The organism is Nonomuraea monospora, from assembly GCF_039531895.1.
Lineage (GTDB): Bacteria > Actinomycetota > Actinomycetes > Streptosporangiales > Streptosporangiaceae > Nonomuraea > Nonomuraea monospora.
The window spans coordinates 1-55,932 of the sequence record NZ_BAAAQX010000054.1 but is presented as its reverse complement, the minus strand read 5'-3'; the positions used below and the strand labels follow the sequence as shown (position 1 = coordinate 55,932).

At 71.3% G+C, this 55,932-nt stretch carries 54 protein-coding genes and 1 tRNA gene (1 of these 55 only partly in view); 21 read left to right on the top strand and 34 right to left on the bottom strand.

All coding sequences use genetic code 11. The features are described 5' to 3' along the window. A protein-coding gene (locus ABD331_RS55555; RefSeq protein WP_344494755.1) for an MFS transporter crosses the window boundary here: on the top strand, positions 1-1,076 show its 3' portion. It extends 247 nt beyond the left edge of the window; 1,076 of the gene's 1,323 nt are visible here — the last part of the coding sequence; its start codon lies beyond the left edge, outside the window; it ends in the stop codon at positions 1,074-1,076. Then, positions 1,073-1,492 carry a hemerythrin domain-containing protein gene (locus tag ABD331_RS55550; protein ID WP_344494753.1) on the top strand — a complete coding sequence of 140 codons (420 nt, stop codon included), beginning with the start codon at positions 1,073-1,075 and terminating at the stop codon, positions 1,490-1,492. The genes ABD331_RS55555 and ABD331_RS55550 overlap by 4 nt, the downstream gene beginning before the upstream one ends. Here the strand turns inward: ABD331_RS55550 and ABD331_RS55545 are convergent. The 5 genes from ABD331_RS55545 to ABD331_RS55525 all read right to left on the bottom strand — a co-directional run bounded on the left by ABD331_RS55545 (position 1,470) and on the right by ABD331_RS55525 (position 5,935). Beyond that, positions 1,470-1,820: an SbtR family transcriptional regulator gene (locus tag ABD331_RS55545; protein WP_344494751.1), complete on the bottom strand. Its 351-nt coding sequence runs from the start codon at positions 1,818-1,820 to the stop codon at positions 1,470-1,472. The two genes, ABD331_RS55550 and ABD331_RS55545, sit on opposite strands and share 23 nt — an antisense overlap. A 74-nt stretch (positions 1,821-1,894) precedes the next feature. Next, positions 1,895-3,421 carry an acyl-CoA carboxylase subunit beta gene (locus tag ABD331_RS55540; RefSeq protein WP_344494749.1) on the bottom strand — a complete coding sequence of 509 codons (1,527 nt, stop codon included), beginning with the start codon at positions 3,419-3,421 and terminating at the stop codon, positions 1,895-1,897. A 49-nt stretch (positions 3,422-3,470) separates the two neighbouring features. After that, positions 3,471-3,863: a DUF3224 domain-containing protein gene (locus tag ABD331_RS55535; protein WP_344494748.1), complete on the bottom strand. Its 393-nt coding sequence runs from the start codon at positions 3,861-3,863 to the stop codon at positions 3,471-3,473. Positions 3,864-3,899: 36 nt separating this feature from the next. Beyond that, positions 3,900-4,682: an LLM class flavin-dependent oxidoreductase gene (locus ABD331_RS55530; protein WP_344494747.1), complete on the bottom strand. Its 783-nt coding sequence runs from the start codon at positions 4,680-4,682 to the stop codon at positions 3,900-3,902. Between the two features lie 92 nt (positions 4,683-4,774). Beyond that, positions 4,775-5,935, bottom strand: a complete 1,161-nt coding sequence (locus ABD331_RS55525; RefSeq protein ID WP_344494746.1) for an FAD-binding protein — start codon at positions 5,933-5,935, stop codon at positions 4,775-4,777. Positions 5,936-6,063: 128 nt separating this feature from the next. Between ABD331_RS55525 and ABD331_RS55520 the strand changes: the two genes are divergently transcribed. Further along, complete coding sequence (locus ABD331_RS55520) at positions 6,064-6,411, top strand: PLD nuclease N-terminal domain-containing protein (protein WP_344494745.1); 348 nt, start codon at positions 6,064-6,066, stop codon at positions 6,409-6,411. Positions 6,412-6,498: 87 nt separating this feature from the next. Here ABD331_RS55520 and araA read toward each other — a convergent pair whose 3' ends face one another. From araA to ABD331_RS55460, 12 genes are all read right to left on the bottom strand, one after another. Next, positions 6,499-7,953 (bottom strand): L-arabinose isomerase, encoded by a 1,455-nt coding sequence (gene araA, locus ABD331_RS55515; RefSeq protein ID WP_344494744.1) that lies wholly within the window; start codon positions 7,951-7,953, stop codon positions 6,499-6,501. Continuing rightward, positions 7,950-8,603, bottom strand: coding sequence for an L-ribulose-5-phosphate 4-epimerase (locus tag ABD331_RS55510; RefSeq protein ID WP_344494799.1), 654 nt, complete (start codon positions 8,601-8,603; stop codon positions 7,950-7,952). Before ABD331_RS55510 ends, araA begins: the two co-directional genes overlap by 4 nt. Beyond that, positions 8,603-10,240 carry a ribulokinase gene (araB, locus tag ABD331_RS55505; RefSeq protein ID WP_344494743.1) on the bottom strand — a complete coding sequence of 546 codons (1,638 nt, stop codon included), beginning with the start codon at positions 10,238-10,240 and terminating at the stop codon, positions 8,603-8,605. The genes ABD331_RS55510 and araB overlap by 1 nt, the downstream gene beginning before the upstream one ends. A 37-nt stretch (positions 10,241-10,277) precedes the next feature. Then, complete coding sequence (locus tag ABD331_RS55500; RefSeq protein WP_344494742.1) at positions 10,278-11,291, bottom strand: LacI family DNA-binding transcriptional regulator; 1,014 nt, start codon at positions 11,289-11,291, stop codon at positions 10,278-10,280. 34 nt (positions 11,292-11,325) lie between these two features. Further along, positions 11,326-12,585, bottom strand: coding sequence for a multiple monosaccharide ABC transporter permease (gene mmsB, locus ABD331_RS55495; protein ID WP_344494740.1), 1,260 nt, complete (start codon positions 12,583-12,585; stop codon positions 11,326-11,328). 5 nt (positions 12,586-12,590) lie between these two features. Further along, on the bottom strand, positions 12,591-14,120 hold the full coding sequence (gene mmsA / locus ABD331_RS55490; RefSeq protein ID WP_344494738.1) for a multiple monosaccharide ABC transporter ATP-binding protein: 1,530 nt from the start codon (positions 14,118-14,120) through the stop codon (positions 12,591-12,593). A 51-nt stretch (positions 14,121-14,171) separates the two neighbouring features. Next, positions 14,172-15,281 carry a multiple monosaccharide ABC transporter substrate-binding protein gene (gene chvE, locus ABD331_RS55485; protein ID WP_344494736.1) on the bottom strand — a complete coding sequence of 370 codons (1,110 nt, stop codon included), beginning with the start codon at positions 15,279-15,281 and terminating at the stop codon, positions 14,172-14,174. A 195-nt stretch (positions 15,282-15,476) separates the two neighbouring features. Then, the gene (gene yjfF / locus ABD331_RS55480) at positions 15,477-16,460 is read right to left on the bottom strand and encodes a galactofuranose ABC transporter, permease protein YjfF (RefSeq protein ID WP_344494734.1); all 984 of its coding nucleotides are present in this window, start codon (positions 16,458-16,460) and stop codon (positions 15,477-15,479) included. Further along, positions 16,457-17,470 (bottom strand): ABC transporter permease, encoded by a 1,014-nt coding sequence (locus tag ABD331_RS55475; RefSeq protein WP_344494731.1) that lies wholly within the window; start codon positions 17,468-17,470, stop codon positions 16,457-16,459. Before ABD331_RS55475 ends, yjfF begins: the two co-directional genes overlap by 4 nt. Continuing rightward, positions 17,467-18,978, bottom strand: coding sequence for a sugar ABC transporter ATP-binding protein (locus ABD331_RS55470; protein WP_344494729.1), 1,512 nt, complete (start codon positions 18,976-18,978; stop codon positions 17,467-17,469). Before ABD331_RS55470 ends, ABD331_RS55475 begins: the two co-directional genes overlap by 4 nt. A gap of 91 nt (positions 18,979-19,069) precedes the next feature. Continuing rightward, positions 19,070-20,056, bottom strand: coding sequence for an ABC transporter substrate-binding protein (locus ABD331_RS55465; protein WP_344494727.1), 987 nt, complete (start codon positions 20,054-20,056; stop codon positions 19,070-19,072). Between the two features lie 75 nt (positions 20,057-20,131). Further along, positions 20,132-21,112, bottom strand: a complete 981-nt coding sequence (locus tag ABD331_RS55460) for a LacI family DNA-binding transcriptional regulator (RefSeq protein WP_344494797.1) — start codon at positions 21,110-21,112, stop codon at positions 20,132-20,134. Between the two features lie 229 nt (positions 21,113-21,341). Here ABD331_RS55460 and ABD331_RS55455 point away from each other — a divergent pair, with 229 nt between their 5' ends. Beyond that, positions 21,342-24,722, top strand: a complete 3,381-nt coding sequence (locus tag ABD331_RS55455; RefSeq protein ID WP_344494725.1) for an alpha-L-arabinofuranosidase C-terminal domain-containing protein — start codon at positions 21,342-21,344, stop codon at positions 24,720-24,722. 5 nt (positions 24,723-24,727) lie between these two features. Here the strand turns inward: ABD331_RS55455 and ABD331_RS55450 are convergent, their stop codons facing one another. Beyond that, entirely contained in the window at positions 24,728-25,477 is a 750-nt protein-coding gene (locus ABD331_RS55450) for a metallophosphoesterase (RefSeq protein WP_344494723.1), read from the bottom strand. A 78-nt stretch (positions 25,478-25,555) separates the two neighbouring features. Here ABD331_RS55450 and ABD331_RS55445 point away from each other — a divergent pair, with 78 nt between their 5' ends. The 3 genes from ABD331_RS55445 to ABD331_RS55435 all read left to right on the top strand — a co-directional run bounded on the left by ABD331_RS55445 (position 25,556) and on the right by ABD331_RS55435 (position 29,050). Continuing rightward, complete coding sequence (locus ABD331_RS55445; RefSeq protein WP_344494721.1) at positions 25,556-27,247, top strand: aminotransferase-like domain-containing protein; 1,692 nt, start codon at positions 25,556-25,558, stop codon at positions 27,245-27,247. A 24-nt stretch (positions 27,248-27,271) separates the two neighbouring features. Further along, positions 27,272-27,481 carry a DUF4236 domain-containing protein gene (locus ABD331_RS55440; RefSeq protein WP_344494719.1) on the top strand — a complete coding sequence of 70 codons (210 nt, stop codon included), beginning with the start codon at positions 27,272-27,274 and terminating at the stop codon, positions 27,479-27,481. A gap of 102 nt (positions 27,482-27,583) precedes the next feature. Further along, on the top strand, positions 27,584-29,050 hold the full coding sequence (locus ABD331_RS55435) for a pyridoxal-dependent decarboxylase (RefSeq protein WP_344494718.1): 1,467 nt from the start codon (positions 27,584-27,586) through the stop codon (positions 29,048-29,050). Positions 29,051-29,090: 40 nt separating this feature from the next. Here the strand turns inward: ABD331_RS55435 and ABD331_RS55430 are convergent, their stop codons facing one another. The 3 genes from ABD331_RS55430 to ABD331_RS55420 form a co-directional block, all read right to left on the bottom strand. Continuing rightward, positions 29,091-30,035: a helix-turn-helix transcriptional regulator gene (locus ABD331_RS55430; protein WP_344494716.1), complete on the bottom strand. Its 945-nt coding sequence runs from the start codon at positions 30,033-30,035 to the stop codon at positions 29,091-29,093. 40 nt (positions 30,036-30,075) lie between these two features. Beyond that, positions 30,076-30,516, bottom strand: coding sequence for a GNAT family N-acetyltransferase (locus tag ABD331_RS55425; protein ID WP_344494714.1), 441 nt, complete (start codon positions 30,514-30,516; stop codon positions 30,076-30,078). 15 nt (positions 30,517-30,531) lie between these two features. Next, positions 30,532-30,604: transfer RNA gene (locus tag ABD331_RS55420), tRNA-Ala, on the bottom strand. Positions 30,605-30,679: 75 nt separating this feature from the next. Here ABD331_RS55420 and ABD331_RS55415 point away from each other — a divergent pair. After that, positions 30,680-31,570: an RNA polymerase sigma-70 factor gene (locus ABD331_RS55415; RefSeq protein ID WP_344494712.1), complete on the top strand. Its 891-nt coding sequence runs from the start codon at positions 30,680-30,682 to the stop codon at positions 31,568-31,570. 2 nt (positions 31,571-31,572) lie between these two features. Here the strand turns inward: ABD331_RS55415 and ABD331_RS55410 are convergent, their stop codons facing one another. The 6 genes from ABD331_RS55410 to ABD331_RS55385 form a co-directional block, all read right to left on the bottom strand. Continuing rightward, entirely contained in the window at positions 31,573-32,397 is an 825-nt protein-coding gene (locus ABD331_RS55410) for an alanyl-tRNA editing protein (protein ID WP_344494710.1), read from the bottom strand. Further along, on the bottom strand, positions 32,394-33,605 hold the full coding sequence (locus ABD331_RS55405) for a CynX/NimT family MFS transporter (protein ID WP_344494708.1): 1,212 nt from the start codon (positions 33,603-33,605) through the stop codon (positions 32,394-32,396). Before ABD331_RS55405 ends, ABD331_RS55410 begins: the two co-directional genes overlap by 4 nt. A gap of 137 nt (positions 33,606-33,742) precedes the next feature. Further along, positions 33,743-34,411, bottom strand: a complete 669-nt coding sequence (locus tag ABD331_RS55400; protein ID WP_344494706.1) for an SRPBCC family protein — start codon at positions 34,409-34,411, stop codon at positions 33,743-33,745. A 31-nt stretch (positions 34,412-34,442) separates the two neighbouring features. After that, entirely contained in the window at positions 34,443-34,820 is a 378-nt protein-coding gene (locus ABD331_RS55395; RefSeq protein ID WP_344494704.1) for a hypothetical protein, read from the bottom strand. Beyond that, positions 34,817-35,179 (bottom strand): hypothetical protein, encoded by a 363-nt coding sequence (locus ABD331_RS55390; RefSeq protein WP_344494702.1) that lies wholly within the window; start codon positions 35,177-35,179, stop codon positions 34,817-34,819. Before ABD331_RS55390 ends, ABD331_RS55395 begins: the two co-directional genes overlap by 4 nt. A gap of 11 nt (positions 35,180-35,190) precedes the next feature. Beyond that, positions 35,191-35,892 (bottom strand): TetR/AcrR family transcriptional regulator C-terminal domain-containing protein, encoded by a 702-nt coding sequence (locus ABD331_RS55385; protein ID WP_344494700.1) that lies wholly within the window; start codon positions 35,890-35,892, stop codon positions 35,191-35,193. A gap of 44 nt (positions 35,893-35,936) precedes the next feature. On the opposite strand from ABD331_RS55385, the gene ABD331_RS55380 reads away from it, so the two are divergent. Together ABD331_RS55380 and ABD331_RS55375 are read left to right on the top strand one after the other, a co-directional pair. Next, positions 35,937-37,343, top strand: coding sequence for a DHA2 family efflux MFS transporter permease subunit (locus tag ABD331_RS55380; RefSeq protein WP_344494698.1), 1,407 nt, complete (start codon positions 35,937-35,939; stop codon positions 37,341-37,343). Further along, positions 37,313-37,807 carry a 2-thiouracil desulfurase family protein gene (locus ABD331_RS55375; RefSeq protein WP_344494696.1) on the top strand — a complete coding sequence of 165 codons (495 nt, stop codon included), beginning with the start codon at positions 37,313-37,315 and terminating at the stop codon, positions 37,805-37,807. Before ABD331_RS55380 ends, ABD331_RS55375 begins: the two co-directional genes overlap by 31 nt. Before the next feature lie 10 nt (positions 37,808-37,817). Here ABD331_RS55375 and ABD331_RS55370 read toward each other — a convergent pair whose 3' ends face one another. The 3 genes from ABD331_RS55370 to ABD331_RS55360 are packed head-to-tail and all read right to left on the bottom strand — an operon-like array spanning position 37,818 to position 39,452. After that, positions 37,818-38,210 (bottom strand): hypothetical protein, encoded by a 393-nt coding sequence (locus ABD331_RS55370; RefSeq protein ID WP_344494694.1) that lies wholly within the window; start codon positions 38,208-38,210, stop codon positions 37,818-37,820. A 40-nt stretch (positions 38,211-38,250) separates the two neighbouring features. Beyond that, a complete protein-coding gene (locus ABD331_RS55365; RefSeq protein ID WP_344494692.1) occupies positions 38,251-38,853 on the bottom strand; it encodes a TetR/AcrR family transcriptional regulator in 603 nt (200 codons plus the stop codon). Continuing rightward, positions 38,853-39,452, bottom strand: a complete 600-nt coding sequence (locus ABD331_RS55360) for a hypothetical protein (RefSeq protein ID WP_344494690.1) — start codon at positions 39,450-39,452, stop codon at positions 38,853-38,855. Before ABD331_RS55360 ends, ABD331_RS55365 begins: the two co-directional genes overlap by 1 nt. A gap of 27 nt (positions 39,453-39,479) precedes the next feature. Between ABD331_RS55360 and ABD331_RS55355 the strand changes: the two genes are divergently transcribed. From ABD331_RS55355 to ABD331_RS55325, 7 genes are all read left to right on the top strand, one after another. Next, positions 39,480-40,172, top strand: a complete 693-nt coding sequence (locus ABD331_RS55355; protein WP_344494688.1) for a response regulator transcription factor — start codon at positions 39,480-39,482, stop codon at positions 40,170-40,172. Next, positions 40,169-41,467 carry a sensor histidine kinase gene (locus ABD331_RS55350; protein ID WP_344494686.1) on the top strand — a complete coding sequence of 433 codons (1,299 nt, stop codon included), beginning with the start codon at positions 40,169-40,171 and terminating at the stop codon, positions 41,465-41,467. The genes ABD331_RS55355 and ABD331_RS55350 overlap by 4 nt, the downstream gene beginning before the upstream one ends. Positions 41,468-41,508: 41 nt before the next feature. Then, on the top strand, positions 41,509-42,528 hold the full coding sequence (locus ABD331_RS55345) for a lytic polysaccharide monooxygenase auxiliary activity family 9 protein (protein WP_344494684.1): 1,020 nt from the start codon (positions 41,509-41,511) through the stop codon (positions 42,526-42,528). 177 nt (positions 42,529-42,705) lie between these two features. Continuing rightward, complete coding sequence (locus ABD331_RS55340; protein ID WP_344494682.1) at positions 42,706-44,076, top strand: Dyp-type peroxidase; 1,371 nt, start codon at positions 42,706-42,708, stop codon at positions 44,074-44,076. 124 nt (positions 44,077-44,200) lie between these two features. Further along, positions 44,201-44,881, top strand: coding sequence for a GAP family protein (locus ABD331_RS55335; RefSeq protein ID WP_344494680.1), 681 nt, complete (start codon positions 44,201-44,203; stop codon positions 44,879-44,881). A 66-nt stretch (positions 44,882-44,947) separates the two neighbouring features. Continuing rightward, positions 44,948-46,744, top strand: a complete 1,797-nt coding sequence (nhaA, locus tag ABD331_RS55330; protein ID WP_344494678.1) for a Na+/H+ antiporter NhaA — start codon at positions 44,948-44,950, stop codon at positions 46,742-46,744. A 39-nt stretch (positions 46,745-46,783) separates the two neighbouring features. Beyond that, positions 46,784-47,467, top strand: coding sequence for a hypothetical protein (locus ABD331_RS55325; protein WP_344494676.1), 684 nt, complete (start codon positions 46,784-46,786; stop codon positions 47,465-47,467). On the opposite strand, the gene ABD331_RS55320 is transcribed toward ABD331_RS55325, so the two are convergent. Further along, on the bottom strand, positions 47,458-48,234 hold the full coding sequence (locus ABD331_RS55320; RefSeq protein WP_344494674.1) for an SDR family oxidoreductase: 777 nt from the start codon (positions 48,232-48,234) through the stop codon (positions 47,458-47,460). The two genes, ABD331_RS55325 and ABD331_RS55320, sit on opposite strands and share 10 nt — an antisense overlap. A gap of 63 nt (positions 48,235-48,297) precedes the next feature. Between ABD331_RS55320 and ABD331_RS55315 the strand changes: the two genes are divergently transcribed. Next, positions 48,298-48,636 (top strand): hypothetical protein, encoded by a 339-nt coding sequence (locus ABD331_RS55315; RefSeq protein ID WP_344494672.1) that lies wholly within the window; start codon positions 48,298-48,300, stop codon positions 48,634-48,636. On the opposite strand, the gene ABD331_RS55310 is transcribed toward ABD331_RS55315, so the two are convergent. After that, positions 48,623-49,075, bottom strand: a complete 453-nt coding sequence (locus tag ABD331_RS55310) for a hypothetical protein (protein WP_344494670.1) — start codon at positions 49,073-49,075, stop codon at positions 48,623-48,625. The two genes, ABD331_RS55315 and ABD331_RS55310, sit on opposite strands and share 14 nt — an antisense overlap. A 44-nt stretch (positions 49,076-49,119) precedes the next feature. Between ABD331_RS55310 and ABD331_RS55305 the strand changes: the two genes are divergently transcribed. Both ABD331_RS55305 and ABD331_RS55300 read left to right on the top strand, forming a co-directional pair. Beyond that, the gene (locus ABD331_RS55305) at positions 49,120-50,139 is read left to right on the top strand and encodes a helix-turn-helix transcriptional regulator (protein ID WP_344494668.1); all 1,020 of its coding nucleotides are present in this window, start codon (positions 49,120-49,122) and stop codon (positions 50,137-50,139) included. A gap of 30 nt (positions 50,140-50,169) precedes the next feature. After that, positions 50,170-51,066 (top strand): hypothetical protein, encoded by an 897-nt coding sequence (locus ABD331_RS55300; RefSeq protein WP_344494666.1) that lies wholly within the window; start codon positions 50,170-50,172, stop codon positions 51,064-51,066. Between the two features lie 2 nt (positions 51,067-51,068). Here ABD331_RS55300 and ABD331_RS55295 read toward each other — a convergent pair whose 3' ends face one another. Then, positions 51,069-51,488: a TIGR03667 family PPOX class F420-dependent oxidoreductase gene (locus tag ABD331_RS55295; RefSeq protein WP_344494664.1), complete on the bottom strand. Its 420-nt coding sequence runs from the start codon at positions 51,486-51,488 to the stop codon at positions 51,069-51,071. Positions 51,489-51,652: 164 nt separating this feature from the next. On the opposite strand from ABD331_RS55295, the gene ABD331_RS55290 reads away from it, so the two are divergent. Beyond that, complete coding sequence (locus ABD331_RS55290) at positions 51,653-55,438, top strand: S8 family serine peptidase (protein ID WP_344494662.1); 3,786 nt, start codon at positions 51,653-51,655, stop codon at positions 55,436-55,438. A 290-nt stretch (positions 55,439-55,728) separates the two neighbouring features. Here the strand turns inward: ABD331_RS55290 and ABD331_RS55285 are convergent. Next, positions 55,729-55,932 (bottom strand): hypothetical protein (locus ABD331_RS55285; RefSeq protein WP_344494660.1); only part of this gene is annotated, 204 nt, incomplete at its 5' end.

Genomic DNA, 55,932 nt, shown 5'->3' with positions numbered 1-55,932 from the left:
CCGGTTCTGCGCTCGCCGCCGCCTCCGGCACGCTGGCCACGCTGATCGTCGGCAGGGTGCTGCAGGGCGCCGCGGCCCCGCTGCTGCCGCTGGCCATGGGCCTGGCCAGGGAGGCCGTGCCCGCCCACCGGCTGCCGAGCGCGATCGGCCTGCTCAGCGCCACGATCGGCGTCGGCAGCGGCGGCGGGATGATCCTCGCGGGGCTGCTCGGCGGCGACCACCGGGCGGTGTTCTGGACGCTGACCGGGCTCGGCGTGCTGAGCTTCGCCCTGGTGGCGGCGGTGATCCGGGAGACGCCCGTACGCGCCTCCGGGCGGCCCGACCTGGCCGGGGCGGCGCTGGTCGCGGTGTGGCTGGTCTGCCTGCTGCTGGCGGTCAGCAAGGGCGCGGCCTGGGGCTGGACCTCACCGGCGACGCTCGGGCTGCTGGCCGGAGCCGTGGTGGTGGCCGGGGTGTGGGTGGCGACCGCGCGCCGCACCGCCGCGCCGCTGATCGAGATCCCCATGCTCCTGCACCGGGGGACGGTGGGGGCGACCGTGGCGTCGTTCCTGCTCGGGTTCGCCCTGTTCGCGGCCATCACCACGGTGTCGGCGGTGGCGCAGGGCCCGCTCGGGGCCTCGGTGCTGCAGGTCGGGCTCTACCTGCTGCCCACGACGGTGCTGATGCTCGTCGTCTCCGTGCTGGCGGGCCCGCTGATGCGCCGCTTCACCGCCTCCGCGCTGGTCGCGGGCGGCTCGGCGCTGGTGGCGGCGGCCATGCTGTGGCTGGCCGTGTCCAGGTCGTCGGGGGCCGACCTGTACGGGGCCGCGACCGTGCTGGGGCTGGGCGTCGGCCTCGGCTACGCGGCGCTCGGCACGATGGCCGTCGAGCACGTGGAACCGGCCAAGACGGCGGCGGCCGGCGGGATCAACTCGCTGGTCAGGATCGTCGGCAGCAGCGTGGCGGGCGCGGTGGGGGCGGCGGTGCTGTCGGGCGGCGGCGCCGGATGGAGCTTCGGGGTGGCGGCGGTGGCGGGCCTGCTGGCCGCGCTCTTCGCCGCGATCTACGGCGATCTTTCGCGCAAGGAACCGGCATGACCGACGAACGGAGACTCGTCGCCTGGGGCGACGAGCTGATCAAGCTACACGACGGCTTCCGCAGGGACCTGGCCGCGCTGCGGGAGTCCCGGCCGGCGGGGGCGGATCTGCGTACGCACTGCCTGGCGTTCTGCGACGCCCTGCACCTGCACCACGAGGGCGAGGACGGCACGCTCTTCCCCCACCTCGGCGCCGAGCACCCCGAACTGGCCGGGGCGCTGACGAGGCTGCGCGCGGAGCACCAGGTGGTGTCCCGCCTGATGAGCCGGGTCAGGGCGCTGCTCGACGCGGGCGGCGACGGGGTCAGGGCGGAGCTCGACCGGCTCGCCACCGAGCTGGAGAGCCACCTGGACTACGAGGAGGAGCAGCTCGTCCCGATCCTGAACAGGATGCTCACGCTTCCTGAGGGCGCGTAGCGCGCAGGGCGTCGAGCATGAGGTGGAAGTGGCGGCGCCACTGCCCTGGGTCTGCCTCGGCCACCCGGGAGTTGGCCATCACGAAGAACGCCAGGTCGGTCGGCCCCACGTCGGCCCGTAGAACCCCCTCCCGCTGGGCCCGCTCGACGAGCCGCTCGATCAGCCCGTTGACCTCGGCCCCCGCGTCGAGGTGGGAGTGGCAGGCCAGCTCGGTGAAGGCCCGGTCGCGCGCCTGCAGCTCGCACGTCCGCTCCAGGAAGCCGACCAGCCCCTCCCAGGCGTCCGGGGCGGCGAGGGACTCCTTGGCCAGCTCGGTCCAGGCCGTCACCTTCTCCTGGAGGATGGCGTCGATCAGGGCGCCGCGCTCGGGAAAGTGCGGGCCGGGCTGCCGAAGGGCTGGGGCTACGGGCGGGCGGCCGGGTTGGGGCCGAGGTCCAGGGTCGCGTAGGCGTCGTGGACCCACTCCGTCAGGACCGGCCGCGTCCCCGCCGGGTCGATGATGTCCTCCACCAGGAACGCCTCCGCCGTCCTGAACGGCGACCTGACCGCCTCCAGCCGCTCCGCGATCTCGGCCTTCAGCGCGGCCGCCTCCTCCCCCGCCTCCGCCAGCATGCGCTTGAACGCCACCTCCAGCCCGCCCTCGATCGGCAGCGACCCCCAGTCGCCCGACGGCCAGGCCACGCGCAGGCTGTAGCGGGAGTGGGGCCGGTGGGCGGCGCCGGCGACGCCGAAGACGCGGCGGACGAGGACGGAGGCCCACGGCACCGTCGACTGGTAGACGGCGGCCAGCGCGCGGGCGCCCCGCCGGATCGTGCCGGCCCGCTCGGCGGCCGTGCCGATGACGAAGCCCGGCTGGTCGACCAGGTGCACGACCGGCAGGTGGAACGTCTCGGCCAGGTCGACGAAGCGGGCCGTCTTGTCGGCCCCGGCCGCCGTCATGCCGCCGCCGTACACGCGCGGGTCGGAGGCCAGGACCGCCACGGGCCGGCCGTCGAGCCGCGCCAGCGCGGTGATGATCGAGGGCGCGAACCTGCGCCCCAGCTCCAGCACCGAGCCGGTGTCGAAGACCAGGTCCAGGACGCGCCGCATGTCGTACGGCCGGCGGCGGTCCCTGGGGACGATCTCGCGCAACTCGGGCGCGGCCCGGCCGGCGTCGTCGGCGGGGTCCGCGAGCACGGGCGGCGGCTGCCAGGCGCTCTGCGGCAGGTACGCCAGCACCTTCCTGGCCAGCTCGAACGCCTCCGCCTCCGACCCCGCCACCAGATCGACCGTGCCCGCCGCCGACACGGCGCGCCAGCCGCCCAGCTCCTCCTTGGTGACGCTCTCGCCCATCCCCGCCTCCACCACGGCGGGCCCCGCGATGAACACCTGCGAGAGCTCCTTCACCATGATCGACACGTGCGAGGTGACGAGCCTGGCGGCGCCGAGCCCGGCGACGGGGCCGAGGGCCAGCGCGATCACCGGGACCCTGCCCAGGTTGGCCACCACCTGGTCCCAGCCGGGGTTGTAGGGCACGTACGTGCGCCCGTGGTCCTCCAGTTGCTTGACGCTCCCGCCGCCCCCGGTGCCGTCGATGAGCCGGACGAGCGGCACCCGCAGCTCGCCGGCCATGCGCTCGGCGAGGATCTGCTTCTCATGGATGGCGGCGTCGGCGGCGCCGCCGCGCACGGTGAAGTCGTCGCCGGCCACGACGATCCGGCGGCCGTCCACGCGGGCGCGGCCGATGATGACGTTCGACGGGGTGAAGCCGCCGTCGGTGGCGCGCCCGGCGAGCGCGCCGATCTCCTGCCAGGAGTCGGTGAGGGCGGCGAGCCGCTCACGGATGGTGAGGCGGCCCGTGGCGTGCTGGCGGGCGACCCGTTCCGCGCCTCCCATGCGCTCGGCCAGCTCCCTGCGGCGCTCCAGCTCGGCGAGTTCGGGGTCCCACACGACGCGCTCCTCCCAAGCGGACGTACCGGCTGGTCGGTACGTTAGCTGATCAGAGCGTGTAGTCGAAGGTGTAGGAGTGACCTCCGTCGGGGCCGATGACGATGTCCATCTCGCCTCTGAGCCCGCGCAGCTCGCCCGTCCCGGAGTCGGCCACGACCCTGATGCGCAGCGTCTGCTCCCCGTTGTCGCTGGTGGCGTCGTGCTGGACGACGAAGCTGCCCGAGCGCCCTTCCAGGGTGCCCTCGATGCGCTCCAGCGCGACGTACGAGCGCGACTCGTCCACCGGCGTGGTGGCGATCAGCATGGTGACGAGGCTGGTGCCGGTCAGGTCGCCGGAGAAGGTCTTGGTGAGCGTCACCACGCCCAGGGTGACGCCGTCGCGGTCGTCGTACGACGGTTGCGGCGTCCAGTCGGCGGTCTCGAAGGTGCCCTTTGCGGTCATGGCACTCATCCTGCCGGGCGTACCTGTCAGAACCTGTCAGGTTCCGGCGAGCCGTTCCACGACGGGCGCGAAGTTGTCCATGAACTGGGCGTTCACCGACACGTACGAGACCCCGAGATGATCGCGCCGCCGCCGCAGCGTGTCGGTCATCTCCGTCACCGTGCCGGTGAGGATGCCGGTGCCGATGCGGCCGAAGCGCCGCAGCGCCCATTCGGGCGGCTCGGACCCGGCGCAGACCAGGTTCATGGCCAGCTCCAGGTCGTGGAAGCGGTCTCCGGCCAGCTCGTACAGCTCGTCGAGCTTGGCCGCGACCTGCTCCTCCGTGTAGTGCGGCGGCACGCCGAGCGCGACGGTGTCGGCCTTGCGCGCGGCCAGCCGCAGCAGCCTGGTGCCCGAGGCGGCGACCAGGATCCTGACGTCCTGGACGGCGTCGATGGTGTCGGAGAGCCGCTCGATGCGCTGGCCGGGCGTGCCGAAGCGCACGCCGAGCGCCGCCGCGTCGCTCTCGGCGTCGGGCCGCCCGGCGCCCAGGCCCAGCTCGAACCGGCCGCCGGTGAGCTGGTGCAGGGTGGCGCTCTCCCAGGCGACGGCTCGCGGCGTGCGGTTGGGGACGCTGAGCACGTACGTGCCGACGCGCAGCGTGGTGGTGGCCGTGGCCGCCACCGCGGCGGCCGTGAACGGCGAGAACGTGCCGAGCGTGTCGGGCACGAGCAGGGTCGAGTAGCCCAGGCCCTCCGCCCGGCGGGCCAGGCCGGTCCACGCGGCGGCGTCGGGGGCCTGCCCGGCCACCGTGCCGAATCTGAACGGGTGATCGGTCATGCCCCATACGATGGCCGACGGGGTGGGGGTGTGACATCGTCCCCCGGACCGGTGACCCGCTACATCCGGGGGCGCATGCCCTCGGCCGGGTGCTACTCCCCCAGCAGTACGCGGGTGAAGTCGTTGCCGAACTTGCTGGCCGGGTCGAGCCGGCGGGCCAGCTCGCGGAAGTCGGCGGGGCACTCGGGCCAGCGGGTGAACAGCTTGCCCCAGTGCGGGATCGGCTCGAACGGCGCCAGCGTCTCCTCCACCAGCTCCAGCACCGGCATGACGGCGGCGACGTCCTTGACCCAGGTGAAGTGCACGCCGATGCTCTCGCGGCCGTTGAAGGGGCTCAGCCACAGGTCGTCGGCGGCGATCGAGCGCACCTCCGAGATCTGCAGCACGGGCCGGATGCGATCGCCGATCGCGAACAGCGCGCGCAGCGCCTCGACCGCGTGCCGCCGGGGCAGCAGCAGCTCCGACTGCAGCTCGTCGCCGGCGCCGCTGGGCGGGTAGTCGGCGCGGAAGTGCGGCAGCCGCTCGTACCAGGCGCCGGGCACGCCGAGCTGGCCCGTGCAACTGTCGGCGGGCATGCTGGGCAGCGGGTGCCGGGGGGCGTCGGCGGGGGTGGTGCCGTACCAGTCGGGGTCGGTCAGCTCGTCGGAGCACTTCAGCCAGACGCGGGTGTCGCGGTAGTCGGTGAAGAGGCTGACGCTGTAGCCGCTGGACATGATGTCGTCGAAGTGTTCGAGCGCGTCCTGGCTCAGGCCCTCGCGGACGTATTGGCGCAGCTCGAAGGCGGGTACGAGGTCGAGCGTGAGCGAGGTGACGACGCCGAGGGCGCCGACCGACACCACGGCGCCGGGGAAGTCGGCGTCGCCGCGCGCGAGCGACAGCACCGACCCGTCGGCGGTGACCAGCTCGATGCCGGACACGGCGGCGGCCAGGCCGCGCACGGCGTCGCCCGAGCCGTGCGTGCCGGTCGCGACGGAGCCGCCGACGGAGATGTGCGGCAGCGAGGCCAGGTTGGCCAGCGCGAACCCGGCCTGGTGCAACTGCGGCGCGAGCGTCGCGTACGTCGTGCGCGCCCCGACCCGCGCGGTGGCCGCGGCGCTGTCGATCTCCACCTGGCCGGGCATCCGGTCCAGCACCACGAGATCGCCGGTGGTGTCGGCGACGTGGTTGAAGGAGTGCCCGCTGCCGAGGGCCCGCACGCGGGCGCTGGCCGCGACGAGCCGCTGCAGCTCGTCGAGAGAGGTCGGATGGTGCACATCTTTTGCGTGGAATGTGGTGTTTCCAGCCCAATTGCTCAGCGTCACGGCCTTACCTTCCCACAGCTTCACCTTGTCAGCCCGCCCGGGTGCCGCTAGTTTCAGGTGCCGCCGACCGGAGGTGTGCCGTGCTTGTCCTGTCCGAGGTTGTGGGCCTCGTCACGCTCGTGCTGTGGCTGTACTGCCTGTTCGACGTGCTCACCACGCCCGACGTGGCCTGCCGGAACCTGCCGAAGATCGCCTGGGTGCTGATCGTGCTGCTGTTCCCGCTGATCGGGTCGGTCGCCTGGCTGGTGGCGGGCCGCCCCGAGCGGGCCGTGGCCCCGGCCACGCCGAGCGCCTTCCCCGAGTACGACCGCCCCGGCCGCTTCGCCGCCACCAACCCCGATGACGACGAGGAGTTCCTGCGCCGCTGCCGCGAACGCGCAGAGGAGCAGCGCAGGAACGCCCCGCGCAAGCCGGCCGACGAAGCCTGACCACCTCGCCGCCCGGGAAGCCGAAGCACGGCACCACCGCCGCCGCCGTCCTCCCACCCGAAGGAGGGAGGACGGCGGCGGCGCGCGTCAGAAGCCCTGAGCCAGGCGGTAGTACGCCTGGTTCCAGCGCAGCTCCTTGGCGAACCGCTCGGTCGTGGTGCCGGCGTCGATGACGACCAGCTCCACCCCCAGCATCTCGGCCAGGTCCACCAACTCCTCACGACCCACGGCCTTGGACAGCACGGTGTGGTGCGGAGCCCCGGCGGTGAGCCACGACTCGGTGGAGGTGCGCAGGTTCGGCCGCGGCTGCCACACGGCGCGGGCCACCGGCAGCTTGGGCAGCGGCTGCGGCGGCGTCACCACGTCGATCTCGTTGGCCACCAGGCGGAACCGGTCGCCCATGTCGGCCAGGCCGATCACGATGCCGGGGCCCGGCTCGGCGTCGAACACGAGCCGGACCGGGTCCTCACGTCCGCCGATGCCCAGCGGGTGGATCTCGCACGACGGCGTGCCGGCCGCGATGGACGGGCAGACCTCCAGCATGTGCGCGCCCAGGATCAGCTCGTTGCCGGGCGTCAGGTCGTAGGTGTAGTCCTCCATGAAGGACGTGCCACCGGGCGTCATGGCCTTGAGGGTGCGCAGCAGGACCGAGGTCTTCCAGTCGCCCTCGCCGCCGAAGCCGTACCCGTCGGCCATAAGCCGCTGCACGGCCAGGCCGGGGAGCTGGCGCAGGCCGCCGAGGTCCTCGAAGTTGGTGGTGAACGCCCTGAACCCGCCGGCCTCCAGGAAGCCGCGCAGGCCCAGCTCGATCCTGGCGGCGTAGCGCAGCGACTCGTTGCGCTCGCCGAGCAGCTCGGGCGCCACGGTGTACTGCTCGGCGTACTCCTTGACCAGCGCCGTCACGTCGGCGTCGGAGGCCGCGTCCACGGCCTCGACCAGGTCGTTGACGCCGTAGGTGTTGACCGAGACGCCGAAGCGGAGCTGCGCCTCGACCTTGTCGCCCTCGGTGACCGCCACGTCGCGCATGTTGTCGCCGAAGCGGGCCAGCTTGAGTGTGCGCACCTCGGCCAGGCCCTTGGCGGCGCGCAGCCAGGACAGGACGCGCTCGCCCACGGCTGGGTCACTGACGTGCCCTGCCACGGTCTTGCGCGGCACGCCGAGCCTGGTCTGGATGTGCCCGAACTCGCGGTCGCCGTGCGCGGCCTGGTTCAGGTTCATGAAGTCCATGTCGATGGTGGCCCACGGCAGCTCGACGTTGGCCTGCGTGTGCAGGTGCAGCAGCGGCTTGCGCAGCGCGTCGAGCCCGGCGATCCACATCTTGGCCGGGGAGAACGTGTGCATCCACGCGATCACGCCGGCGCAGGAATCGTCGGCGTTGGCCTCCAGCATGATCCGCCGGATGGCGGCCGCGTCGGTCAGGACGGGCTTCCACTCCACCGGCATGGGGAGCTGCTCGGCGATCCGCTGGGACTGCTCGGCCACCTGACGCAGCGTGTCCTCGCCGTAGAGTCCCTGACTGCCGGTCAGAAACCAGATGTTCAACGCGGGCTCCTCTGTCCGTAGACGTTCTGATAGCGGTCGTACAGGCGGTCGATGTCGTCCTGCGCGATGGGCAGCGGGTCGCCGAGCTGGCGGGCCACGTGCACCGTACGCGCCACGTCCTCGCACATCACGGCGGCCTTCACCGCGGCCTTGGCGTCCTTGCCGATGCTGAACACCCCGTGGTTCTGCATGAGGACGGCCTTGGAGCGGTGGCCCTTGAGCGTCTCAACGATGCCCTGGCCGATCGAGTCGTCGCCGATCAGCGCGAACGGCCCGACAGGGATCTCGCCGCCGAACTCGTCGGCCATCGCGGTCAGCACGCACGGGATGGCCTCGCCGCGGGCGGCCCAGGCGGAGGCGTAGGTGGAGTGGGTGTGCACGACGCCGCCCACCTCGGGCATGTTGCGGTAGACGTAGGCGTGCGCGGCGGTGTCGCTGGACGGCGAGTGCTCGCCTTCCAGGAGGTTGCCGTCGAGGTCGCACACGACCATGTTCTCCGGCGTCAGCTCGTCGTAGGAGACCCCTGAGGGCTTGATGACGAACAGGTCCTCGCCGGGCACGCGGCCGGAGACGTTGCCCGCCGTCCAGACCACCAGGTTGTAGCGGACCAGCTCGGCGTGCAGGTCCGCGACGGTCTTCCGCAAGTCCATCACGCTTGTGCCTCGTTCCTGATCGCACGCAGCGCGTGCAGCATCTGTCCGTCTCCGAAGAAGTCGTGGAGCCTGCGGTACTCGGCGTAGAGCCGGTCGTAGGCGTCGGCGCGTGCCTCGTCGGGCACGTACGCGTTCTCGGTGCGCTTGCCCATGGCCGCGGCGGCCTCCTCGATGGAGGCGTACTCGCCGGCGGCGACGGCCGCGTGGATGGCCGAGCCGAGCGCGGGGCCCTGGTCGGAGGCGATGATCGACAGGGGGCGGCGCAGCACGTCGGAGTAGACCTGCATGAGGAAGCGGTTCTTCAGCAGGCCGCCGGCGACGATGAACTCCTCGACCGGCACGCCCGACTTCTCGAACGTCTCGACGATCATGCGGGCGCCGAACGCGGTGGACTCGATGAGCGCGCGGTAGACGTCCTCGGGCTTGGTGGCCAGGGTCTGGCCGATGATCACGCCGGAGAGGTTGTGGTCCACCAGCACCGAGCGGTTGCCGCCGAACCAGTCGAGGGCGACCAGCCCGTGCTGGCCCACGGCCTGCTTCTCGGCCAGCTCGGTCAGGCGCTCGTGCCCGTCGGTGCCGAAGTTGTCGACGAACCAGGCGAAGATGTCGCCCACGGCCGACTGCCCTGCCTCGTAGCCCCACAGGCCTGGCACGATGCCGTCGCGGACGACGCCGCACATGCCGGGCACCTCGGCGAGCTGGTCGCTGGGCATGATGTGGCAGGTGGAGGTGCCCATGATGGCCACCATCTGGCCGGGCCGCACGGCGTCCGCGGCGGCGGCGGTGACGTGCGCGTCCACGTTGCCGACGGCCACGGCGGCGCCCTCGGGGATGCCCGTCCACTCGGCCGCGCGCGCGGTCAGTCGCCCGGCCAGGCCGCCCAGCGGCGCCAGCGTGACGTCGCCGACCTTGTCGCCGACCTCGCCGGTGGCCAGCTTGCCGGCGAACCCGGCGAAGCCGGGGTTCAGCTCGGCCAGGTACTCCTCCGACGGGTAGGCGCCGTCCTGGAAGACGCCCTTGTAGCCGACCGTGCAGATGTTGCGGCTCTCGACGCCGGTGAGCTGCCAGATGATCCAGTCGGCGGCCTCGATCCAGCGCTCCGCCCTGGCGTAGACCTCGGGGGCCTCCTCCAGGACCTGGAGGCCCTTGGCGAACTCCCACTCCGAGGAGATCTTGCCGCCGTAGCGCGGCAGCCAGCTCTCGCCCCTGCGCGCGGCCAGCTCGTTGATCCGGTCGGCGTGCGGCTGGGCGGCGTGGTGCTTCCACAGCTTGGGCCAGGCGTGCGGCTCGGCCGGCGTCTCGAAGCACAGCGGAGTGCCGTCGGCCGTGGCCGGCAGGACGGTGCAGGCGGTGAAGTCGGTGCCGATGCCGATGATCTCCCCGGCGGGCACCCCGGCGGCGGCGATCGCCTGGGGCACGGCGATCCGCATCACGTCGATCCAGTCCTGCGGCGACTGCAGCGCCCAGTCCGGCCCCAGGCGCACCTCGGTGCCCGGCAGGGTGTGCTCGATGACGCGGTGCTCGTACTCGTGGACAGCGCTGCCCAGCTCAGCGCCGTCACTCACCCGTACGACGACGGCACGCCCTGAGAGCGTGCCGAAGTCCACTCCTACGACGTATTTGTTAGCGCTCACATTGAACTCCAGGGATTGTCGGGGGCATGCTCATCATCTACCGGATGGGCGCCGTACTCGACCTGACGACGAAGCTGGGACGCACGACCAGCCGCTCGTACGCGGCGTAGCCGAGGTCGATCTGCCGCAGCAGCACCTCGATGCAGTGCCGGCCCACCACGTCGAAGTCCTGCCTGACCGTGGTCAGCGGCGGGGAGAAGAACTCCGACTCGGGGATGTCGTCGAAGCCGACCACGCTGATCTGGTGGGGCACCCGCACGCCCTTCTCCGACAGGGCGCGCAGCACGCCCAGCGCCATCTGGTCGTTGGCCGCGAAGACGGCCGTGACGCCGTCCATCGCGGCCAGGCTCTTGCCCGCCTCGTAGCCGGCGCGCGGGCTCCAGTCGCCGGCCAGCGGCTCCGGCACCGGACGGCCCGCCTCCTCCAGCGCGGCGCGCCAGCCTTCGAGCCTGCCCTCGGTCTCCATCCAGTCGTGCGGTCCGCTGACGTGCCAGACCGTCTCGTGGCCCTGGTCGAGCAGGTGCCGCGTGGCCAGCTTGGCGCCTTCCATCTGGTCGATGCACACCACCGAGACGTCGGCCCTGTGCGTGCCCTCGACCGCCACCGCGGGCAGGCCGGTCGGCAGCGTCTCCAGGGCGCGGGCGGCCGAGCGTTGCGGGGCGACCACCACGACGCCGTCCACGCCCTGCTCGGCCAGGTACTCGATGGCGTCGCGCACGGTGTCGGCGTCGATCGACTTCAGGCTGACGATGCTGACGAAGTAACCCGCGGTCCTGGCCGCCTGCTCGATGCCGTAGATGGTGCTGGCCGGACCATACAGCGTGGTGTCGAAGCTCACCACGCCGAGGGTCCTCGAACGCTTGGTGACCAGGGCGCGGGCCACGAGGTTGCGCCGGTAGCCCAGCCGGGTGATCGCCGCCTCCACCCGGGCGCGGGTGTCGGCCCGCACGTTGGGATGGTCGTTGAGCACCCGGGAGACCGTCTGATGCGACACGCCCGCCTCCTTGGCCACGTCGGCCATGACCGGCAGTCGGCGCTTCGGTGTCGTCACGGTCTCTCCTTTCCGCTGGGCTCCGGGGATCTTACTAGCGAGCGGCCCCGGCCCGGCGCTTCGTCCACACGTCGAACGCGACCGCCGCCAGGAGCACGATGCCCTTGACGAGCATGACCCGCTCGCTCGGGGAGCCGATCAGGGACATGCCGTTGTTGATCACAGCCATGATCAGACCGCCGGTGATGGCGCCCACGACCTTGCCGACGCCGCCCTGAACGGCCGCGCCGCCGATGAAGGCCGCCGCGATGGCGTCCAGCTCGAAGCTGTTGCCCGCGGTGGGGCCCGCCTGGTTGAGCCGGCCGGCGAAGATGATGCCGGCGATGGCCGACAGCACGCCCATGTTGACGAAGATCCAGAAGACGACCGACTTGACCTTCACGCCGGACATGACGGCCGCCTGGAGGTTGCCGCCGATGGCGTAGATCTGCCGGCCGAAGACCGTGCGGTTGGCCATCAGGGAGTAGCCGAGCACCAGGACCGCCAGCAGGACCAGCACCCACGGGAGGTTCTTGAACCTGGCGAGCTGCACCACCAGGAACAGGATGATCGCGGCGCCCGCCACCATCTTCAGCACGAACATCGCCATCGGCTCGACCGCCTGGCCGTAACCCCTGCGGGCGTTCCTGGTGCGCAACGCCGAGGTGAGCATGCCGGCGATCGCGACCGCGCCGATCAGCAGGCTGAACAGGTCGGCGCCGCCGAGCGCGCCGAGGCCGACGTTGCCGAGGTAGCCGTCGGTGAAGCCGTTGGCCAGCGTACGGACCTGGTCGGGGAACGGGCCGATGCCCTGGTTGCCCAGGACGGTCATCGTCAGCGCCCGGAACAGCAGCATGCCGGCCAGGGTCACGATGAAGGCCGGGATGCCGAAGTAGGCGATCCAGTAGCCCTGCCAGGCTCCGATGAGCGCGCCGGCCACCAGCGTGGCCGCCAGGGCCAGCGGCCACGGCCAGCCCATGTTCACCATGAGCACCGCCGCCAGCGCTCCCGTGACCGCCACCACCGAGCCGACCGACAGGTCGATGTGCCCGGCGATGATGATCAGGATCATCCCGATCGCGAGGATCAGGACGTAGGAGTTCTGGACGATGATGTTCGAGATGTTCTGCGGCGTGAGCAGCGCGCCGTCGGTCAGAATCGAGAACAGCACGATGATCGCCGCGAAGGCGATGTAGATGCCGCTGGATCGCAGGTTGAGCGACATTCCGCCGAACGACACCCGGCCCGGCTGCCGCGGCCCTCCCCCGTCGCCCGCGGTGCCGACCTTGACGTCGGCGGGCGTTACGCTGCTCATCAGAGCTACTCCTGTCCCTTGGTCATGAGGTGCATGAGGCTTTCCTGGGTGGCCTCCTGGCGGGGAACCTCGCCGGTGATGCGACCTTCAGAGAGTGTGTAGATGCGGTCGCACAGGCCAAGCAGCTCAGGCAACTCGGAAGAGATCACCAGCACGGCCTTGCCCTCGTCGGCCAGGCGGTTGATGATCGTGTAGATCTCGTACTTGGCGCCGACGTCGATGCCGCGGGTGGGCTCGTCGAGGATGAGCACGTCCGGCTCGGTCATGATCCACTTGGACAGCACGACCTTCTGCTGGTTGCCGCCCGAGAGCTGGCCCACGACGCTGTTGACGCTGGGCGCCTTGATGTTCATGCTCTTGTGGAACTCTTCGGCGACCCGGTATTCCTCGTTCTCGTTCACCCAGCCGCGCTTGGCCAGGCCCTGGAGCCCCGCCGCGCTGATGTTGGTCTTGATGTCCTGGATGAGGTTGAGCCCGTACCGCTTGCGGTCCTCGGAGGCGTAGGCGATGCCGTGGTGGATCGCGTCCTGGACGTTGCGGATCTCGATCGGCTTGCCGTCCTTGAAGACCTTGCCGGAGATGCGCACCCCGTACGTGCGCCCGAACAGGCTCATCGCCAGCTCGGTGCGCCCGGCGCCCATCAGCCCGGCCAGGCCGACGATCTCCCCGCGCCGCAGCATGAGCGCGGCCCCGTCCACGATCTTGCGGTCGGGCTGGCTGGGGCTGTAGACCGTCCAGTCCTCGATGCGCAGCGCCTCCTCGCCGATCGTCGGCTCGTGCGGCGGGTAGCGGTTGTCGAGGGCGCGGCCGACCATGCCGGCGATGATGCGGTCCTCGCTGACGTGGTCGCCGACCATGTCCAGCGTCTCGATCGTGCGGCCGTCACGGATGATCGTGACGGAGTCGGCGATCGCGGTCACCTCGTTGAGCTTGTGCGAGATGATCACGCAGGTGATGCCCTCGTCGCGCAGCCCGCGCAGCAGGTCGAGCAGGTGAGCGGAGTCGTCGTCGTTGAGCGCCGCGGTGGGCTCGTCGAGGATGAGCAGCTTCACCTCCTTCGACAGCGCCTTGGCGATCTCGACGAGCTGCTGCTTGCCCACCCCGATGTCGGAGATGGTCGTCGTCGGGTTCTCGCGCAGGCCGACGCGCTTCATCAGCTCGCCGGCCTCGTAGTTGGTGCGGTTCCAGTCGATGACGCCGCGCTTGGCGCGTTCGTTGCCGAGGAAGATGTTCTCCGCGATCGACAGCTGAGGGCTCAGCGCCAGTTCCTGATGGATGATCACGATGCCGGCGTGCTCGCTGTCGCGGATGCCGCCGAACTCGCAGCGCTTGCCCTCGAAGAAGATCTCGCCCTCGTAGTCGCCGTGCGGGTAGACCCCGGACAGCACCTTCATCAGCGTCGACTTGCCGGCGCCGTTCTCGCCGCAGATGGCGTGGATCTCGCCGTTCTTCACCGACAGGTTGACGTCCTGCAGCGCCTTGACGCCGGGGAACGTCTTGGTGATCCCGCTCATCCGCAAGATGTGCTCGGTCATATCCCCTCGCTCAGGAAAAGCCCCGGGGACCGGGTCCCCGGGGCTGAACCCCTACTTGAGCTGGTCCTCGGTGTAGTAGTTGCCGCCGATGATGACGTCCTTGTAGTTCGTCTTGTCGACGATCACCGGGTCGAGCAGGTACGAGGGCACGACCTTGTTGCCGTTGTCGTAGTCCTTGGTGTTGTTCACCTCGGGCTGGCCGCCCTTGAGCACGGCGTCGGCCATCTTCACCGTCTGCTCGGCGAGCTTGCGGGTGTCCTTGAAGATCGTGGAGTACTGCTCGTCGGCCACGATCGACTTGACCGACTGCAGCTCGGCGTCCTGACCGGTGACGATCGGGTACGGCTTGCTGTAGCCGGAGCTCTTCAGCGCCGACAGGATGCCGATGGACAGGCCGTCGTAGGGGGACAGGACACCGTCGACCTTGGTGCTACCGGTGTAGGTCTTGGTGATGATGTCCTCCATGCGCTTCTGCGCCGTGGCGGGGTCCCACCGGAGGATGGCGGCCTGCTTGAAGTCGGTCTGGCCGCTGGCGATCTTCAGGGTGCCGTCGTCGATCTTCGGCTGAAGCACCGACATGGCGCCGTTCCAGAAGAACGTGGCGTTGTTGTCGTCGGGCGAGCCGCCGAACAGCTCGACGTTGAAGGGGCCCTTCTTGCCGTCCTCGACGCCGAGGCCCTTGAGCAGCGAGGTCGCCTGCTGCACGCCGACCTTGAAGTTGTCGAAGGTGGCGTAGTAGTCGACGTTCGGGCTGTTGCGGATCAGCCGGTCGTAGGCGATGACCGGGATCTTCGCGTCGGCGGCCTGCTGGAGCTGCGAGGTGATCGCCGTGCCGTCGATCGAGGCGATGATCAGGAGCTTGGCGCCCTTGGTGATCTGGTTCTCGATCTGGTTGGCCTGCGTCGGGATGTCGTTCTCGGCGTACTGGAGGTCGACCTTGTAGCCGAGCTGCTCGAGCTGCTTCTTGACGTTGTCGCCGTCGTGGATCCAGCGCTCGGAGGACTTGGTGGGCATGGTGACGCCGATCAGGGCGCCCGCGTTACCTGCGGCCGCGGAGGCGGAGGCCTCCTGGTCCACGGTCTTCGTGCTCGAGCCACAGGCCGTCATGGTCGCGGCGAGCGCGATGGCGGACACCACGCCCCCGATTCGTCCCAACCTCATGTGCATCCCTTTCCATGGGGGTCGCGGCAGACGCAGGACGCGGCGGCTGCCGGTGAGAAGTGTGGAATTCGATCACAGAACGTGACGAATCAGAACAAAGTTCGCACTCGTTTCCGCTGATTGTTATCGCTAACAAAGACTATGTCAACGCTCGGACATAACCTCACAGAAACTTTCAGGTAACTTTCACGCAGGTCAGCGGCGTGTGCGGGCCGAGAACAGGCGCTGCAGCAGGATGAAGACGAAGAGCAACATTCCGATGAAGATCTTGGTCCACCACGACGACAGCGTCCCTTCGAAACTGATGATCGTCTGAATCAGCCCCAGCACGAGCACCCCGAGCACGGTCCCCAGCAGGAAGCCGCTGCCGCCGGTCAGCAGCGTCCCGCCGATGACCACCGCGGCGATCGCGTCCAGCTCCATGCCCACGGCGTGCAGGCCATAACCGGAGAGCATGTAGAACGACAGCAGGACACCGCCCAGCGCAGAGCAGAACCCGCTGATCGTGTAGACGGTGATCTTCGTCCGCGCCACGGGCAGGCCCATCAGCAGCGCCGACTGCTCGCTGCCGCCCGTCGCGTAGACCGAGCGGCCGAAGCGGGTGTAGTGCAGCACGTACGTGGCCACGATGACCACCACCACGGCGATGATCACGCTCGGTGAGATCCACAGATCCGCGAACAGGTCGATCCTGGTCTGCGCGAACGCCGTGAACGTGGCGTCCTCGATCGGGATCGAGTCCGTGCCGATCGTGTAACACAGCCCCCGCGCCAGGAACATGCCCGCCAGCGTCACGATGAACGGCTGGATGTCGAAGGCGTGCACGATGTAGCCCATCACCAGCCCCAGGCCCGACCCGATGAGCAGCACCAGCGGCACCACCAGGTACGGCGGCCACCCCGGCCCCGCCATCAGGCTGGCCGAGATCATCGTGGACAGCGCCACCACCGAGCCCACCGACAGGTCGATGCCCCCGGTGAGGATCACGAACGTCATCCCGACCGCCACCACCAGCAGGAAGGCGTTGTCGATGAAGACGTTCAGCAGCACCTGCCCGCTGGCGAACCCCTCGTAGCGGATCCCGCCCGCCACGAACATGGCCGCCAGCAGGCACCCGGTCACCAGGACGGGCAGGTACTTGGCCGGGACCGAGGCCCTGCCGAGCGTCAGCGTGGTCACGCGGTGACCCTCACCTTCTCCTCAGGGGCGGGGCTGGGTGGCGCCGACCGCCCGCGCCCGCCGAACACCTTCGCCCGGAAGGACGGCGACTGGATGAGGCAGACCGCGGTCACGACCAGCGCCTTGAACAGCAGCGTCGTCTCCGGCGGCACGCCGATGGAGTAGATCGTCGTGGTCAGCGTCTGGATGATGAGCGCGCCCAGCACGGTGCCGCCCAGCGAGAACCGGCCGCCCGCCAGCGAGGTGCCGCCGATCACCACGGCCAGGATCGCGTCCAGCTCGATCCACAGGCCGGCGTTGTTGCCGTCGGCGCTGGACACGTTCGAGCTGATCATCAGCCCGGCCACGCCCGCGCACAGGGCGACGAACGCGTAGACCATGATGATGATCCCGCGCGCCCTGATCCCCGCCAGCCTGCTGGCCTCGGCGTTGCCGCCGACCGACTCGATCAGCATGCCCAGCGCCAGCCGCCTGGTCAGGAACGTGGTGATCGCGAACACCGCGATCACGATGAGGATGCCGAACGGCACCGTCAGCCAGTAGCCGCCGCCGATCACCTTGTACGCCGGGCTGTTGACCGTGATGATCTGCCCGTCGGTGATGAGCTGGGCCAGGCCGCGCCCCGCCACCATGAGGATGAGCGTGGCGATGATCGGCTGGATGCCGACGACCGCGACCAGGAACCCGTTCCACAGCCCCAGCACCAGGCAGAGCGCGAGCGCCAGCGCCACGGCGGTGAACACGCTCGCGTCCTGGCTGATCTGCAGGCAGGCCAGCGCGCCCGAGATCGCCACCACCGAGCCGACCGACAGGTCGATGCCGCCGGTCGCGATGACCAGCGTCATGCCCAGCGAGACCAGGATCAGCGGGGCGCCGAAGCGCAGGATGTCGATCAGGCTGCCGTACAGGTGGCCGTCCTTGACCTCGATCGAGAAGAAGCTGGGCGTGAAGAACACGTTCAGCGCCAGCAGCAGGGCCAGGACGACCAGCGGCCACAGCAGACGTCTCATGAGGCCCGCCCTCCGCTCGCGATGGTCTCCAGCAGCACGTCACTGGTGAGCTGCGCGTCGTTGGGCAGCTCGGCCACCAGCCGCCGGTCCCGCAGCACCTCCACCTTGTGGCTGAGCCGCAGCACCTCCTCCAGCTCGGCGGAGATGAACAGCACCGCCATCCCGCCGTCCGACAGCTCGGCCACCAGCCGCTGGATCTCGGTCTTGGCGCCGACGTCGATGCCCCGGGTGGGCTCGTCCAGGATGAGCAGCCTGGGCTCCAGGATCAGCCACCTGGCCAGCAGCACCTTCTGCTGGTTGCCGCCGCTGAGGTTGCGCACCAGGTGCTCGGGGTTGGGCGGGCTGATCTTCAGGGCCTTGACGTACCTGCCGACCAGCTCGTCCTGCTGCTCGCGCGGCACCGGCCTGGTCCAGCCCCTGGTGGCCTGGAGGGCCAGGATGATGTTCTCGCGCACGGTCAGGTCGGGGATGAGCCCGTCGGCCTTGCGGTTCTCCGAGCAGAACGCGATCTTGTGGGTCATGGCCGCGCGCGGCGTGCGCAGCGACTCCACCGACCCGCCGATCGTGAGCTCGCCCGCGGTCGCGTGGTCGGCGCCGAACAGCAGCCTGGCGATCTCCGTACGCCCGGAGCCGAGCAGCCCCGCCAGGCCCACGACCTCGCCCTCGTGAATGGTCAGGCTGAACGGCTCGATCGCCCCCGCCCTGCCCAGCATGCGCGCCTGGACCAGCGGCCGGTCGAACACCTTGGCCTCGCCGTGCAGCCGCTCCAGCGCGGCCAGCTCCTTGCCGATCATCTTGGCGACCAGCTCGACCTGTGGCAGCTCCGCCGTCAGGTACTCGCCGACGAGCCGGCCGTTGCGCAGGATCGTCATCCGGTCGGAGATCTCGTAGACCTGGTCGAGGAAGTGGGAGACGAAGAGGATGGCGATGCCCTCCTCCTTCAGCCGCCGCATCACCCTGAAGAGCTGCCGCACCTCGTCGGCGTCCAGGCTGGACGTCGGCTCGTCGAGGATCAGCACCCTGGCGTCCACGTCGATCGCCCGCGCGATGGCCACCATCTGCTGGATGGCCAGCGAGTACGACGACAGCGGCGCCGAGACGTCCAGGCTCAGCTCCAGCCGCGACAGCAGCTCGACGGCCCTGGCCCGCATGCGCTTCCAGTGGATGCGGCCCCGCTTGCGGGGCTCGCGGCCGAGCAGGATGTTCTCGGCCACCGACAGGTTCGTGCAGAGGTTGACCTCCTGGTAGACCGTGCTGATGCCGGCCTGCTGCGCCTCCAGGGGGCTGCCGAACGCGACCTGTTCCTGGTTCAGCTCCACGGTGCCCGTGTCGGCGGGGTAGACGCCGGTGAGCACCTTGATCAGGGTGGACTTGCCCGCGCCGTTCTCTCCCATCAGCGCGTGCACCTCGCCGGGCAGCAGCCGCAGGCCCACGCCGTCCAGGGCCTTCACCCCCGGAAACTGTTTGCCGATCCCGCTCATCGTCAGGACCGGTGCGGATACCGCCATCCGCCTTCCCTTCCGTGATGGCGGCCCGGCCTCGTCCCGGGCCGCCTCACCTCGTCCCTACTCCCGCAGTGGCTCCGCGTCCAGCGGCGGATCAGTACTGGCGGGTGGAGAGCACCTGCTTGGCCTGCTCCTGCGTGAACGTGGTCTCCACCGTGATCACGCGGGTGGGCACCTGCTCGCCCTTGACGACCTTCTTGGCCAGGTCCATGAGCTGCGGGCCGAGCAGCGGCGAGCACTCGACGATGAAGTTGATCTTTCCGTCGGCGAGCGCCTGCATGCCGTCCTTGACGGCGTCCACGGTGATGATCTTGATGTCCTTGCCGGGCACCTTGCCCGCGCCCTCGATCGCCTCGATCGCGCCGAGCCCCATGTCGTCGTTGTGCGCGTAGAGCACGTCGATGTCCGGCTGCGACTTCAGGAAGGCCTCCATGACCTCCTTGCCCTTGGCCCGGGTGAAGTCACCGGTCTGCGAGGCGACGATCTGGAACTTCTGGTCGGCCCCGATGACCTCGGCGAAGCCCGCCTTGCGGTCGTTGGCCGGGGCCGAGCCCGTGGTGCCCTGCAGCTCGACGATGTTCACCTTGTCGGTGGAGTCCTTGTACTCCTGCACCAGCCACTCGCCGGCCTTCTTGCCCTCCACGACGAAGTCGGAGCCGAGGAAGGTCTTGTAGAGGGAGGTGTCCTTGGAGTCGACCGCGCGGTCGGTCAGGATGACCGGGATCTTCGCGTTCTGCGCCTCCTTCAGCACCGTGTCCCAGCCCGACTCCACCACCGGCGAGAAGGCGATCACGTCCACCTTCTGCTGGATGTAGGAGCGGATGGCCTTGATCTGGTTCTCCTGCTTCTGCTGGGCGTCGGAGAACTTGAGCGTGATGCCCGCGTTCTTCGCCGAGTCCTGCACGGACTTGGTGTTCGCGGTCCGCCAGCCGCTCTCCGCGCCGACCTGGGAGAAGCCCATGGTGATCGGCTCGTCACCGCCGCCCGTGCCCGCGGTGGTGGTGCCGCCACCGCCGCCGCACGAAGCCACCGACATCGCGGTCAAACCGGCGAGCAATAACGCCGAGATCCTCTTGAACACGTGGGGGGTTCCCTTCTGATGTGAACGCTAACAACCCGAGTCGGGCGCCAGCGCGTCCTGCCTTCCCGTACGGCTCTAGGCCCCGGCCGTGCTCAGCCTGGGCACGAACGTGGGCGGCACCACGAGCCGCTGCCGCTCCTGCGGACCGCCTTCGAGCTGCCGTACGAGCACCTCGATGCTGTGCCTGCCCACCGCGTCGAAGTCCTGCCTGATGGTCGTGAGCGGCGGCGAGAAGAACTCCGACTCGGGGATGTCGTCGAAGCCGACCACACTCACCCGCTCGGGCACTCTCACCCCCTGCTCGGTGAACGCCCGCAGCACGCCCAGCGCCATCTGGTCGTTGGCGACGAAGACCGCGGTCACGTTCCTCATGCTCGCCAGGCTGCGCCCCGCCTCGTATCCCGAGCGCGGGCTCCAGTCACCGGCCAGCGGTCGCGGGGCCTCGCGGCCCGCCTGCTCCAGCGCGGCCCGCCACCCGGCCACGCGCCCCTCGGCCTCCAGCCAGTCGGAGGGCCCGCTGACGTGCCAGACCGTCTCGTGCCCCAGCGACAGCAGGTGCTCGGTGGCGAGCCTGCCGCCCGCGACCTGGTCGACGCAGACGACGGACACGTCCCCCGCCTCGCCGCCCTCGACGGCGACCGTGGGCACGCCGAGCGGCAGATCGGCCAGGGCCTGGGCGGCCGAGCGCTGCGGGGCGACCACCACGATGCCGTCCACGCCCTGGTCGGCCAGGTAGTCGAGGGCGTCGCGCACGCCTGCCTTGTCGATCGACTTGAGGCTGACGATGCTGACGAAGTAGCCGGCCGCCCTGGCCGCCTGCTCGATGCCGTAGACGGTGCTGGCCGGCCCGTACAGCGTGGTGTCGAAGCTGACCACGCCGAGCGTTCTGGAGTGCTTGGTGACCAGGGCGCGGGCGACGAGGTTGCGGCGGTAGCCGAGCTTGTCGATCGCCTCGAGCACCCGGGTACGGGTCTCGCTGCGCACGTTCGGATGGTCGTTGAGCACGCGGGAGACCGTCTGATGCGACACGCCGGCCTCCTTGGCCACGTCGGCCATGACCGGCAGGCGGCGCCCCAGGGTGGATCCCACAGTCGTGCTCCTTTCCTGGCTTGGCCCCGACTGTGAACGCTAACAACCGGTGTCGTCAATAGGCCGCCACATTACGGTCGGGTTACACGGATGGGTCTTGACGCCCGCCCCGGGCGCTCCTTAGGTTGTCGCCGATCGCGGTTGTTAACGCTCACTCGATTGTTAACGCTAACAACACTTGAGGAGCCCCCCACTCATGTTGCGCATCGCCTTACCCGCCCTGCTCTTGGCCGGTCTGCTGAGCGCGCCACCGGCCGCGGCCCTGGCGGAGCCCATCCCGGACGGCGCCGTCGTCGACCAGTTCGACGGCACCACCCTCGGCGAGGACTGGACGGTGCTCTCGCCCGACGACTCCCGCTGGAGCCTGTCCGGCAGCGCACTGCACCTCGACACCCTGACCGGCGACACCCACCAGGCCACCAACAACGCCAGGAACCTCTTCCTCGTGGACGTGCCCGACGGCGACTTCGAGGTGGTCACCAAGCTCAGCGCCCCCGTCACGCTCGACTACCAGAGCGCGGGCCTGCTGGCCTGGCAGGACTGGGACAACTACGTGCGCGCCGGCCTGGCCCACGTCGGGTTCGCCGGCGGGCCGGTGATCGAGACCGCCACCGAGGTCGGGGCCGCCTTCACCTCCGCCTTCGCCGCCAGGCCCGGCTCCACCACCGAGATCGTCAAGCTGGCCAGGACCGGCGACGAGTTCACCTCCTCCTACTGGGACGGCACGGCCTGGGTGCAGGCCGCCAAGCTGACGGCCGAGCTCGCGATCGGTCAGGTCGGGCTCTTCGGGCTGTCGGCGCAGAACGGCGCCTCCATGCGGGCCGACTTCGACTACATCGCGATCAAGGCGTCCGAGGGGGCGGCCGTGGTGCCGGAAGGGCCGTTCACGCTGCGCGCGGCGGCGGCGCCGTACCTGACGGCCGACCGCTCCGGCGTCGTGCGGGCCTCCGCCAAGGCGCCCATGACCGGGCTGGTCCTGACCGCCGAGGCCGGCGCGCTCAAGGACGTCGAGAGCGGCAGGTACCTGCAAGCCACCAGCCCCGTCCGGCTGGGCACGCAGGCCACGCCCTTCCAGCTCAAGGACGCGGGCGGCGGCAAGGTCACGCTCTCCTCCGGCGATCGCGGCGTCGCGGTCAGCGACGGCAGGCTCGTCCTCGGCACGGACGCCACCAAGTTCCGCGTCGAGGGCTACACCTCGGGCAAGCTCAGCGTGGACACCAGGGCGAAGGGCACCAAGGTCAGCCCCGACCTGTACGGCGTCTTCTACGAGGACATCAACCACGCCGCCGACGGCGGGCTCTACGCCGAGCTGGTGCAGAACCGCTCGTTCGAGTTCAACTCCGTGGACGAGCCCTCCTACACGGGCCTGACCGCCTGGAGCGAGGCCGAGCGCGGCGCCACCGTCACGCCCGCTGTCACCGGCGAGCAGCCGTTGAACATCAACAACCGCAACTACCTGCAGCTCGACGTGACGGGCGAGGGCACGGCCGGAGTGGTGAACGCCGGGTTCAACCGCGGCCTGCCGCTGGCCGAGGGCGAGCGTTACGACTTCTCCGTGTGGGCCAGGCGCGCCGAGGCCGGGCCGCTCACGATCACCGTCGAGGACGGCACGACCGTGCTCGGCAAGGCCACCGTGCGGGTCAGGGCGGGCGGCTGGGCGAAGTACCGCGCGTCGTTCACCGCCTCCGCCACCACCGACGCCGGACGCCTCGTCGTGCAGGCCCCCGCCGGGCGGACCGACCTGGACATGGTCTCGCTGTTCCCCCGCGACACGTTCAAGGGCCACGGCATGCGCACCGACCTGGCCGAGCTGATCGCGGACCTGAAGCCGCGGTTCCTGCGCTTCCCCGGCGGCTGCGTGACCAACGTCGGCACCTACGACCCGTACGCCGAGACCGGCGACCGGCGCCGCATCTACCAGTGGAAGGAGACGATCGGCCCCGTCGAGGAGCGGCCGACGAACTTCAACTTCTGGGGCTACAACCAGAGCTACGGCATCGGCTACTACGAGTACTTCCAGTTCGCCGAGGACCTCGGGGCCGAGGCGCTGCCCGTGCTGTCGGTCGGAGTGAACGGCTGCGGCGAGAACCGGCCGCTCACCGACGAGGCCAAGCTGGCCCGCTGGGTGCAGGACACGCTCGACCTGATCGAGTTCGCCAACGGGCCCGTCACCTCGGCCTGGGGGAAGAAGCGGGCCGAGCTGGGGCATCCCAAGCCGTTCGGGCTGGAGTACATCGGGCTCGGGAACGAGGAGATCTACGAGGAGTTCTTCACCAACTATCCGAAGTTCGCCGACGCGATCCGGGCGAAGCACCCCGACATCAAGATCATCAGTAACTCGGGGCAGACGTCGCAGGGCGCCTGGTTCGACCGCATGTGGCAGTTCGCCCGCGACCAGCGGGCCGACCTGGTGGACGAGCACTACTACAACAACCCCGACTGGTTCCTGGCCAACAACCACCGCTACGACTCCTACGACCGCGAGGGGCCGAAGGTGTTCGTCGGCGAGTATGCCTCCAGGGGCAACACGTTCTTCAACGCGCTGGCCGAGGCGTCGTACATGACCGGGCTCGAACGCAACTCCGACGTCGTGGAGCTGGCCTCGTACGCGCCGCTGCTGGCCAACGTCGACTACGTGGACTGGACGCCGGACCTGATCTGGTTCGACAACGACCAGGCGTACGGGTCGCCGAGCTACCACGTGCAACGCCTGTTCTCCACCAACGTGGGCGAGCGCGTGGTGCCCAGCACGTTCGAGGGCGAGGCCAGGCCCGTCGAGGACATCAAGGGCGCGATCGGCGTCGGCGCCTGGAACACCGCCGTCCGCTACGACGACGTCAAGGTCACCGCCGCCGACGGCACCGTGCTGCTGTCGGACGACTTCTCCGCCGGCGCCGGCAGGTGGACGCCGGGCCTGGGCACCTGGACGGTGCAGGACGGCGCCTACGCCCAGACGGCGCAGGTCGAGGACGCCCGATCCACGGCGGGCTCGGCCGACTGGTCGAACTACACGATCGAGCTCACCGCCCGCAAGACCGCCGGGGCCGAGGGCTTCCTGGTGATGTTCGGCGTCCGCGACACCGGCAACTTCTACTGGTGGAACGTCGGCGGCTGGAACAACACCCAGTCGGCCATCGAGAAGGCGGTCAACGGCGGCAAGTCCTCGATCGCCACCTCCACCACCACGGTCCAGACCGGCCGCGACTACCACCTGAAGGTGCAGGTCAGCGGGCGCAGGATCACGACCTGGCTGGACGGGCAGCAGATCAACGACTTCGTGGACAGCTCCCGGGTCGAGCCGCTCTACCAGGTGGTGTCCAGGGACGGGAAGTCGGTGACGCTGAAGGTCGTCAACGCCCAGGACACCGCCGTGCGCAGCACCGTGGACCTGGGCTCCGCGCGGTTCAGGCCCACCGCCACGGTCACCTCACTGACCGGCGACCCGTCGGACACCAACTCGATCTCCGACCCGGACCGGGTGGCGCCTGAGCGGCGGCAGGTGAGCGGCTTCTCCCAGTCCTTCAGCTACGACTTCCCGGCGTACTCGGTGACGTTCATCGAGCTCACCGAACGGTAGCGGGCTTACGGGATGACGGCGCGGTAGTGCGTCGTCATCCTGCCCTCGTCGTCGAGGACGTGGAAGGCGATCAGGGGCGGCAGGCCGAAATCGACGCAGTTGTCGAAGCTCGTGCCGCCCTCCCACGGCAACGTCAGCGTGGAGACCACCCCGCCGCCCACCAGCAGCGGCCGGCCCGCGAAGCTGGTGGCGGCGGCCGTGTGCGCGTGCCCCACCAGCACGGCGGGCACGTTCGAGCGGCCGGCCAGCAGCTCCTCCAGCCGCGCCGTCTCGTGCAACCTGATCCCGTCGCACGGCGGGCCGTGCAGCTTCACCGGCGGATGGTGGAAGGCCACGAACACCGGCAGGTCCGTGCCGTCCAGCACGCCCTCCAGCCAGGCGAGCGTCTCGTCGTCCAGGTGGCCCTCGTTCCTGCCGGGGATGGCGGAGTCGCACATCGCGTAGACCGCGCGGCCGGTGCGCAGCACCTGGTTGACCGGGCCGTCCGCCGGCTCCTCGCCCAGCAGCGACCGGCGGAACTCGCGCCTGACGTCGTGGTTGCCCGGGCCGACCAGGACGGGGTGGCGCGAGGCGAGCAGCTTGGCGGCCGTCTCGTACTCCTCCCGCGTGGCGTGGTCGGCGATGTCGCCGGTGACGAGGACCGCGTCGAGGTCGCCGGGGATGGCGTCCAGGTAACGCATGACTGCGGCGGTGCGGGCGACGCTCTCGGGGGTGGCGCCGATGTGGATGTCGCTCAGGTGAGCGATCACGATCATGTGGCTCTCGTCCTTCCTGGTTTCCGGCTGCCCCGTCACCGTAACCTTGGTATCGGACCAGAGGTAAGGTCCGGTTCCGTGCGCAAACTGTGGGCCGGTTCGGGGGTGGACCTGCATCTGGAGCTGTCCGTCTCGGGCGGGCGGCGGCGGGCGCTGGAGGAGGCGCTGCGGCAGGCGGTCGGTGACGGGCGGCTGCCGCCCGGCACCCGGCTCCCCTCCACCCGGGCACTGGCCGCCGAGCTGCGGCTGTCACGGGGTACGGTGAGCGCCGCCTACGACCAGCTCGTCGCCGAGGGCTACCTGACCACCCACCCGGGCTCCGGCACACAGGTCGCGGGCCCGGACAGCGCCCATGTGGACGGGCACCCCACCACCACGCCCGGCACGCCCCGCATGCCCGCCACGCCCGGCACGCCCGGCACGCCGCCCAGCATGCCCGCCACGCCCGGCACGCCGCCCAGCATGCCCGCCACGCCCGGCACCCCCGCTATGCACGCCATGCCCAGCACACCCAGCATGCCCGCCATGCGCGGCACGCGCGGCACGCCCGCCGCCGCCTCCCGCGCCTTGGCCGCCTCCAGCGCCCCCGCCACTGCCTCCCGCACCTCGGCCACTGGCCCGGGTCTGGCCGCGCCCTGGGATGCGCCTCCTCCTGACCCTGTGCCGGTGCACGACCTGCGCCCCGGGCAACCCGACGTGTCGGCCTTCCCCGCCCGTGCCTGGCTGCGCGCCACCCGCCACGTCCTGGCCACCGCCCCCGCCACCGTCTTCGGCTCCTGCGACCCGCGCGGCCGGATCGAGCTGCGCACGGCCCTGGCCGCCTACCTCGCCAGAACCCGAGGCGTCCGCACCACCCCCGACCTGATCGTCGTCACCACGGGCTTCGTGCAGTCGATCAACCTCCTGGCGAGCGTCGTACCAGGCGACGACCCGTTCGCCATGGAGGACCCCGGCCACGACTTCTACCGCGACGTGGTGCGCGGGACGGGCCGCGAGATCGTACCCCTGCCGGTGGACGAGCTGGGCGCGCGGACCGGCACCCTCACCCCCGGCGTGTCCGCCGCGGTGGTCACGCCCGCCCACCAGTACCCGACGGGCGTCCCGCTGCACCCGTCCCGCCGCCTGGCGCTGCGTGAGTGGGGCGGGCTGGTCGTGGAGGACGACTACGACGGCGAGTTCCGCTACGACCGCCAGCCGGTGGGCGCCTTCCAGGGCACGGCGCCGGACCAGGTCGTCTACTGCGGCACCACGTCGGAGTCGCTGGGCCCGGCCATGCGCCTGGGCTGGATGGCGGTGCCACCCGCGCTGATCGGCCCGGTGACGCGGGCCAAGCTGCACGCCGACGCCCACACGGAGGTGCTCGGCCAGCTCGTGCTGGCCCGGCTGATCGAGACGCACGACTACGATCGCCACATCAGGGCCGCGCGCCTGCGGTACCGGCGGCGGCGCGAGCGGTTGCGGGCCCGCCTGTCCTCCGCGCTGCCGGGCGCGAGCCTGCCCGGCGTCGCGGCGGGCCTGCGCGCCCTCCTCCTGCTGCCGCCCGGCGGCCCCGCCGAGCCCGAGGCGCTGGCCGCGTGCGAGCGCGCGGGCATCGCCCTGCGCCCGGCCTCGCCTCTGTGGCACGGGACCGGACGGGACGGCCTGCTGATCGGGTACGCCGCCCCCTCCGAACGCGACTACCCCCACGCGCTCGAAGCCTTGGCGAGCACCTTGGAGAGCACCTTGGAGAGCGGGGAACCGCGCAGCCGTCCCGCACGTTCTTCTCATTGAGCGCACGATGGCGGAGGAGGGACATTGGGCTGGCACTACCGCAAGTCAATCAAAGTGGGGCCGTTCCGGATCAACCTGTCACGGCACGGCGTCGGTCACAGCTTCGGCAATCGGCGCTTCAACGTCTCGACCACCCCCGACGGCCGCCGCTACGTGTCCGTGCACCTGCCGGGCGGCATCCACCTCAGCAAGTCACTCGGTGGCAGGCGTCACCGGCGCCACTACCACTACTGACCCTCGGCGGTCGTCAGACCGCTTGAGATAGAACGGGCCGGAGGCGAAAGCCTCCGGCCCGTCCCCTTTGCGAACCGGTGCCGCTGCGGCCAGAGTGGTCGGATGAGCCCTCACATGACGCCTGAGGAGTTCCGCCGCCACGGCAAGCAGGTCATCGACTGGATCGCGGACTACCTCGCCGGCATCGAGTCCAACCCCGTGATGTCCCAGGTCAAGCCGGGTGAGATCCGGCGCGCCCTGCCCGCGTCGCCGCCAGAGCGCGGCGAGCCGTTCGAGAGCGTGCTGTCGGATCTGGGGCGGATCCTGCTGCCCGGCATCACGCACTGGCAGCATCCCGGCTTCTTCGCCTACTTCCCCTCCAACGCCAGCGGCCCGGCCGTCCTGGGCGACCTGCTGTCCAGCGGGCTGGGCGTGCAGGGCATGCTGTGGGTCACCAGCCCGGCGTGCACGGAGCTGGAGACCGTGGTGGTCGACTGGCTGGCCGAGCTGATCGGGCTGCCCGAGCGCTTCCGCACCGACGCGGCGGGCGGCGGCGTCATCCAGGACTCCGCGTCGAGCGCCTGCCTGGTCGCCCTGCTGGCGGCGCTGCACAGGGCGAGCGGCGGGCGGGCCGCGACCGAGGGGATCGACCGGCGGTACACGCTGTACGTGACGTCGCAGACGCACTCGTCCCTGGAGAAGGCGGCGCGGATCGCCGGGCTGGGCGCGGCGGGCGTGCGGCTGGTGGACGTGGACCCGCGCACGCTCGCCATGAACCCGGCCCACCTGCGCGAGCTGCTGGCCGCCGACGAGGCCGCGGGCGCCGTCCCCGCGATGGTGTGCGCGACCGTGGGCACCACCTCGACCACCGCCGTCGATCCGGTGCCCGCCATCGGGCAGGTGTGCCGGGAGCGCGGCGTCTGGCTGCACGTGGACGCCGCCTACGCCGGGGTCGCGGCGATCTGTCCCGAGTTCCGGTGGCTGAACGACGGCGTGGCGGAGTACGCGGACTCGTACGCGACGAACCCGCACAAGTGGCTGCTCACCAACTTCGACTGCGGCGTGCTCTGGACCGCCGACCGGGAGCCGCTCCTCGGCGCGCTGTCGATCCTGCCCGAGTACCTCAGGAACGCCGCCACCTCGACCGGCTCCGTCGTGGACTACCGGGACTGGCAGGTGCCGCTGGGCCGCCGGTTCAGGGCGCTGAAGCTCTGGTCGGTGATCCGCTGGTACGGGGCGGAGGGGCTGCGGGCGCACATCCGCAAGGGCGTCGAGCTGGCGGCGGAGCTGGCCGGCTGGGTCGGCGCGGACCCGGGGTTCGAGCTGCACGAGCCGCATCCGCTCGGGCTGGTGTGCTTCCGCCCCCTGTGGCCGGGAGTGGACGACGCGGATGAGGCGGACCGGGCCACGCTGCGGCTGATGGAGCTGCTCAACGCGAGCGGCTCGATGTACCTGACGCACACGAAGGCGGGCGGCCGGGTGCTGCTGCGGCTGGCCGTCGGGGCGGCGGCGACGGAGCGGCGGCACGTGGAGCAGGCGTGGGAGCAGATCCGCTGGGAGCACGCGGCCCTGTCCTCAACCATGCGGTGACCTGCGGCGGCGGGCGGTGGCCTGCGGCGCCGTTCAATGATCACGAGTTGCGCTCGACCAGCTCGGCGCCGATCCTGGCCAGCTCGTCCCTGACCTCCTGCGGCTCCTCGACCTCCACCCGCGCGCCCCACCCGGCGAGCTGCTCGGCGATGGTCAGCGCCATCGGCGCGGCCACCCGCGCCCGCACCCGCCCGTCCTCCGTCTCCCCCAGGCTCTCGAAGTGCCGCCCGAAGTGGTCGCGCAGGATGGGCAGGAGCCTGGCGGAGATGAGCACGGTCGCGGAGACCGTGGAGCGCCGCCGCTCCATCTCCTCCACGACGCCCGCCCAGGCCCGCGACAGCTCGAAGTCGTCCGGCCGCTCGAACTCCTCGTCCGTGACCTCCGCCGCCGTGATCCGGTCGACCCGGAACGTGCGCTGCCCGCGCTCGGTCCCGGCCAGCAGGTACCAGACGTCGTCCTTGTCCACCAGCCCCCAGGGATCGACGAGCCGCCCGGTGGGCTCGCTGCCGCGACGGCCCTGGTAGACGAGCCTGACCCGGCGCCGCCGGACGGTGGCGCGTTGCAGGACGCGTACCAGCTCGGGCCGTTCCCTGTCCGGCTCGCCCCAGCGGGCGGGGTCGACGACCACCGCGCCGGCCGCCGCCTCGGCCTCGTCCCTGAACGTCTGCGGCAGCGCCCGCAGCAGCTTGCGCAGCGCGGACCGCAGCTCGGGCGCGTCCGGCGCGGCAGGACCGGCGAGCAGGAACAGCGCCTGCGCCTCGTGCTCGGTGAGCCCGCTCAGGTCGGTGCGGGCCCCGCCGAGCAGCGACCAGCCGCCGCCCCTGCCGGGCTGCGGGTAGACGGGCAATCCGGCGGCGGACAGCGCTTCGAGGTCGCGCCGCGCCGTGGCCACGGACACCTCCAGCTTCCCGGCCAGCTCGGCGGCGGTCACCCGGCCGCGCGCCTGCATCAGCAGCAGCGCGGCCACCAGTCGATCGGCTCGCATGACCCCATTGTCCGCCTTTAAGTGCTCACCGCCTGAGCACTTAGTCGTTCTCGCCCGTCACGCGCCGGCCGAACGCCGACAGCCCCTGCTCGTGGTGCTCGACCAGCCCCATCCGCCGGTAGAAGGCGTGGTTGGCGGGCCCGTCGGGGGTGGACTCGTGGTCGGTCGTCAGCACGAAGTACCGGCAGTGCGCGTAGCGCTCCATGAGCCGCTCCAGCAGCAGCCGCCCGATGCCCTGCCCCTGAAACTGCTGGTCGACCAGCAACTCCTGGACGTAACACACCACCTCGTCGTCGGACACCGTGCGTGCCAGGCCCTGCAGCCGCCCGTCGTCGCCCCTGGCGGTGAGGACGAGGTGCGAGTTGGCCAGCCCCCGGCAGACCTTGGCGATGTCACGGGTCCACACGTTCCAGCCGACGGAGTCGTACAGCTTGAAGATCTCGGCCTCGTCGAACGAGGTCTCTCGCGCGATGATCGTCATTCGAGGAACTCTATGTGGAGCTATGGGGATTCGAACCCCAGACCTCCTCCATGCCATGGAGGCGCGCTACCAACTGCGCCATAGCCCCTTACGATCAGCAAGTGTAACGGAGTTCCGCACCCCTCGTGTCACGCCGGAGCCCGCGTGATACGTCTTTGGTCTTATGCCGACATTTGAGGATCACCGAAGCCTGTTGATCGCGGTCGCCTACCGGATCCTGGGCAGCGTCGTCGACGCGGAGGACGTCGTCCAGGAGGCGTGGCTGCGCTGGTCGGGGGTGGACGAGTCGACCGTGGACGATCCCAAGGCGTTCCTGGTCACGGTGACCTCGCGGCTGGCCATCGACCGGCTGCGGTGGGCCAGGTCGCGGCGCGAGTCGTACGTGGGGCCGTGGCTGCCCGAGCCGATCAGCACCGCGCCGGACGCGGCCGAGCAGGCCGAGCTGGCCGACTCGGTGGAGATGGCGATGCTGGTGGTGCTGGAGACGCTGTCGCCGCTCGAACGGGCGGTGTTCGTGTTGCGGGAGGCGTTCGACCTGCCGTTCGCGGAGATCGCGGAGATCATCGGGCGGGCCGAGCCGGCCACCAGGCAGCTCGCCAGGCGCGCCAGGGAGCACGTGCGGGACAAGCGCCCGCGCTTCGACGTGGACAGGGACGAGCGCAAGCGGATCACCGAGCGGTTCATGGGCGCCTCCACCGGAGGCGACCTGGACGCGCTGATCGAGCTGTTCTCCGACCAGGTGACGATGGTCAGCGACGGCGGCGGCAAGGCCAGGGCGGCGCTGCGGGTCATCACCGGCGCGGAGAACGTCGGCCGCTACCTGCTGTCGATCAACACCCCGGAGAACATCGCCAAGTTCATGGTCTCGATCGGCATGACGGACCTGCCCGGCATGTCGCTGAGCCTGGCGACGCTGAACAACGCGCCCGCGATCCTCGTCTCGGCGGGCGGGAAGGTGATCAGCGTCATCTCGCTGCTGATCAGCGACGGCAAGATCGAGACGGTCTACGTGCTGGCCAACCCGGACAAGATCGGCCACCTCCAGCCGTCGTGACCTCAGCCGGCGCGGCCGGTGCGCATGGTGAGCGTGGCGTCGTCGAGCGACAGCGCGACCTCGACGGCGCCCAGCTCTCCGCTGCTGCTCACGTGGGTGCCGCCGCACGGGATGGACGCCTCGCCGTCCGGCAGCGAGCAGTGCCAGGTGCGGCGGGCCGTCAGCCCGGCGTCCGGCACCTCCACCCGGACGGGGGCGTCGGCGGCCACCCAGGCGGCCAGCCGGTCGTTGACCTCGCGGGCGATCTTCTCCGGGTCCAGGTCGTCGGCGGAGAAGCCCTTCTTGCGCAGCGACTTGCCCAGGCGGTAGACGTCCACGCTGCCGTTCGGGGTGATGCGGGAGGAGGTGATGGCGGCCTGGTCGAAGTCGGGGCTGCCGAGCGAGTCGGGCCGCGTCTCCTTGCGCCACCGGCCGGCCAGGGCGGCGTTGAGCGCGAGCGCGGCCAGGTGGCAGGCGGTGTGCCCGGCGGAGAGCGCCGCACGCCAGTCGGCGTCCACCTCGAGGTCCACTTCCGTGCCCGTGGGCAGCGGCGTCCCGGTGACGTGCACCACCAGCCAGTCCCAGCCGTCCGCGCCGCGCCTGGCCGGGATGTCCGCGCCGAGGAAGATCTCGCCGGTGGCCGACCGGGCTCCTGTCACGCAGTCGAGGACCGGCAGGCCGCCGATCGTGCCCCGGTCGGCGGGCTGGTCGGGCCAGGTGTGGTCGAGAGGGTGGAACGGCGTCTCGGACACGACGAGGCCGTGCCGCTCCCCCGACGGCACGGCCTCGACGATCGTGGAGCGGCCACGGGTGCGGCCGCTGGGGAAGGTGACGAGAGTGGAGTTCACCCGGCCATTCTCTCGTCCTCCAGGTAACGGTTGCGGCCCGCGTACAGGCCGGTCAGGAGCTGCGCGGCGAGCACCACGAAGATCAGCGTGTACGGCACCGCCCACCCGCCGGTGGCCTCGCGCAGCACGCCGACCAGCAGCGGGCCCGCGCCCGAGATGAGGTAGCCGGCGCTCTGCCCGAAGGCCGACAGCGCGGCCGTGGTCTCCGGCGTGCGGGTGCGCAGCGCCAGCATCATCAGCGCCAGCGGGAACGACCCCATCCCCACGGCGATGAACACGACCCAGACCATCGCGGTGGACGGCGGCGCGAACCACAGCCCGAGGAAGCCGATCACGTAGAACACGACGAGCCCGACCACGGTGGGCCGCTGGTCGCGGAACCGCGAGGCGATCATGGGCACGGCGATGGAGACGGGGATGTTCAGCGCGGTGAACACGCCGAGGATCAGCCCGGCCTCCGAGGTGCTGTAGCCGCTGTCGGTGAGGATGGTGGCGAGCCAGCCGAACATGATGTACGCGATCATCGACTGGGTGCCGAAGTAGACCGCGATCATCCAGGCGAGCTTGCTCTTCAGCAGGCCGCGCAGGCCCTCGTCCCGGCCGCCGATGGTCCGCTCCGGCTCACTGCGCAGCAGCGCAAGCCACGGAATGGCGGCGACGGCGGCCAGGGCCGCCCACACGCCGAGCGCGATGTGCCAGTCCCCCGAGGCGCGCTCGATCGGCACGGTCGCGGCGGCGGCCAGCATGGTGCCGGCGGCCAGCGCCGTGGTGTAGACGGTGGTCATGAGCCCGGTGCGGGCCGGGAAGTGACGCTTGATCAGCGTCGGGATGAGCACGTTGCCGACGGCGCCGCCGGACAGCGCGACGGCGCTGCTCAGCAGGAACACCGGGGCCGACCCGACCAGCGACCTGACCAGCAGCCCGACGCCGAGGGTGACGAGGGCGAGCAGCAGCAGCCGGTGCTCGCCGATCCGCCTGGCCAGCGTCGGGGTGATCGCGCCGACGCTGGCGAAGGCGAGGACGGGCAGGGTGGTCAGCAGCCCGGTGCCGACGCTCGACATGCCGAGCCCGGCGGCGAGCTGGTCGAGCAGGGGGCCGACGCTGGTGACGCCGGTGCGCAGGTTCAGTGCGGCGAGGACGATTCCCAGCACGAGGAGCCAGGCCAGCGGGGTGGTTCTGCCTCGGGACTCTTGGGCGAGCACGCTCATGGCGGGAAGTGTCCTCCACTCATCAAATCATGGGACGAATGACACCTTAACAGGACCGAAATATGCATTTATTCCTGGCGGCGTGCCCCAGACATGACGAAACCCCCGGAGACGGGTCTCCGGGGGTCTCGCGGACCTCAGAGGACGGGAGGAGGCGGCGAACCGGGCGGCACCGAACCAGGCGAACCCGGAGGCACCGGCCCAGGAGGCGGCAGCGTGCCGCCCGGCGACTGGCCCCCGCCACCGGCGGGCGGGTAGTCACCACCGGCGGGCGGATAGTCGCCGCCCACCGTGCCCGGCGGAACGCTCCCGGCGCCGCCGTACGTGGAGCCGTGCTCGTGCTCGCGCTGGTGCGGCCCCGGCACGTCGCCGCGCCAGCCGCCGGTCTCGCCGCCGCGCGACTCGATGAAGGACTTGAAGCGCTTGACGTCGCCGACGACGCGCATGCGGACGATCTGCAGCTTGTCACCCGCGATCTCGAGGAACCCCTCCGGGTCGTACTCCATCTGGAGCGTGACCCTGGTCGTGTCCTCGTCGATCCGGTGGAAGGTCACCACCCCGGCCTGGTGCGGCTTGTCGACACTGCGCCAGGCGATGCGCTCGTCGGGGTGCTGCTCGGTGATCTCCGCCTCGAACTCGCGCCTGACACCGGCGATCTCCGCCACCCAGGCCGTCCGCGTGTCACTGAGCTGCTTGACCGACTCCACGCCCTCCATGAACTCGGGGAAGCTCTCGAACTGTGTCCATTGGTTGTAGGCCACCCGTACGGGGACCCTGACGTCTTCGGAATGTTCGATCGTGCTCATGGGGTGTGTCACTGCCCAGGCACGCCGGGCGTTAACGCCTGCGCCGCAGCCAGAACAGGCCCACGAGGGGCAGCACGAGCGGGATGAACAGGTAGCCCTTGCCGTAGGCGGACCACACGGTCTCGTCGGGGAAGGCGGCCTGGTCGAGCAGGCTGAGCGTGCCGATGATCAGCACTCCGGCCAGCTCGATGCCGAGCGCGACCAGCGCGAGGCGGCGCGCGCCGCGCCAGAGCGCGACCGTGAGCAGGATGTAGACCGCCGCCGCGAACGCCGACAGCGAGTACGCCAGCGGCGCCTCACCGAACCTGGTGGCGATCTGCACGGCCGCCCGCGACCCGGCGGCCAGCGAGAACAGTCCGTAGACGGCGATCAGCGCCCGGCCTGGCCCGGCGCCGATGGCGGTGGTCACGCCGTGCCCTGCCAGATCTGCAGCAGCCTGGCCGTCATCACCGCGATGGCGAACCCGGCCACGGTGAGGATCGCCGGCCCCCACCTGCTCCGCTCGGCCAGCGCCAGGAACACGCCCGCGGGCGGGATCAGCACCTCGCCGCCGACGTAGCCGAACAGCGTCACCTTGTCGGCGGGCCCCTCGCCACCGGCCACCGCCGCTATGACGAACCCCGCCTGCACCAGCACGGCCACCTCCAGCAGGGCGAACCCGACCAGCAGCACCATGCCCATCGGCCGGTCGCGGATCGCGGTGATCAGGCTCATCAGCATCAGCAGCAGGGAGCCGGAGATGACGACGGTGGAGACGACGGTGTTCATCGGGGGTAAGGCTATCGCCCGGCGCCGCCGCCCCTGAGGGAGCCCTCCATCCCGTCCAGCACCCAGGTGAGCCCGCGCTCGAAGTTGTCGTCGGCCCCCTGCACGCCCTGCTCGATCATCGGCGCCAGGCGGGGGAACTCGCCGCCGTCGATCAGCTCCTTGATGTACGGCTCCGCCAGCGCGGCCCGCTCGGCCTCGCCGATCCCCCGCTCCCTGGGCGCGCGGCGCTCCACGGCCTGCCTGACCACGAACCCGGTCATGTAGTCGTTGAACACCGCCAGGAACCGCCACGCCGTCAGCCGGTCGACGCCGAGGCCGTCGAAGGCCGACAGCTTCTGCTCCACGTGCCGCAGCCCGTTGGGCCCGACGGCCACCCGGTGCGAGATCAGGTCCACCCGCCACGGGTGCCGCCGCACCAGCTCCAGCTCCCGCCGGGCGAGCAGCGTCAGCGCCTCGCGCCAGTCGGCGGGCAGCGGCTCCTCGGCCACCGCCTCTGCGGCGATCTCGTCGGCCATCAGCGCGAGGAGGTCCTCCTTGCGCTCGATGTAGGAGTACAGCGTCATGGCGCGGGCGTCCAGCTCGGTGGCCACGCGCCTGATCGAGACGGCGTCCAGCCCTTCGGCGTCGGCCACGGCGATGGCCGCGGCCACGATCGCCTCCCTGCTCAGCACGGGGCGGCGGGGCGGGGTGGGTCTCGACCAGATCGATGTCACGGCACCGATTCTAGACAGCGTACGAAAGTGTTACGGTGTACGATATGCGATACGCCGTACGAACGTCCCTCCGGTCCACCGGCCTGGTGGTCCTGCTCGGGGTCGTCATGACGATGCTCGACACCACGATCGTCAACGTCGCGCTCGGCACCCTGGCCGCCGAGTTCCACACCTCGCTCGCCGACGTCCAGTGGGCGGCTACCTCGTACCTGCTGGCGATGTCCATGACGGTGCCGGTCACCGGCTGGGCCGTCGGCCGGTTCGGGGTGCGGGCCGTCTGGCTCGTCTCGCTCGTGCTCTTCATCGCCGGCTCCGCGCTCTGCGCCGCCGCCTGGTCGCTGGGCAGCCTGGCCGTCTTCCGCGCCGTGCAGGGGCTGGGCGGGGGCCTGCTCCAGCCGGTCGGGCAGGTGATGCTGGCGCAGGCGGCGGGCAAGGAGCGGCTGGGGCGGGCGATGAGCCTCATCTCGGTGCCCGCCATGCTGGTGCCCGTGCTCGGGCCGCCGCTCGGCGGGCTGATCGTGCAGGGCCCCGGCTGGCGGTGGCTGTTCCTGGTGAACGTGCCGGTCTGCGCGGTGGCGCTGCTGGCCGCGCTCCTGCTGCTGCCGCGCGGGAGCGGCTCGCTGCACGCGCACGACGAGGAGCCCGCGAACGGCGCGGGGCGCGGGATCGGCGCGGGGCAGCGTCTGGACGTGCTCGGCCTGGCCCTGCTGTCTCCCGGCCTGGTCGCCCTGATCTACGGCCTGACCGAGGTGGGGAACGGCGCCTCGCTCCTGCACCCGGCCTCGTGGATCGGCGCGGCCCTGGTGGCCGTCTTCGCCGTGCGGTCGCTGCGCGTCACGTCGCTGGTGGACCTGCGGCTGTTCCGCGACCGCACGTTCGCCGCGGCGGTGCTCGCCCTGGCGTGCTACTCGGCCGCGATGCTCGGCTTCACCGTGCTCGTCCCGCTGCACAGCCAGCTCGCCGAGGGCGGCGGCGCGCTGGAGGCGGGCCTGCTGCTGGCCCCGCTGGGGATCGGTGCCGCCCTCACGATGCCGCTGGCCGGCAGGCTCACCGACAGCAGGGGGCCGCGCGGCGTCGCGGCGGCGGGGGTGGTGCTGGTGGTGGCGAGCATCGTGGCGTTCCTGCTGACCGGCGGCGGGTACGTGCCGATGTTCACGCTCGGGCTCGGCCACGGGCTGGTGGCGACGTCGGTGATGGCGGCCGCGTACACGACGCTGGAGCCGTCCGCCGTCCCTGCGGCGACGACGCTGAGCACGATCGTGCTGCGGCTCGCCGCGCCGTTCGGGGTGGCGCTGCTGACCGTGCTGCTGCAGGTGTTCACCAGGGCGGGCGCGGCGGAGCCGTTCACGCCCGCGTTCTGGGCGGCGGCCGGGCTGGCCGGGGTCTCGCTGCTGCCGATCGCGCTCATAGGATCGGGTACGTGGAGAAGATCCTCGTCAGCGCCTGCCTGATGGGCCGCAAGGTGCGCTACGACGGCGGCGCGAAGACCAGCTCGGCCGCCTGGCTCGCCGGGTGGCGCGAGGAGGGGCGGCTGGTGCCGTTCTGCCCCGAGGTGGAGGGCGGGCTGCCGGTGCCGAGGCTCGCCGCCGAGATCGAGGGCGGCGCGGGCGGGGCGGCCGTCCTGGCCGGGGACGCCCGCGTGGTGGCGACGGACGGGTCCGACGTGACGGCCGAGTTCCTGGCGGGCGCGCGCGAGGCGCTGGCCGTGGCGCGCTCGCACGGCATCCGGATGGCGGTGCTGAAGGAGGGCAGCCCCTCGTGCGGGGCCCTCGCGATCTACGACGGCAGCTTCCAGGGGCGCAGGGCACCCGGGCAGGGCGTGACGACGGCGCTGCTGGAGCGGAACGGGATCCGGGTGTTCAGCGAGGAGCAACTGCCCGAGGCCGCCGATCACCTGCGCACTCTGGAGACGTAGCCGGCCAGAGCTAGCGACGCACCCTGGAGACGTAGAAGGCGCCGCTCAGCCCGGCGGCCAGCGCGAGCGCCATGATGCCGTGATACGCGGTGAGCAGCGCGTTCCCCTCGTCGGGCGCCGCCTCCGCGCCGAAGGCCAGCGCCAGCATCCCCAGCAGCACCCCGCCGAGCGCCGCCGCGTGCGTGTAGATCAGCCCGTCCCAGGCCCAGGGCCGCCGGGCCAGCGCGCCGCAGCCGCCGCCGACCAGCACCACGCAGCACAGGGTCTCCACGATCGCGGCGGGCACGATCACCGGCTGCCACACAGGCCCCAGCTCGACTCCGGCGTGCAGCAGCGCGAACGTGGCGAAGACCAGCGCGTAGAGCAGCGACAGCCAGCCCAGCGACCTCCGGAGTGCGTCCATGCGTCCACGCTGCCACGTCACGGCACGACCGGAGTCGTCTTCAGGGAGTCGGCTCCGCTACGCCTTCGGGCGTAGGCAGCAGCCGCCTCACCAGCCGGATGGTCTCGTCGATGGTGACCGTCGCGTCGCGGTCGGACTCGCACGCGGCCACCTCGCGGCCCGCCTCGCCCATCATGGTGGTGAGCAGCACCACCAGCACCTGGCTCTCCCGCGAGTCGTCCAGGCCGAGCAGGCGCTTGTTGCCGCCGATCCAGTTCCAGCCGCGCTGCCTGCGCAGCGTGGTGAACTCCACCGGCCCGTCGCTCTCCAGGAACAGCCTGGCCACCTCGCGCTGCTCCCACGAGCCCTCCAGGTACGCCCGCGCTCCGGCCAGGAACTTCTCCGACCCCGCCGCGCCCTTGACCGCCTTGGCCGCCCGTGAGGTGCGCTCCTCCTGCCCGCGCATGAACTGCTCCCACAACGCCAGGAACAGGCCGGGCTTGCCGCCGAAGTGGTGGTACAGGCTGCCGACGCTGATCCCGGACGTCTCCACGATGTCGGCGACCGTCGCGTCGGCGTACCCCTTGGCCAGGAAGACGTCGCGGGCCGCGCTCAGCAGCGTGTCGCGGGTGCCGCTCGACCGGCTCCAGCCTCGGCTCCTCATCAGTACTCCCACGTGTCGGTGCGCTGCTCGTGTCCGATGCAGAACACGGCGGTGCCGTGCTCGCCCTTCACCAGGTCCACCCGGATCCAGCCGTCGGCTCGGGCGATCTTGGCGGTGTAGCCGCTGACCGGGGTGGCCGAGACCAGGCGGCAGCCCGCCGGGCCGAGCGTGAACGCCACCTCGCCGCCCTTCGCCTTCACCACCTTGAGCGTCGCGGAGGGCGCGGAGGGCGCGGGGGTCGCCGGCCGTGTCGCGGTGGGCGCCGGGGTGCGGCTCCGCTCCGGCGCCTCGCGCGTGACGGACGCGGCGGGCGTCGCCTCTGGACGCGTGGCATCCGGACGTGTGGCAGGCGGGCGCGTGGCAGGCGGGCGCGTGGCAGGCGGGCGGGTGGCAGGCGGGCGGGTGGCATCCGGACGTACGGCAGGCGGGCGCGTGGCGGGCCGCTCGTCGGCCGCGATCGTCTGCGCGAGGAACGGCTCCACGTCCACGTCGTCCACGAACTCGTTGCGCAGCACCCCCCGCACGCCGAACCACGAGACCGACACCGCGACCACGGTGGCACCGCACCAGATCGCCGCATATCTCAGGGCTCGACGCATGAGAGGCATTATGTACGGTGGTGCCCCATGGCGACGGTTCTCGTAGTCGAAGACGATGAATTCGTCAGATCGGCGATCATCCACGAGCTGGGCCGGCGCCGGCACGCCGTCCGCAGCGCCGGATGCGCCCTGGACGCGCTCAGGGAGATCTCGCAGTCCCCTCCCGACGCCGTCATCCTCGATCTGGGCCTGCCCGACCTGGACGGATCCGAGGCGCTGCGCATGGTGCGCGGCATCTCCGACGTGCCGGTCATCGTGGCCACCGCCCGCGACGACGAGGCCGAGATCGTCAGGCTGCTGCGCGCGGGCGCCGACGACTACCTGGTCAAGCCGTTCTCCGGCGACCATCTCAGCGCCCGCCTGGACGCGGTGCTGCGCCGGGCCAGGTCCGCGCCCGCGCCGCACACCATCGAGGTCGGCGGCCTGTTCGTGGACGTGGACCGGCGCGAGGCCGTGCTCGACGGCGGGCCGCTCGCGCTGACCAGGCGCGAGTTCGACCTGCTGGCCTACCTGGCCGCCCGCGCCGACCGGGTGGTCACCCGCAAGGAGCTGCTGGCGGAGGTCTGGCAGCTCGCCTACGGCGACGACCAGACGATCGACGTGCACCTGTCGTGGCTGCGCCGCAAGCTGGGCGAGAGCGCCTCCAGGCCCCGCTACCTGCACACCGTACGCGGCGTCGGGTTCATGTTGTCAGCACCCCCAATGTCAGCACCGCGATGAGGAGGACGCTCGCGGTCCTGATGGTCGCCGTCACCTCGATGGTGGCGCTGGCCTTCCTGGTGCCGCTGGGGTTGATCGTCAGGGAGACCGCGCAGAGCAGGGCGGTCGCGGGCGCCGAGCGGCAGGCTGCGGCGCTGGTGCCGGTGCTGGCGCTGACCACGGCGAGCGACGATCTCGGGCTCGCGATGGCGCGTACCGAGGCGGGGCGGCGCGGCCTGCTGGCCGTGCACGTCAAGGGCGGCGCGACGGTCGGCACGTCACGCGCGCCGGCCGCGCAGGTGGCCGGAGCCGCCGCGCAGACCAGGGCGAGCACGGTCGAGCTGGACGGCGGGTACGTGCTGCTGCGCCCCGTCGCGCTGGACGGCGACCGGGGCGCGGTGATCGAGGTGTTCGTGCCCGCCGACGACCTCAACCGGGGCGTGCCGGCCTCCTGGGCGGTGCTGACAGGCGTGGCCGTGGTGCTGGTGCTCGGCTCGGTGCTGGTCGGCGACCGGCTCGGGGCCCGCGTCGTACGGGCGGCGCGCCGCCTCGGCACGGCGGCCACCGCGCTCGGCTCCGGCGACCTGAGCGAGCGCATCCACCCCGACGGCCCGCCCGAGCTGAAGGCGGCGGCCAACGCGTTCAACACGATGGCCGGCCGCGTCACCCACCTCCTGGCGGCGGAGCGGGAGCTGGCCGCCGACCTCTCGCACCGCCTGCGCACGCCGCTGACCGCGCTGCGGCTCAGCCTCGACCAGCTCGGCCCGCAGGCGGAGCCCAGCAGGCAGGCCCTGGCCAGGCTGGAGAGCGAGGTGACCACGATCATCTCGGCGGCCCGGCGCCCGGCGCGGGCGGCCCGCTCGTGCGACGCGGCGCAGGTGCTGCGCGAGCGGCTGGCGTTCTGGTCGGCGCTGGCGGAGGACCAGGGGCGGCCGTGGCAGCTCGTCGGTGCCACGCTGCCGGTGCGGGCGCCCGTCCCGGCCGGTGAGCTGACGGCGGTGGTGGACGCACTGCTCGGGAACGTGTTCCGGCACACGGCGGAGGGGACGGCGTTCAGCGTCACGCTGCACGAGGGTCGCGACGTGGTCGGCATCCTGGTCGCCGACGCGGGGCCCGGGATCCCCGACCCGGAGGCGGCGCTGGAGCGGGGCGCCAGCGGGAGCGGGTCCACCGGGCTCGGGCTGGACATCGCGCGGCGGCTGGCCGAGTCGACCGGCGGGTCGCTGCGGCTGGATCGCTCGTCGCTGGGCGGTGCTCAGGTGCAGGTGTGGTTGCGGCTTGAAAAGGTGTCTAAGCCAGCCTTAAAGGACACTTAACCGCCATATTTCGGCGTTTCCGGTGCTCCAAGGTGGTGCGCATGCAGATCAACCGCAAGGCCGTCATCGCCGCCACCCTGACCGCCCCCACGCTGCTCGTGCTCGCCGTCGCCCCGGGCACCGCCTCCGCCCACGGCACCATGAGCAACCCGCCCAGCCGCACGATGGTCTGCTACAGCGAGGGCCCGGAGAGCCCCAAGTCGGCCGCGTGCAAGCAGGCGGTGGCGACCGGCGGCACCCAGCCCCTGTACGACTGGAACGAGGTCAACATCGCCGACGCCGCCGGCAGGCACCGCGAGATCATCCCCGACGGCAAGCTGTGCAGCGCGGGCCGCGACAAGTACCGCGGCTTCGACCAGGCCCGCGCCGACTGGCCGGCGACGACCATGACGAGCGGCGCCACCCACACCTTCAAGTACCGGGCGACCGCCCCGCACAAGGGCGCCTTCGAGCTGTACATCACCAAGGAGAGCTACGACCCGGCCAAGCCGCTGAAGTGGTCGGACCTGGAGTCCGCGCCCTTCCACACGGTGACGAACCCGACGGTGGCCGACGGCTACTACACGATGACCGCCAAGCTGCCGTCCCGTCAGGGCCGCCACCTGATCTACGCGATCTGGCAGCGCGGCGACAGCCCCGAGGCGTTCTACTCCTGCTCGGACGTGGTCTTCGGGCAGAGCAACCCGTCCCCCGCGCCGACCCCGACCGGCACGCCGACCGCGACCCCGAAGCCCACCCCGACCACGAGCACGCCCAAGCCCACCACCACGGCCACCCAGCCCCCCTCGGACGGAACCGCCACTCTGGCCGCGATCAACGCGGGCGCCGGCGTCTCCCCCGCCACCGCCGCGGCGGGCGCGACGGTGAAGGTGACGGCGGTCTGCGGCGGCTCCCAGGTGCGCGACGTCACCTCCGGCGCGTTCAGCCCGGCCCGCACCGCGCCCGGCACGCCCACGGTCGCCTGGTCGCCCAGCCTCAAGGCGGCCAAGCCCGGCACCTACGCCGTGACCGTCCGCTGCAAGAACGGCAACCTGGCGCGGACGTCCCTCACCGTGAGCTGATCGGGAAATCGTGAACTGATCGGGAAATACAGCCTGTCCCTTTTCAGGAAACTTTCTCGCGTACTCGCGAGTCCTACCCATGGGGCGCGTCGGAAGACGGGGGATCGCCGGGGGGCGAGGTCGCCGTGGCGCGCTCAGGGGGCCCGATTTCATCGGAAACGGGGAAGGGACACGGCAATGCCTGTCGACCTGAACAACGAACTACCTCTGGCCTGGGACTCGGCCACGCTCGACGCGGACACCAAGGGCATGCTCGACAACCTGCAGCCGAACATCCTGCGGGCGCACGTCCGCGAGCACCTGTCCGTGCTGTTCGTCCGGTTCAACGACGTGGCCGAGGGCAGGCGGTTCCTGCGCTGGGTCGCGACCACGAAGATGAAGTCGGCACGCAAGCATCTGCAGGAGGTGCGGGACTTCGCCGCCGGCCGCCGCCGCGGAACCCCGTACGTCGGCATCGGCATCAGCAAGGCCGGCTACCGCGACCTCGGCCACTCGGTGGAGGACGTGCGCAAGTTCGCCGACCCGGTCTTCCGCGACGGCATGAAGCGGCGGGTCGCCCAGGTGAACGACCCCGCGGTGGAGGAGTGGGAGCGCGTCTACCAGCGCGAGATCCACGCCGTCATCCTCATCGGCGACGCGGAGGCGGAGCCGGTGGAGAGCCTGCGCGAGGAGATCGTGGGCGAGCTGCCGCAGAGCGCCCGGCTGCTCGGCGAGGAGCGGGGGCAGGGCATGCGCAACCCGGCCGGCGACGGCATCGAGCACTTCGGCTACGTGGACGGCCGCAGCCAGCCGCTGTTCCTGAAGGACGAGGTGGACAGGGAGCCGAGGAAGCTCTGGGACCCGGCGTTCCCGCTGGGCAACGTCCTGGTGCCCGACCCGTTCGCGCCGAACCCCGTCCGCCACCACGGCAGCTACCTGGTGTTCAGGAAACTGGAGCAGAACGTGCGGGCGTTCAAGGAGATCGAGCGGGACCTGGCCGACAGCCTGGGCCTGAGCGGGGTGGACCGGGAGCGGGCGGGCGCGATGCTCGTCGGCCGCTTCAAGGACGGCACTCCCCTGACGCTCAAGCCCAAGGCCGGCGGCGGGCCGGTGGCCAACGACTTCACCTTCGACGGCGACGACGGCTCCAAGTGCCCGTTCTCCGGGCACGTCAGGAAGACCAACCCGCGCTCGTTCGGGCGCAACGTGCTCATGGCCAGGCGCGGCCAGACCTACGGCGAGCGCGCCGACCAGCCGTGGGACGACTCACCGCCGGAGAACCGGCCGAGCGGTGAGGTCGGGCTGCTGTTCATGGCGTTCAACGGCAGCCTGCTCGACCAGTTCGAGTTCACCCAGCAGAGCTGGGCGAACAACGCGGACTTCGAGGTCGAGGCGACCGGGCACGACCCCGTCATCGGGCAGGGTGAGCGCGACCTCAAGGTCACCTTCCCCAAGGCGTGGGGCAAGCCCGGGAAGTCCGACCCGCAGGCCCAGGTCGCCCAGACCGTCACCATGAAGGGCGGCGAGTACTTCTTCGCGCCGTCCCTGGCCTACCTGCGCAACCTGTAACAGCCCGCGAGGCCGAGGGCGCCGGCGCTGAGCCGCTCCCTCGGCCTCGTGAGCAGAAGGATGTACATCCGGTTCGACCCGCCGGAGGAGGCGGGCACCGGCCCGCGATCAGCATGATGTCCGCATGACCATCGCGTTGCTGCTCGCTCTCGCGGGGCTGGCGGTGCTCGACAGCACGAGCTTCGGCACCCTCGGCATCCCCGTCTACCTGATGCTCGGCCTGGACCGGTCGCGGACCTCCCGGCTGTTCGTCTATCTCGCCACCGTGACGGTCTTCTACTTCCTGGTGGGCGTGGCGCTGATGCTCGGGCTCTCCACGGCCATGGACACCTTCGGCGACGCGCTCAACAGCCGGGCCGCGCTCATCGCGCAGCTCGTCCTCGGCGTGGGGCTGTTCGCGCTGAGCTGGCGCTTCGACCCCAAGTGGCGCGCCAAGCGGAACCTGCCCGAGCGCACCTTCGAGCCCCGGATGGGCGGGCCGCGCACGATGGTGCTGGTGGGCCTGGCCGCCGGGACGCTCGAAGTGGCCACCATGGTGCCGTACCTGGCCGCGGTCGGCATGATGACGACCTCCGGCCTGGCTGCGGGCCAGTGGGTGCCGTTGCTGGCGGCGTACGTGCTGATCATGATCCTGCCGGCGCTGGCGCTCATGGGCGTGCGCGCGGCGGCGGGCGCGCGGCTGGAGCCCAAGCTGGAGCGGCTGCGGGCCTGGCTGGTCAAGCACTCGTCGTCGATGCTGAGCTGGGGGATGGCGATCGTCGGGTTCCTCCTGGCCAGGGACGCCGCCGCGCGCCTGTTCCTCTAGCCAGGGTGCGGCGGGAACGCACTCCCGCGACGCATCTAGGATCAGATCTCCGGGGGGAGATCTACGATGTTGCGCGCGTTCCTGAGGACAGAGGCAGGCGGCACCAGCGTGCTGCTCGTCGCCACCGCGCTGGCCCTGATCTGGGCGAACTCGCCGTGGGGCGACACCTACGAGGCGTTCTGGCACACCTCGATGGGCATCTCCTTCGGCGACGCCCAGTTCTCGCTGGACCTGCGCCACTGGGTCAACGACGGGCTGATGACCGTCTTCTTCTTCCTCATCGGCCTGGAGGTCTCCTACGAGGTGCGGCTCGGGCAGCTCAGGGACCGCCGCCTGATCGCCGTGCCTGCCGTCGCCGCGTTCGGCGGCATGCTCGTGCCGGCCGGCGTCTACTTGCTGCTCAACTACGGCGGCCCCGGCGCGGGCGGCTGGGGCGTGCCGATCGCCACCGACACCGCCTTCGTGCTGGGCCTGCTCGCCATCGTGGGCGCGCGCTGCCCCGACCCGCTGCGCGCGTTCCTGCTGACGCTGGCCATCGTGGACGACGTCCTCGCCATCATCATCATCGCGCTCTTCTACACCGAGAACCTGTCCGTGACCGCCCTGGTCACCGCCGTGGTGCTGCTGGCGGCCATCATGACGCTGCGATGGCTGAAGATCTGGCGGGCGCCCGCGTACATCGTGCTGGGGTTCGCGCTGTGGGTGGCCACGCTGGAGAGCGGCATCCACCCGACGCTGGTCGGCATCGCGCTCGGGATCCTCGTCTTCGTGTACGCGCCCACCGACCACAAGCTGCTGCTCGCCGGGGAGGCCGTGCAGGAGTTCACCAGCGAGCCCAGCGCCCGCGCCGCCCGGCAGGCCGCGCTGCGCGTCCAGCGGGCCGTCTCCGTGAACGAGCGCCTGCAACTGCGGCTGCACCCGTGGAGCAGCTACGTCATCGTGCCCGTCTTCGCCCTGGCCAACGCGGGTGTCCGGCTCGACGGGGAGACCCTGCGGGCCGCCGCCACCTCACCGGTCGCCATCGGCGTGGCGCTGGGGCTGCTGCTCGGCAAGTTCATCGGGATCTCGCTGGGCACCTGGCTGCCGCTGCGGCTGGGCTGGGGCGTGCTGCCCGGCAACCTGGTGTGGGGGCAGTTGCTGGGCGGGGCCGCCGTGTCGGGCATCGGGTTCACGGTGGCGCTGTTCATCGTGGAGCTGGCCTTCGAGGACCCCGCCCTGCACGACCAGGCCAAGATCGGCATCCTGGCGGGCTCGCTGCTGTCGGCCGCGCTGGGCTGGCTGATCTTCCGCATGGCGTGGGACCGGGGCGGGGTGTGCGCGCCGCCCGACGCCGAGCCCGCCGAGGACCTGCCCACCACGCTGGCCGTCCCCGTCGGCCCCGGCGACCACGTACGCGGCCCCGCCGACGCCCGCATCACGATCGTCGAGTACGGCGACTTCGAATGCCCCTACTGCGGGCGGCTGCACCCCATCCTGGAGGAGATCCTCAGGAAGAACCCCGACGTGCGGCTGGTCTTCCGCCACTACCCGCTGCGCACCCTGCACCCGCGCGCCGCCGCCGCCGCGACCGTCGCCGAGGCCGCCGCCGACCGGGGCAAATTCTGGGAGATGCACGACATCCTCTACGACAACCAGCGCTTCCTCACCGACGCCGACCTGGAGCACTACGCCGCCGAACTCGACGTCGAACCCTGGTCGGACGTGGCCCGCCACGTCGCCAGGATCGGCGTGGACGAGGAGTCCGGCCGCGACAGCGGCGTGCGCGGCACGCCGTCACTGTTCCTGAACGGGGTGCGGTACGAGGGCGGCCACGATCTCGATTCGATCACTCGCGCGGTGGAAGAACTTCGTGAGTCCGCGTAGCGTCGTCGAGTCACTCACCCGAGCCCCTGGAGCTGATTGATGCTTTCCACCATCCTCAACGTCCTCAATTTGATCGTGACGTTCGTCGTGCTGCTGGGCGGAGCCGCGCTCATGGCGGCACGCAGGAAGGAGCACGGCCGCGCCTCGGTGGTGGGCATGGTGGGGTGCGTCGTGCTGCTGCTGGCGGGGCTGGCCAGCGGTGGGCTGGCCCTCTTCGCGCAGGCCCTGTTCGAGTCGCTCGGGCCTTTGACTGCTGAGCCGGTCTTCGCCGTCCTCAACGCGTTCGCGATGATTCTGCAGGCGGTCGGGCTCGCGTTGCTGGTCTGGGCGGTGGTCATCCCCAGGAAGCCGCAGCAGCCGGTCGGCCAGGGGGCGTGGCAGGGGCAGCCCGAATGGCAGGCCGGGCCCCAGCCGGGACAGCCTGGCTGGCAGCCCGGACAGCCTGGCCAGCCCGAGTGGCAGCCCGGACCTCAGCCCGGCCCTCAGCCCGGCCCCCAGCCTGGCCAGCCGGGGCAGCCCGAGTGGCAGCCCGGACCTCAGCCCGGCCCTCAGCCCGGCCCCCAGCCTGGCCAGCCGGGGCAGCCCGAGTGGCAGCCCGGACCTCAGCCGGGCCAGCCTGGTCAGCCGGAGTGGCAGCCGGGACCCCAACCTGGGCAGCCGGGGCAGCCTGGGCCTCAGCAGCCTCCCGGTTGGCAGCCGCCCTACGGCCAGGGTCAGGGCTGAGACCGGCGCAGATACGCGTCCCAGGTGATCTTCCCGGCGGGCTGGGCCTTCGTGGTGAGATGACCGGCGCGGGCGGCCCGGCCGAACCCGCCGGGCAGGCGCAGGCGCAGCACCGGCCTGCGCAGCCCCCTGGCCCGCAGCCAGCTCCGCGCCGCCTCGTCCATCGCCAGCACTCCTGGCCCGCCGTACTCCTCCACCTTTCCCGACGGCCCGCGCCCGGCGACCGCCACCAGGTGCTCGGCCACGTCCCGCACGTCCACCGTCTGCATGGTGACGCCCGGATCGGCGACCACCACGCCGAGCTTGGCCATGCTCCGCAGCCCCAGCTCCACGAACTCGTGGAACTGTGTGGCCCGGACGATCGTCCACGGCACCCGGCCGTCCCGGACGAGGCGCTCGGCCCGCAGTTTCGTACGGAAGTAGCCCCACGGCACCCGGTCCACGCCGACGATCGAGACGTAGACCAGATGCCGCACCCCGGCCTCCCGGGCGGCCTCGAGCAGCGCCGACGTGCCGTCCAGCTCCACCTTGCGCGTGTAGCGGCCCCGATAGGGCGCCGAGGCGAGGTGCAGGACGACGTCCACCCCCGACACCGCCTCCGCCACGCCGCTCCCGGTGGTCAGGTCCGCGACCGCCCACCGCACGCCGCCGCTCGCGGGCCGCGCCGTACGACTGGTCGCGCGCACGTCGTATCCGGCCTCGACCAGCTTCTGCACGACGGCGCGGCCGAGGCGCCCGCTGCCGCCCGTGACAAGTACTGCTGTCATGGAAGCTGGACGGGGCAGCCCGGGTAAGTGTGACAATGTTGACGTATCCCGATAATCCGCAGCGTGTCCGAGGGGACCATGACGCGAGAGCAGCCCGGCCCGCAGGATCCCGACCCCAACCAGACGATCCGGCACCGCTACCCCCACCCCGCGCCGCCCGACGAGCAGGGACCGCCCGACGCGCCCAGCACGCGGCGGCTCGAGTACACCCCCGACATGCTGCCCGACGTGCCGCTCTACGAGGCCAAGCCGGTGCGGTCCGGCTGGTGGTGGGTGGTCGTGGTCGGCGGCCTGGTGCTGCTCATCGCGGCCGTGGCGGTGGCGGCGGTCTTCTGGCTGCGCTCCAACTCCGAGACCCGGGCCCTCCCCGCCGGTCCCGCCTCGGCGGTCACGCTCGGCTGAAGTCCATCGTCCAGTTCGTCTCCCAGGTCCGCCCGTCGTCCTCGGAGAACGCCTGCTCCCAGCGCGCGGCGTCGGCGCCGCTTCTCGTCCAGAGGAACCGGCAGCGCACCGGCCTGCCCTCGTGCGTCTCCTCGCCGTAGAAGACGCCCCTCTCCCCCTCGAACGCGCCCACCATCGGCCTGGTGTCGAGCCGCCCGCTGGCGCTGCTGGCCCAGTAGATGGACCACTGCCGGGTCTCCGGGTCGTACACCCGCAGCGTCAGCCCATGGGACCCCTTGGTGGGGAACTCGATCTCGTCGAAGCTGGCCGCGCCCCCGAAGTGCCGGGTGGCGACGGACCGGCCGGGGAACTCGTCCCATTCGTCGCTGCCGGACAGCGGCTTGACGAGGCGGCGGTTGACCACGTTCCAGTGACCGGTGAGAAAGTCGAAGTCGTTCATGCGGCGAACCTACGGGAGGGTCACTGACAGGTAGTGTCAGTGATGTGCGTGCTTCCCGTCTCGTCTCCATCCTCCTGCTGCTGCAGACGCGCGGCCGGATGACCGCGCAGGAGCTGGCGGAGCGGCTGGAAGTCTCGGTACGCACGATCTACCGCGACGTCGAGTCCCTGCACGGCGCCGGAATCCCGCTCTACGGCGACGCGGGCCCGAAGGGCGGCTACCAGCTCCTCGACGGCTACCGCACCCGGCTGACCGGGCTGACGGCGGACGAGGCGGAGTCCCTGTTCCTGGCGGGGCTGCCCGGCCCTGCGGCCGAGCTGGGGCTGGGCACCGTGGTGGCGGCGGCGCAGCTCAAGCTGATGGCCGCCCTCCCGGTCGAGCTGCGCGACCGCGCGGGCCGCATCCAGGAACGCTTCCTGCTCGACGCGCCCACCTGGTACCGCGACTCCGATCCGACGACCTACCTGGCCGCCGTGGCCGACGCCGTGTGGAACGAGCGACGCATCCAGATCAGGTACCGGCGGTGGAAGGAGCCGCAGGAGGTGGAGCGGCGGCTGGAGCCGTACGGGCTGGTCGTCAAGGCGGGGCGGTGGTACCTCGTGGCCAGGGCGGGGCGCGACGTGCGCACGTACCGCGTCTCGCAGATCCTCGACCTGCAGCCGCTCGCGGAGAGGTTCGTCCGGCCGGAGGGGTTCGACCTGGGGGCCTACTGGGCGGGGCACCTGGCGGAGTTCGAGGCCAGGCTGCGATGGGGCGAGGCCGTGGTGCGATTGTCGCCGCGCGGCGTGGAGCGGCTGGCCGATCTCATGACGCCCGGGGTGGTGGCGGCGGCCAGGCAGAGCGCGCAGCCGCCTGACGAGGAGGGGTGGACGCGGGTCACGGTGCCGATCGAGTCGATCGAGCACGCGGTCGGGGAGTTCCTCAGGCTGGGCACGGACGTGGAGGTGCTGGGGCCCGCCGCGTTGCGGGAACGGCTGGCGGCGACGGCGGACGAACTGTCCCGCCGCTACGGCCGTTCCCCTCAGGCGGGACCATCCCCGATTTATGGGGATATTTCGGGATAAGACTCCCCTCGGCCCCAGGATGCGCGCGCCATGGACCTCCACGAGCGCCTGCTGGTCCAGGTCAGCGTCCGAGACGTCTACGACGCGGCGACGCTGGCCGGGCACCCCGGCTCCGGCCTGGTCTTCACCGGCCAGGCCGGCCACGACGCGGTCCGCATGGTGCGCCGCGCCGGCTACGAAGGACCGCTGCTCGCCGACCGCCGCCGCTACGCCGGGTCCGCCCGGGTACGGGGCACGGCGCGGCTGTCGGCCGACTGGATCGCGGACCAGGTGGAGGCGGGCGCGACGGCCCCGCTCACCGATTCCGGCTATATCGGCGAAGGGGACCACGAAGCCCTGCACACCATCCTCGAACAATCCCTTCAGTGGGACGACGCCATCGCCGTCCTGCCCGTGCACGCACGCTGGGTGAGCGGCGATCTCGGCACGCTGCTCCGCACGGTCGCCGACTACGGCTCGCCGGTGGCGCTGGTCGTCGAGGACGGGCCGCCGTACCCGCCGATCCCGCTACCGCTGCTCTCCGCCGGGGTCGCCGCGCTGGGCGCGATGGCGTACGGGGCCTCATGGGGTGCGATCGGCGTCCGCGAGGTGCTGCGGCACCTCTACCCCGAGCCGCACGAGGCGCGGGGCGGGTGGCGGCGCGGCGGGGCGCGCAGCGCGTTCGTGGTGGAGCGGCTGGAGTTCGTGCCGGTGGAGCGGCTGCGCGAGGGGACGTGTGGTTGTTCAACCTGCCACGGGCGTCCGCTGCGGCATCTGGCGGAGGCGGAGGAGCTGCACGTGAACACGCACAACACGAAGGCGCTGCACGGGCTGCACAACCGCCTGCTCCGGGCCACGCACCGGGAACGCTGGTGGCAGTCCCTGACGGAAGCGGCCGCCAACACCACAGCCCCACCGAAGGGCGAGCCCCGCCCCCACCCCTCCTGAGCTCAGAACCCCCGCAAAGACACCAGCCGCACCCGCATCGCGATCGGATAGTCCTGCTCGAACTTCTCCACACCCCAGCCAGCGATCCGATCCCGATATTTCCCGATATACCCAGGCACCCCACCCGCCAGCAGATGCCCTTCGAGAATCTCCGCCTCCCCCTTGAACACCACCACGTCCCCACCACCCGCATCGGTGTTGAAGTGCAGCGACACCTGCGGCCCCCGGCGCAGATGGGCGAGCCGCCGCGCGTTGGCCCGGTTGTAGATCAGCAGGCTGTCCCCGCCCTCCCACAGGAACCACACGGGGTTGGGCTGCGGCGTGCCGTCGGCGCCGACGGTGGTCAGCCAGATCACCCGCTCCTCCGCCAGCCGCTCACGCACCCGCGCACCGAACGCGCTGTCGGGAATCACTCCGGTCATCACCCCTCCGATCGCCGATCGCCACCCCCCGTACCCGCTTCCCCCCGGATCAGCGATCAACCCGGCTCCCGCGATTAGCTTGATCATGTTCCGGAAATAAGCCCACTCGGAAGAATTGGGAGCGCTCCCGAAATAGGCGTTCCTCCCGACCGAAAGGGCCCGAGGTGACCTCCTTACCCTCCCGGCTGGCCACGGCCTTATCCGGCCTGACGCTCGCCCTCACGGCCACCGCCATCACCCCGCCGCCGGCCCAGGCGGCCCCACCCCCGGAACCGGCGGCCGAGACCCAGCAGGCCACCACCCTCACCCTCATCACGGGCGACGTCGTCGAGTACGCCCCCAGCAAGAAGAACGGCGGCACCCCCTCCATCGCCATCAAACCGGCCCCCAGGCCGGACGGAGCAGAGGTCACGTTCGCCACACTGCCCAGCCAGGACGGCGGCTACCTGGTCATGCCGTCCGACGCCGCCGGGATGGTCGCGGCGGGCACGCTCGACGAGGAGCTGTTCGACGTCGAGACCCTGGCCCGCGACCAGCGCACCACCGCCATCCCCCTCCTGGTCACCGGCTCGGGTCTGGCCAGGACGGCCAAGCCGCTGCCCGCCACCGAGAACGTGCGCCCGCTCCCCAGCGTCAACGGCGCCGCGATGACCGTTCCCGTAGGTCAGGCGGGAACGTTCTGGGCGGGGCTGCGTACCGACGCGAGCCTCAACAGCCGGTCGGCGAGCAGCGCCGGCAAGATCTGGCTGGACCGCAAGACGCGCGTGTCCCTCGACCAGAGCGTGCCGCTCATCGGCGCGCCCGCGGGCTGGGAGCGCGGGTTCGACGGCAAGGGCGTCAAGGTCGCCGTGCTCGACACCGGCATCGACGTCAACCACCCCGACTTCACCGGCCGCATCCTCGCCACCCAGAACTTCACCACCGCAGCCGGCATCGCCGACAAGAAGGGGCACGGCACGCACGTCGCCGCCACGCTCGCCGGCGCGGGCGGCACCTACAAGGGCGTCGCCCCGGCGGCGTCGCTGCTGGTCGGCAAGGTGCTCGACGACAGCGGCAACGGCGACTGGTCCTGGGCCATCGCGGGCATGGAGTGGGCCGCCGGGCAGGGCGCCGACGTGGTGAACCTGAGCCTCGGCACCTGCTGCGGCAACGGCACCGACCCGATGAGCCAGGCCCTGAACGAGCTGACCAGGAAGCACGGGACGCTGTTCGTGACCGCGGCGGGCAACGAGTACGACCCGCTCACCGTCAGCGTCCCCGCGGCGGCGGACGAGGCGCTGGCCGTCGGCGCCGTGGACAAGGTGACGGGCACGGAGCTGGCCGGCTTCTCCAGCCGCGGCCCGCGCCTGGACGACGCCGCCGTCAAGCCGAACCTCGTCGCCCCCGGCGTCGACATCGTGGCCGCCCGCTCGGCCGAGTCGTCGCTGCCCGGCATCCCCGGCGACGACCTGCACACGACGTTCAGCGGCACCTCGATGGCGACGCCGCACGTGGCGGGGGCCGCGGCGATCCTGGCGCAGCAGCACCCGGAGTGGCGGGCGTCCGAGCTGCGTGACGCGCTCACCTCGACCGCCGTCCGCAACGACGCGCACACCTGGTTCGAGCAGGGCAGCGGGCGCGTGGACGTGGCCCGCGCCGTCACCCAGACGCTCTTCGCCACCTCCTCCGTAGACTTCCGCGTGCTGGCCAAGGACCCGGCGACCCGCCAGGTCACCTACCGCAACACCGGCGCCGCCCCCGTCACCCTGGACGTCTCCCTCACCACGCGCGGCTGGAGCGGCAAGGCCGCCCCCGACGGCGCGATCGAGCTGGGGTCCCGCAGCGTCACCGTCCCCGCGAACGGCACCGCCACCGTGGACCTCACCGTGGATCCGCGCGTGGGCTCCGTGGGCGCGTACGGCGGCTGGGTGACGGCCGCCGCCGGTGAGACGCGCGTGGTGACTCCGTTCAGCTACTACACCGGCCCGGCCACGCACCGGCTCGGCGTGCAGCTGGTCAACTCGTACGGGACCAAGGAGTTCGTCCCCGGCTACCAGTCCGAGCCCATCGTGTACGCGATCCCGCTCAAGCGAGGCAACAGCCCCGAGGACCCGTTCAACCCGTACGGCTACTACTACCTGCGCACCGACTGGGCGGGCACCGGCGAGTTCTTCCTGCCCGCCGGCGACTACGAGGTCATCGGCATCCTCCCGGAGAACCGCCTGACCAACCGTAACAGCTGGGTCATCAAGACCGTCACACTCGGCGGCGACGAGACGGTCACCCTGGACGCCCGCGACACCGTCCGGCTCAGACCCGACCTGCCCGTGCCGGCGGACGGCGGCGGCAACGCCTACTACGTGCGCACGTTCGACGATCGCACGCAGCCGGTCTCGATCTACGGAGGCGCGGTCGGCGGCGGACACGACGTGTACGTCACGCCGGTCTCCTCCGTGAAGGCGGGCAAGGTCCGCCTGTCCCAGCAGTGGAACCTGGAGCCTCCGGTCCTGTCGTCCGTCACGGCCGGTGAGCTGCGGCTGCGTCCTGCGTACGACATGGAGTCCATGCGGAAGCTCACCGAGACCACCACGCTGCCCCTCGTGTCGGTGGGCAGGGGGCGGCCCGAGGACTTCCAGAACGTCGACGTCAAGGGCAAGCTCGTGCTGGCCGGGATCCCGGTCGAGGGCGCCGACCGGCCGTACGTGACGGCCTCCGTCGCCATGGACGACGCGGCGCTGCGCGCGTACCTGGGCGGCGCCGCGGGCATCGTCTCCTACCTCGACGTGGACGGCGGCCTGGCCCGCGTGCCCGCCGGCGGCTTCCACCGCCTCGGCCTGACCGCCGCCGAGGGCCGCGCCCTCAGCGCCGCGCTCTCCCGGGGGCCGCTCTCCATCCGCCTGGAGCCGTACACGGGGCCGGACGTGGTCTACCACCTGCGCTTCGACACCCGCGGCAAGGTCCCGTCCCGCCCCACCCGGGTGGATCTGAAGGACCTCGTCCGGGTCAACGCCGCCTACCACGCGGACAGCGCCGGCCAGAGCGGCTGGGAGTTCGGCGAGACCACCACCGGCGAGGAACCCGGCCGCCTCACCTACGGCGGCCCGGTCACCATGCCCGCCACCCGCACCGAGTACTACGGCCCGGCCTCCGACGACGTGCTGTGGTCCCGCACGATCTCGAACAACGGCCTGGACCTGCACTCCGCCGACCGCTTCAGCCGCCGCGACCGGCGGATCTCCGAGGAGTGGTTCAAGGCCCCGCTGGTGCCGGGCGCCGCCGACGTGCCGTCCGGTCATCCGGTGGAGCTGCCGTGCACGTTGTGCCGGGACGGGGATCGGTTCGTACCGGCTGAGGGCTGGCGCGACTCAGACCCGCGCCACTACAGCGACCTGGGCGTGGGCAGATCCACCCCGCGCCTGTTCGTCGCCGGCCAGGAGGTGCCCGTCAAGGGCCGCTACCCCCGTTCGTTCGTCGTTCCGGACGGGACGGCGCCGTACCGGCTGGAGACGGTAGACGTCACTGGCCGCTCCCTCTCACCCAAGGTCACCACGACCGCCTCCTTCACCTCCGCACCCCCGTCCCGGACCGCGCCTCGCGGCTACACCTGCACGTTCGGGACGTCCTGCGCGTTCCAGCCGGCCATCCAGATCACGTACGACCTCCCGCTCGACCTCCTCAACCGAGCGGCAGCCGGCCGCCCCTTCACCTTCGACCTCCAGGCCGGATCCCACTCGGGGGTGCGGCGGGCTTCCGACGTGAAGCGGGTGCAGGTGGAGTACTCCGTCAACGACGGAGGCACCTGGAACGCGGCCTCGCGGGTGGTGAAGCGCGGTGACGGCCTGTTCAGGGTGGAGGTGAGCCATCCGGTGCTCGCACAGACCAGTGGGTACGTGTCGCTGCGCGTCACCGCCTGGGACGGGGCCGGCGGCTCGACCACCCAGACCATCGACCGGGCCTACGGCCTGCGCTGACACTCCTCCAACCAAGGGCCGAGGGGGCCGCCCTGTGCCCCTTCGGCCCTCTTCTTTGCAGCACGCCCCTCCCCTTCATCCACAGGACAACCCCGACAGCCCCGCCCCTTATCCACAGAACCCCATTCGGCGCCTCGCCACCCCACCCCCGCAGAGCATCCTCAGACCCACATCGCACCGCCACCACCCACACCCAAGGAGCCAGAGGATGCCCGGAGGCCCGCCCACACTCGGTTTCAGCCTGATCGTCTACGCCACGGTCGGCCTGGTGACCCTGATCGCCCTCAAGCTCAAGAGGCGACGCCGATGACCCCGCTTCCCACCCGACCCCTCACGCCCTCTTCCACCCCGCCCCTCACGCTCTCCTCCACCTCACCCCACATGCCCTCCTCCACGCCACCGCTCACGCCATCCCTCACCCCGCCCCTCACTCCGCTCCTCACACCGCGCCTCACGCCATCCCCCACTCCACCCCTCACGCGGCGCCTCACGCC

What these genes read in the sequence shown, in the direction of transcription:
- ABD331_RS55550 (WP_344494753.1), top strand. Translation starts at nt 1,073, where the DNA reads ATGACCGACGAACGGAGACTCGTCGCCTGGGGCGACGAGCTGATCAAG.
- ABD331_RS55535 (WP_344494748.1), bottom strand. Translation starts at nt 3,863, where the DNA reads ATGACCGCAAAGGGCACCTTCGAGACCGCCGACTGGACGCCGCAACCG.
- ABD331_RS55530 (WP_344494747.1), bottom strand. Translation starts at nt 4,682, where the DNA reads ATGACCGATCACCCGTTCAGATTCGGCACGGTGGCCGGGCAGGCCCCC.
- ABD331_RS55510 (WP_344494799.1), bottom strand. Translation starts at nt 8,603, where the DNA reads ATGGACTTGCGGAAGACCGTCGCGGACCTGCACGCCGAGCTGGTCCGC.
- mmsB (WP_344494740.1), bottom strand. Translation starts at nt 12,585, where the DNA reads ATGAGCAGCGTAACGCCCGCCGACGTCAAGGTCGGCACCGCGGGCGAC.
- mmsA (WP_344494738.1), bottom strand. Translation starts at nt 14,120, where the DNA reads ATGACCGAGCACATCTTGCGGATGAGCGGGATCACCAAGACGTTCCCC.
- chvE (WP_344494736.1), bottom strand. Translation starts at nt 15,281, where the DNA reads ATGAGGTTGGGACGAATCGGGGGCGTGGTGTCCGCCATCGCGCTCGCC.
- ABD331_RS55475 (WP_344494731.1), bottom strand. Translation starts at nt 17,470, where the DNA reads ATGAGACGTCTGCTGTGGCCGCTGGTCGTCCTGGCCCTGCTGCTGGCG.
- ABD331_RS55470 (WP_344494729.1), bottom strand. Translation starts at nt 18,978, where the DNA reads ATGGCGGTATCCGCACCGGTCCTGACGATGAGCGGGATCGGCAAACAG.
- ABD331_RS55460 (WP_344494797.1), bottom strand. Translation starts at nt 21,112, where the DNA reads ATGGCCGACGTGGCCAAGGAGGCCGGCGTGTCGCATCAGACGGTCTCC.
- ABD331_RS55455 (WP_344494725.1), top strand. Translation starts at nt 21,342, where the DNA reads ATGTTGCGCATCGCCTTACCCGCCCTGCTCTTGGCCGGTCTGCTGAGC.
- ABD331_RS55450 (WP_344494723.1), bottom strand. Translation starts at nt 25,477, where the DNA reads ATGATCGTGATCGCTCACCTGAGCGACATCCACATCGGCGCCACCCCC.
- ABD331_RS55435 (WP_344494718.1), top strand. Translation starts at nt 27,584, where the DNA reads ATGAGCCCTCACATGACGCCTGAGGAGTTCCGCCGCCACGGCAAGCAG.
- ABD331_RS55430 (WP_344494716.1), bottom strand. Translation starts at nt 30,035, where the DNA reads ATGCGAGCCGATCGACTGGTGGCCGCGCTGCTGCTGATGCAGGCGCGC.
- ABD331_RS55425 (WP_344494714.1), bottom strand. Translation starts at nt 30,516, where the DNA reads ATGACGATCATCGCGCGAGAGACCTCGTTCGACGAGGCCGAGATCTTC.
- ABD331_RS55415 (WP_344494712.1), top strand. Translation starts at nt 30,680, where the DNA reads ATGCCGACATTTGAGGATCACCGAAGCCTGTTGATCGCGGTCGCCTAC.
- ABD331_RS55405 (WP_344494708.1), bottom strand. Translation starts at nt 33,605, where the DNA reads ATGAGCGTGCTCGCCCAAGAGTCCCGAGGCAGAACCACCCCGCTGGCC.
- ABD331_RS55400 (WP_344494706.1), bottom strand. Translation starts at nt 34,411, where the DNA reads ATGAGCACGATCGAACATTCCGAAGACGTCAGGGTCCCCGTACGGGTG.
- ABD331_RS55390 (WP_344494702.1), bottom strand. Translation starts at nt 35,179, where the DNA reads ATGAACACCGTCGTCTCCACCGTCGTCATCTCCGGCTCCCTGCTGCTG.
- ABD331_RS55380 (WP_344494698.1), top strand. Translation starts at nt 35,937, where the DNA reads ATGCGATACGCCGTACGAACGTCCCTCCGGTCCACCGGCCTGGTGGTC.
- ABD331_RS55370 (WP_344494694.1), bottom strand. Translation starts at nt 38,210, where the DNA reads ATGGACGCACTCCGGAGGTCGCTGGGCTGGCTGTCGCTGCTCTACGCG.
- ABD331_RS55365 (WP_344494692.1), bottom strand. Translation starts at nt 38,853, where the DNA reads ATGAGGAGCCGAGGCTGGAGCCGGTCGAGCGGCACCCGCGACACGCTG.
- ABD331_RS55360 (WP_344494690.1), bottom strand. Translation starts at nt 39,452, where the DNA reads ATGCGTCGAGCCCTGAGATATGCGGCGATCTGGTGCGGTGCCACCGTG.
- ABD331_RS55355 (WP_344494688.1), top strand. Translation starts at nt 39,480, where the DNA reads ATGGCGACGGTTCTCGTAGTCGAAGACGATGAATTCGTCAGATCGGCG.
- ABD331_RS55350 (WP_344494686.1), top strand. Translation starts at nt 40,169, where the DNA reads ATGAGGAGGACGCTCGCGGTCCTGATGGTCGCCGTCACCTCGATGGTG.
- ABD331_RS55345 (WP_344494684.1), top strand. Translation starts at nt 41,509, where the DNA reads ATGCAGATCAACCGCAAGGCCGTCATCGCCGCCACCCTGACCGCCCCC.
- ABD331_RS55340 (WP_344494682.1), top strand. Translation starts at nt 42,706, where the DNA reads ATGCCTGTCGACCTGAACAACGAACTACCTCTGGCCTGGGACTCGGCC.
- ABD331_RS55335 (WP_344494680.1), top strand. Translation starts at nt 44,201, where the DNA reads ATGACCATCGCGTTGCTGCTCGCTCTCGCGGGGCTGGCGGTGCTCGAC.
- nhaA (WP_344494678.1), top strand. Translation starts at nt 44,948, where the DNA reads ATGTTGCGCGCGTTCCTGAGGACAGAGGCAGGCGGCACCAGCGTGCTG.
- ABD331_RS55325 (WP_344494676.1), top strand. Translation starts at nt 46,784, where the DNA reads ATGCTTTCCACCATCCTCAACGTCCTCAATTTGATCGTGACGTTCGTC.
- ABD331_RS55320 (WP_344494674.1), bottom strand. Translation starts at nt 48,234, where the DNA reads ATGACAGCAGTACTTGTCACGGGCGGCAGCGGGCGCCTCGGCCGCGCC.
- ABD331_RS55310 (WP_344494670.1), bottom strand. Translation starts at nt 49,075, where the DNA reads ATGAACGACTTCGACTTTCTCACCGGTCACTGGAACGTGGTCAACCGC.
- ABD331_RS55300 (WP_344494666.1), top strand. Translation starts at nt 50,170, where the DNA reads ATGGACCTCCACGAGCGCCTGCTGGTCCAGGTCAGCGTCCGAGACGTC.
- ABD331_RS55295 (WP_344494664.1), bottom strand. Translation starts at nt 51,488, where the DNA reads ATGACCGGAGTGATTCCCGACAGCGCGTTCGGTGCGCGGGTGCGTGAG.